Source organism: Rhodococcoides fascians NBRC 12155 = LMG 3623 (genome assembly GCF_001894785.1).
Taxonomy (GTDB): Bacteria; Actinomycetota; Actinomycetes; order Mycobacteriales; family Mycobacteriaceae; genus Rhodococcoides; species Rhodococcoides fascians.
Genome location: NZ_BCWW01000003.1, coordinates 284,068 through 340,962, shown reverse-complemented (window position 1 = coordinate 340,962; position 56,895 = coordinate 284,068). Strand labels below are relative to the sequence as shown.

Genomic DNA, 56,895 nt, shown 5'->3' with positions numbered 1-56,895 from the left:
CTGCGCATCCGCTTGGACGAACTGCGTGCGAACCCCGTCCGCATCCATCAGGTGATCGGCGGTGTCCACCGCGACGCCGCCGGCACCGATACCGATGTGGTCGAACCCCACAAGCACGCGTCGGTCATCGGTAGTTTCGCCGAGGCAACGCACCGGGACGTGCAGGACGCGATCTCGGCGGCGACCGCAGCTGCTCCGGCCTGGCGCGATCTTCCGTTCGACGAGCGGGCTGCAGTGTTCCTGCGCGCGGCCGATCTGCTGTCGGGTCCGTGGCGCGAAAGGATCGCTGCCGCAACGATGCTCGGGCAGTCCAAGTCGGCCTACCAGGCCGAGATCGACGCACCGTGCGAGCTGATCGATTTCTGGCGGTTCAATGTCGCGTTCGCACGACAGATCCTCGCCGATCAGCCGGTGTCGGCCCCGGGTGTGTGGAATCGCGTCGAGTACCGCCCGCTCGAGGGTTTCGTCTACGCGATCACACCGTTCAACTTCACCGCCATCGCCGGCAACCTGCCCACAGCGCCTGCACTGATGGGCAACACGGTGCTGTGGAAGCCGTCTCCCACCCAGGCAGTTGCCGCGTACCTGACGCTGCAGCTCCTCGAGGCGGCAGGTCTGCCGCCGGGAGTGATCAACCTCGTCCTCGGCGACGGTCCGATGGTCTCCGAAGTAGCCCTGGCCGATCCACGCCTGGCAGGCATCCACTTCACCGGATCCACTGCGACCTTCCAGACGCTGTGGCGCGAGGTCGGCAACAACATCTCGAACTACCACTCCTACCCGCGGCTCGTCGGCGAGACCGGCGGCAAGGATTTCGTCGTCGCGCACAGCTCGGCCGATCCGGACGTGTTGACCACGGCCATGATTCGCGGTGCCTTCGACTTCCAGGGGCAGAAGTGCTCGGCCGCTTCGCGGGCATTCGTGCCGAAGTCGCTGTGGGCTCGCATGGGTGAGACGTTCATCGAGCAGGTGTCGGCTCTGAAGTACGGCGACGTCACCGACCTGTCGAACTACGGCGGTGCCGTCATCGACCGAAAGGCGTTCGACCGCAACGCAGCAGCGCTCGACCGCGCGAAATCCGTGACCGGCCTGACCATCGCCGCCGGCGGAACGTGCGACGACACGGAAGGATACTTCGTCTCTCCCACAGTTCTTCTCGGCGACGACCCCACCGACGAAGCCTTCACCACCGAGTACTTCGGCCCCATTCTGGCCGTGCACGTCTACGACGACAACCGGCCCGACGCCTATGCCGACGTACTGCGCACCGTCGACACCGGATCGAAGTACGCACTGACCGGTGCCGTCATCGCCACCGATCGCACGGCCGTCGAGCAGGCCCATTCGGCACTGCGATTCGCCGCCGGAAACTTCTACGTCAACGACAAGCCCACCGGCGCGGTCGTCGGTCAGCAACCGTTCGGCGGAGCGCGTGCGTCGGGTACCAACGACAAGGCCGGCTCACCGCAGAACCTGTTGCGCTGGGCATCGGCACGCACGGTCAAGGAAACGTTCGTCCCGCCGACCGCACACGGCTACCCCCATCAGGAAGGCGAGGGCACACGATGACCACAGTGCTGAGCAACCCACTGCGGCCGGCTCTGCTGGCGGCCGCACGCTCACCGAAATTGCAGGCCACCGTGACGCGGCTGCGTGCCACCCGATCGCTCGTCGACCGCTTCGTCGCCGGTGAATCGGAGCCCGCCGTGGTCACCGCCGTCGATGCCCTGCTGGCGTCGGGACGATTCGTCTCGGTGGACTATCTGGGCGAGGACACCACCGACCGCGCGCAGGCGACAGCCACCGTTCAGTCGTACCTGTCACTGATACAACGCTTTTCGACGCGTAGTACCGCCGAGACCGCGCTCGAGGTATCGCTCAAACTCTCGGCCCTCGGTCAGGGAATCGACCGGACGCTGGCGCTCGAGAACGCGCGCGAAATCTGTACCGCGGCAACAGCGGCGGGAGTGTGGGTGACCGTCGACGCCGAGGACCACACCACCACCGACTCGACCCTGTCCATCGTGCGCGAACTGCGGCAGGACTTTCCCGATCTCGGCACGGTGCTGCAGGCGTACCTGAAACGAACCGAGGCCGACTGCCGAGAACTGTCCGGACCGAGATCTCGCATCCGACTGTGCAAGGGCGCGTACAACGAGCCCGCGTCGGTGGCGTTCCAGAGTGCACGGGACGTTTCGGACTCCTACCTACGGTGCCTGGAAGTGCTGATGAACGGCAGCGGCTACCCCATGGTCGCCTCCCACGATCCCGAGATGATCGAGGCGGCGGAGCGGCTCGCCGCGAACGCCGGACGGTCCGCAGCCGACTTCGAGTTCCAGATGCTGTTCGGAATCCGCGACCACGAACAACGGCGACTGGTCGACGCCGGAAAGCACTTGCGTGTCTACGTGCCCTACGGCGAGCAGTGGTACGGCTACTTCATGCGCAGACTTGCAGAGCGGCCGGCCAACCTGATGTTCTTCGCGCGGTCGCTGATCTCACGCAACTGACTTCCCTCGGATCGACGAACGTGTGTTCGAAAGTGTGTCGGTGGGTCGCGGTAGATTCTGTTCATGCTTTCGGGGGACGGCGGATCAGGGGTGGACGGCATCGAAACGGTGCCGCCTGCCCCTGACGTGTCCGACCCTGTCTTGGCGGGGTTGGTCGACGCGGTGGAGTCGGCGGTCGCCGAGTTGGCGGGGCAGGCGTCGGTGGCGTGGTCGAACGCCGACCGGCGTGCGGTGATCCAACGCATGGAAACCGTGTCGCGGTCTGTGACGGCGTACTCGCACACCTGGCTCAACGAACTGATCGCACAACACGGCCTCGACGTCTATCCGGGTTCGGTGCCGTGCTCGGTGGCATGGATGCTGCGAATCACCCCACGAACAGCCGGTGCGCGAGTACGTCTGGCCGCAGAGTTGGGTGACCGCACCGCATTGTCCGGCGAAATGCTGCCTCCCTTGTTACCGCGCACCGCTGCTGCGGTACGGGCAGGGTTGCTCGATGCCCAGCACGTGCAGATGATCCGCGAATTCTTCCGACACCTACCGTCGACTGTGGATCCGCAGACCCGCGATCGCGCCGAACAGCAGTTGGTGGGTCTCGCCTCGACGAGGCGGCCCGACGACTTCGCGCCACTGGTGGCGCACCTGGACTCGATCCTCGACCCCGACGGCGACTTCGACGAGAACGAAGACGAAGACGAAGACAAGAACGCGAAGCCGAGGCCACGGAAACGGGATGCGTTCTTCTACCTCGGTGAGCAGGGTTCCGACGGAATGTCAGAAGGAAAGTTCTGCGTCGACTCCGAACTACGCGCCTACCTCGAAGCCCTGTTCTCGAAAGCCGCGAAACCGGGAGTGAACAATCCTGCAGACCCGACATCGATCGTCCACGAGGATGAGACCGCCAGCGACGAGGACGGCGGCGGGAGTGGCAGTGCGGCTACGCCAAAGCCCGGGCCGATGCCCGACGAGGCAGGATCGAGCGATGCTCGATCGGATGACGAATACCTGTGGGATGGGACGGTCGGCAACGGTGCCGACTTCTACGGTGACGACGACCGCAGTGGCGACGACCGCGGTGAGGGTGAGTGCACCGACAGCAACGATTGTGGTTGCGGCACAACGCCACACAGCACGGCCGACATTAACGACGACGCAGGCTCCGACAGCACTGCTGAACCCGTCGGCCAAGCCGACGCCGACGCATCGGACACCGCTGCTCGCGACGCTGCCGCCGCGCGAGATGTACGCACCCAGAACGAACGCCGTCACGACGCCCTGAAGATGGCACTGAGGCACACCCTCGCCTCCGGCACCCTCGGCACCCACCGCGGGCTACCCGTCACCGCCATCGTCACCATGACCCTCAAAGACCTCGACGCAGGCTGCGGCTACGCCATGACCGCCACCGGATCCCGCGTCTCGATCCGCGACGCCATCCGCATGGCCTCGCACGCCCACCACTACCTCACCATCTTCGACGACAACGGCAGAGCCCTCTACCTCGGCCGATCCAAACGCATCGCCTCCGCCGACCAACGCATCGTCCTCATCGCCCGCGACCGCGGCTGCAGCTTCCCCTCCTGCACCCGCCCCGCAACCTGGTGCCAAGCGCACCACCTCGACGACTGGGTCGAGGGCGGACCCACCGACATCGACTCCCTCACCTTCGGATGCGACATGCACCACGCACACGTCGGCACCGGCCCCGGAAAGTGGGCAACCACCAAAACCACAGCAGGACATCGCTATCCGGGCCGAACCCTGTGGCACCCACCGACCGGAATGGACCCCACACGCCGTGGGCTGATCAACCACGCACACCACCCAGAAGAAGTCCTCTACCCACCCGACCAGCACAACGACAACACCCGCGACACCGGCGACGAAGAACCACGACAACCCGCCTGACGACCCACACCACCACCACGGCACAGCTCTGCCTTCAACACAGCCTCGCCTCCCACACAGCCCGGCCGTCCCCACACACCCCGGCCCTCCCACACAACCCGGCCTTACTACCCAGCCCCGGCTTCTGCCCAGCTCTATCCGGAGTGCGCGGCATTGGCTTCCGCTTCTCTTAGCGGCCGGTGCCGGTGATGCGGCTGGGTTAGGTTGCGCAACATCGGGGCACCCTCACCGCATGGCAAATTACAGAGTTATCGACCCGCACGGAACCGTCGTCGCCACCAAGGACATCACCAGTTCTGAGGACGCGCACGCCTGGTTCAAGGACAGCCGCGCCGACAACGAAGAGTTGGGCTGGCGCCTCGAAGTCGAGCACGACGGCGACTGGGCATTTTTCAGCGACTCGGAAGGCACCAAGGACTAGACCTTGTGCTTTCACACGACAATCGGGCGGTCCCAGTGATTCGCGGGACCGCCCGATCGTTGTGCGGGGGGACGGCAAACGACAGTGGGCAGCCCCTGTGCAGGAGCTGCCCACCTCTTGTCGCGGCGATGTCGCCGCCAGTTCTATTGGTCGGTCGTCGGTCGGGAGGTCGGAATCGTCGACTCGAGGTCGGCAACCTGCAGCAGGCGGGTCACCGATCGGCTTGCCACGATCGACCACGAAGCACCGATGCCAGCCGTGTATTCACGAACTGCATCGAAGACGGTGAGTCCGGCGATGCCGAAGAACTCGACATTGGACAGGTCGAGAGTCAGATGCCGTTTGCTGGACACGCGACTGCAGACGAAATCGGAGAACATCGGCGCGCTGAGCATGTCGATGTCGCCGTGGACGGCGACGACGAGTGAACCGTCGGTGCCGTCGTGCGCGGTGAAGATGGCTCCGGTTGCTGCAACGGACACGGACTTCTCCGCGACGCTCACCGAAGTGGTTCGAACTTTGTTGCCTCGTGATTCAACACTCATGGCAGATCCCATCGATCGGTCGAACTGAAGGGGAAACCGATCTACGCAACGGGAGCAGAATTCTTCGCCTGACCCGGGCGCACACTTCGCTGCGTTTCCCCGTGACCGGCTGTTAGCTCAACCACGGCCAACCCTACGGCACCGGCACGCTCGGAGTCCAGCATTGGCACAATGCGGGCCCCCACCAGCGGTTCGAACATCCCGATGCGAACGCGGGCTACGTGCGGGTGCTGTTTCCCAGGTCGGCGTGATGCTCGCGCATGGCTCCGATGAGCGCTTCGAACACTCGGTGGGCAGCGTCGAGATCCGAATCCGGTAGGTCCTCGAGCGCAGCGCTGGTGCGCGCTCCCAGTGGTCCGAAGAACCCGCGAGCAACCTCCATACCGTGCTCGTCGTAGCGAAGTATGACTTTACGTCGGTCCGACGCGTCGGATTCGCGTCGAATATGACCGGACGCGATCATTCGCTCCACCAGATACGTCATCGCCGCGGACGACAGTCCGAGCATCGTGCCGAGCTCACCCGCGGTGAGGGGCGCACCCTCGACGTCGGCGACCATCACATGCAGCAGAGCGCGAAAGTCGTTGGGCCGCAAGCTGTGCAACGCACCGAATACCTGACCGATCTGTTCCGACACCGATGACAGCGCCCGAAGGTCCGCCGATATCGCGGATTCGAGGTGGTTTCGGTCGGTCATGGCGGTGGTAACTCCTTCGCTGCAGTCATGGTCAGACTACTGCCCGCAAGAGATTCAGTTGCTTAATATCTAAGTAAATGAGATTGTTTCTTCGTGGACAGCACCCGTACCGAGACCACCGCAGCCTGGGACCGCATCGCCGCGGCCGTGACGCATCGTCGATCGTGGGCGCTCGCCCTCGCCATTCTTATTCTCTCGATTGCCGTGATCGGGCTCGTCGGTAGCAACGATTCTGCCGGTCAGTCGCCGAACTCCTTGCCGACCTCCGCCGAGTCCTACCAGGTGGACGAGCTGCTCTCCCAGTTCCCGGACTCCGACACCGCACCGGTGATCCTCGTTCTGAGCAAGATCGATGGCGGTGACCTGACCCCGGCCGATATCGAGGCAGCCGCTGCTGCGCAGGCCAGGCTGCTCACCGTCGACCGGTCGGTGACCGACGAACCTGGACCCCCTCCCATTGTTGCACCGGACGGGAAGGCCGCAATCGCGTTCGTTCAGGTGAACTCGGAACTGTCCGGCTTCACCCTGAACGACCTGATCACAAGCCTCCGATCCGCGGCGACGGACGGCCTACCGTCCGATCTCAACGCCCAGGTCACCGGCGGGCCGGCATTCGGAGCAGACATCGCCAACTCGTTCTCCGGGGCCAATTTCACGTTGCTCGCCGTCACCGCACTCGTGGTGGCAGTGCTCCTCATCGCCACCTATCGATCGCCCATTCTGTGGTTGGTTCCGCTTGCCGTCATCGGTTTCGCCGATCGGTTCGCCTCCACCGTCGGCACGGCCCTCGCCGAGGCGACCGGACTGTCGTTCGACGGCTCGACCTCGGGGATCACCAGCGTGCTCGTCTTCGGCGCAGGCACCAATTACGCCCTGCTGCTGATCTCTCGTTACCGCGAGGAACTCCGCCGCGAGTCCGATCACCGGCTCGCGTTGCGCCACGCCGTCCGGAACGCGGGACCGGCCATCCTCGCCAGTAATGCCACCGTTGTCCTCGCACTGCTGACTCTGTTGCTGGCCATCCTCCCCAGCACTCGCAGCTTGGGAGCGCTGGCCGCGGCCGGCCTCGTCGTCGCATCGGTGTTCGTGCTGTTCGTACTGCCTCCGTTGTTGGCACTGTGCGGCCCGAAGTTGTTCTGGCCCTTCGTCCCCAAGCCGTCCGATCGCGATACCACCACCGAGGGCGTCTGGCATTCGGTTGCCGCCGGTGTCGCTCGTCGTCCGGTGGCGACCGCGTCCATCACCATCGCCGTATTGCTCGCCTGCTGCGCGGCCTTGGTCGGCACACAGATCGGGCTGTCGCAGACCGAGCAATTCCGGGTGACCGCCGAATCCGTCGAAGGATTCGGCACTCTCTCGCAACACTTTCCGGCCGGATCCGCCGACCCGATCACGGTTCTCGCACCCACCTCGGATATCGACGGCGTCGTCGCCACCGTCCGGGACGTCGACGGCGTCGTCTCGGTGGATCGGGTCGCTGATTCCGATACCGGACTGACCCGGCTGTCGGTGGTCACCGACGCGGCCCCCGCCTCCGACGAATCGTTCACTGTCGTCGAGAACCTTCGGTCCGCCCTTGCCGGTGTCGACGACGCACGAGTCGGCGGCAGCGACGCCAAAGCACTCGACACCACCGACGCTGCCGCCCGCGATCGGCTCGTGGTGATCCCGGCGATCCTGGCGGTCGTCCTACTCGTGCTGTTGATACTTCTTCGCGCTGTCGTCGCACCGTTGATTCTCGTCGCCACCACGGTCCTGAGTGCCGTGGCCGCTATCGGTATCGGTAGCTGGGTGAGCCTGCACGTCTTCGGATTTCCCGCGCTCGACGACAACACTCCCCTGTTCGCGTTCCTGTTTCTCGTCGCCCTCGGTGTCGACTACACCATTTTTCTGGTCACGCGGACCCGGGAGGAGACGGTTCAGCACGGCACCAGATCTGCGATCGTGCGGGCGGTCTCGGCCACCGGCGGCGTCATCACCAGCGCGGGAATCGTTCTGGCAGCAGTGTTCTGCGTCCTCGGCGTCCTACCGCTGATCACCCTCACCCAGTTGGGAATCATTGTCAGCCTCGGCATTCTGCTCGACACCTTCGTGGTACGCACCGTCGTGATTCCCGCCCTGTTCACCCTCATCGGCCCGGGGATTTGGTGGCCGAGCACGATCGACAACGAGACGACCGCAACCAAGGAGCGAAATTCATGAAGGTACGTACGATGTTGAGCCGCACCGCAATTGCAGGAGCAGTCGCCGCAGGTGCCCTGCTCGGCGCGGCCCCCACGCAAGCGCAACCGGTCGGCCCTTTGGGGTCGGTCGGTCTCGAGCCACTGACTCCGATCCCGTCACTCGATGTCGAACGGTACTTGGGCACTTGGAACCAGGTTGCCGCGGTGCCGCAGCCGTTCAACCTGATCTGCGCCCGTGACACGCAGGCGAACTACCAGATGATCGACGAATTCAACATTCGCGTCGAGAACACCTGCACCACCTGGACGGGCCAGGAGAACCGCATCGTCGGCAATGCTCGGGTCAACGACACCGTCACCAAAGCCCAACTGCACGTGAGCTTCCCGGGCGTCCCCACGCAGGAGAGCCAGGAGGGGCCGACCAACTACATCGTGGCCTACATCGCAGACGACTACTCGTGGGCCTTCGTCGGAAGCCCCAACCGCACGTCCGGATTCGTGCTCAAGCGCACGCCCGACGTCAGCGTCGAGCAGTTCCGCGAGATCCGCAGCGTCGTCGAATCGCTGGGCTACGACTCGAACTTCATCACCACGACGCCCACCCCGGGCGGCGCGACGACGATTCAGCAGCTCTCGACCGTGTAGTGCGGCGGAGCCGCAGTGGCGTGGTTATGTGCCGCAGAGGGGCTGTTGCATTTTGTGTGAGCGGTAGTTCGACGTTGTAAAGGGGTGGCTCGGGTTCGATGCCCGGGTCACCTCTTTTTCGGCCCTGGGGTGCTCATTCAGGCCAGCGCTACGGTGTGTGTTGCGGTCAGGTGGGTGAAAATCTTGCCGATGTTGTGCACCGCGGCGTGGAAGGACCACTCACTCGTCGCCCGGTCGACGCCGCGGCTGGTGAATCGCCGGAATCCGAGGTTGTGTTTGGCATGTCCGAACGGTGTCTCGGCGATGTGAGACCGTTTGCGGTACGTTGCGATTCACTCCGGGGTGGCTAATCGTTCGGCCATCCTGGTAATCGAATCACCCTGTGGTGGTGCAGGATCCGATACCGGCGTAGCTACGGCCGCGGCAGCGGCGGCTTCGAGTGTCCGCGATTTCCCGGTGGCGATCAACCGGTCCGGGCCCGGTGCGTCGAGGTTCTCGATCGAACAATAGCCGGCGTCGAAGAGCATGATTCCGATCGACGGCGACTCGGCCTCGGCCGGTGCATGGTCGGCCATCACTGCCGCCGCAGCGACCGCTTTGTCGACCATCTGCTCGTAGTAGGTGACATCGGAGGGGCTGGTGCCGACGCCGGTGGCGATGATGATGCCGTCCTCGGCGGTGAATGCTTGGCAGTTGTAGCCCTGCACCCAGCCACCGCCTCGCAGCGGCTGCATCCGAGAATCCGGATCGGTGATGTTGCGCCGCACCACCGTTGGCGTTGTCTGCTCACGGGCGGCGGACTGGGCGAGGGCTGCGGCGACCGATGCGCGTGCGGCGATCACGCGGTGATGATCCTCGACCGGAACCGGAACCTTGCCTTTCGGTTTCCCGCCGCGACGCGCAGCGGCGTCGGCTCGCTGCCGATACCGCGCCTCGGTGGCCTCATGGCGTGCAATTTCCCGTGCAAGACGTCGGTGAGCAGCAGCTACCTGCGCGGCAAGCGGTACCCGACCCGCCGGGGACGCTCCCGCGTCGAGACGCTCGAGGTGGCCCTCGGCGGCTGACTTCACAGCCTTCTCGCGGGCATCGTCTTCGGCTTCGATCTGCGCCAACGCTTCAGCGATCCGCTTCGATCGCGTGGTCGGATCGGCCAACTCGGCCGGAACCCGACCCGGGCCCGGGTCGTCTTCGCCGTAGAGTTCGTCCTCGGCAGCATCGACGTCGGCATGCGCCGCGGCCGCGGCGGCGGCGATCTCGCGCGCCCGGGCCTGAGCAGCGTTCGCTGCCTCAACTTCGGCGGCGGCGCGCAATCCGTCCGCGCTGCGGTTGGCTCCGATGGAGGCGTTCGAGGCGATCTTGACCCCGTCGAGAGCGACGGTCCCCAACGACCCCAAACCGACCCGCGCTGCCAACGTCAGCACCTGTGCGAACAGCGACTCGCAGGCTGCATGGTTGTCTTTACGGAACCTGGAGATCGTGGCGTGATCGGGGGCATCGCCGGCGCAGATGACCCGGTAGGACACCACATCGGTGCATGCGGATTCGATCTGACGTGAAGACCGCATCCCTTTCGACCAGGCCCAGATCAGCAGCGTGCGCAGCATGTCCGGGTCGTATCCGGCGCGCCCGACCCCACCGGTGCGCCGGCCGGCATGAAAGACAGAGGTGTCCAGATGCGTGTCGACGATGTCGATCAGCATCCATACCGGATGCTCCGCCGGTAACCATTCGCGCATGTCCGGTGGAATCAGAAACTGTTGATCACGATCAACCGGTCGATAACCCTTCGCCACCAACACATTGTCCCGCACCACCGACAATGGGGTGCCTCGACACTCGAGACACCCCACCATCAAAATGCAACAGCCCCCAGAGGGCTTATAACCACGCCACTGCCGGAGGCACTCAGCTCGCGGACAGGATCGAGATAGCGAAGATCAGGCTGTCGCCCTGTTCGATTCCGGCTGCCGGATTGCCGGTCGCGTAACCGTCGGCCGACGTCACCGCTACGGCGACGGTCGAGCCGACGGTCTGTCCGGCGATGGCTTTCTGGAAGCCCGCCACCACGCCGGTCAGTGGGAACTCGACCGGTGCGCCGCGCTCGAAACTGCTGTCGAACGTCGATCCGTCGCGTCCGTTGACGCCCAGGTAGCAGACGGACACGTTCGCGTCGTCGGCGACGATCGGGCCGTCCCCGGCCTTCAGCGTTTTCACCTGCGTCTCGGCGACGCTGAACGGGGCTTCGACGTCGACGGCCGGGGCCGCTGTATCCGTCGATCCGGTGACGGCGATGCTGCCGGTGTCGCCTGCCAGTGTCCACTCCGGGGTGGCCGACGGGTCGGGTGTGCCCGTGGGGCAGCTACTCGAAGCCGTCGCATCGGTGGAGGACGTCGCCGAGGACGTCGTCTGCGTCGTCCCGGAATCCGAGTCGGAACTGCATGCACCCGTCAACAGGACGAGTGAGGTGGTGGCGGCCAGGAACAGGGTGCGGGTCGAGGTGAGTTTCACGGGGCCCACGCTACAAGTGGCATACGGGGCCCCGTGTATCCCGTCAGATCGCGGAGCGGAACACCTCGGCGACCGGGGCGGACGCGCGGCCGATCAATGCCTGCAGGTCACCGGAATCGGTGTCGAGTTCCCCGCGGGAGATACCGGCATCCGCGCTCGCCAGCATGGTCGCCACGAAATCGGGCAGTCCTGCGCCCTGAAGAATCGAGGCGTACTCCGACTCGGTGACGTCCTTGTAGACGACCGGCTTCCCGGAGATGCCGGCGAGAACGTCCGCGAGTTCGGCATAGGTCAGGCGCTCGTCCCCGCCGAGCTCGTAGATCTTCCCGCCCTGGTTCTCGAGAGTCAGCACAGCCGCGGCAGCGGCGGCGTAATCGGCGCGTGAGGCAGCGGCGATCCTGCCGTTCCCGCCTGCACCAAGCCACACTCCACTGTCGATGGCCTGGCCGAGCGAGCCCAGGTAGTTCTCCCAGTACCAGCCGTTACGCAGAAACACAGCAGGAATCGGCGAGGCCGTCAATCGCTCTTCGGTGGCGTTGTGCTCCGGCGCAAGGCTGATGCCGGAGGTGTCGGCAGCGAGCACGCTCGTGTATGCAACGAGGCCCACTCCGGCTGCCTCGGCGGCGTCGATGACGTTGTTGTGCTGAGCAATTCGCTGACCGACCTCCGATCCCGAGATCAACAGCACCTTCTCGACACCTGCGAACGCAGACGTCAGCGCGTCGGTGTCGCTGTAGTCGGCCACCCGCACCACCACACCGCGCTCGGCGAGTGCGGCCGCCTTGTCGGCGTTGCGTACGACGGCGACGATGTCGGCAGGCGCGACGCCGCGATCGATGAGTGCGGCGACGACGAGCCCGCCGAGATTGCCTGTCGCTCCGGTGATGGCTGTGGTCATGGAAAACGCTCCCGAGGTTGAAGTATCAAGTTCCGTTTCATCATGCACTTACTTTTCGTGCAGTGCAACATCAAAATTTAGCGCTGCCGGTACGGCCTGCGCTAACATGGAGAAATGTCCGAGGCCGTCGAATCTCTCGAAGCATCCGTCTTCGCACGGGAATGCGGGTCACGGCAGACGCTGCAGAACGCGACGAGCAGGTGGGGAGTGCTCGTCCTGGCGGCCCTCACCGAAAGCGACTACCGATTCAATGCCCTGCGCCGACGCGTCGACGGCGTCAGCGAGCGAATGTTGGCACAGACGCTGCAGACCCTCGAACGCGACGGCCTCATCGTGCGTACCGTGCTCGAGACCATCCCGCCCAAGGTCGAATACAGCCTCACCCCGCTCGGACGTGAGGTCGGATCACGGTTGACCGACCTCATCGAACTGATCGAGGGCTCGATGCCTGCCGTGCTCGAAGCACGCGCCGAGCACGACGCCCGCTAGTCAGCTGGGGGCGTCACTACACACCATTCGTTGCCCTCGGGGTCGAGTAGCACCTGGAACGACCCGGCCGCACTGGTGTGCCGGTCCCCCACCGCCGTCGCACCCAGACCTACTGCCTGCTCGACGGCAACGTCGATGCTGGGAACGTCCACGTCGAGATGTAGTCGATTCTTGCCGGACTTACCCTCGGGCACTCGCTGGAACGCCATCCGGGTGAACCCGGGAACATCGACGAAATGCCACGAGTCGTCGCGCACGACGGGCTGACCACCGAGCACACCCGCCCAGAATCGGGCCAGCACAGCCGGTTCCGTGCAGTCGAATACGACCTCGTCGATACGTCCGATCATGGAGCCATCGTAAGCACCGAGGGTGGGGGAACGCTGTTTACCGCGCTGTGATCATACCGAGATGCACTCGTGACCATGCGGATCTCTGAGCGCGTCGCTACGGGGTAACACTCGAGGAAGGTCGTCGGGGCGCACGAGCATGTCGATCCGGCAACCGCAGGAGCGCGGCACGCCCGGTGCCTGCGCCAAATCTTGGAGGCATCGACCATGTTCCATACCAAGAGAATTCTCGGCGGAGCGGCAGCATTCGGATTCGCCTGTACCTTCGCGGCCCTGGTGCCCGGCACGGCCTCGGCCGCACCGGTCGCCTGCACCACGGCACCCGGAGGGGCCGACGTCGCCGCGCTCGTCGGAGGTTCACAGTGCGACAGCTCCGCAGACGGCGCAAGTGCCGCAGCAGGAGTCGGCCTCGAGGGATGGGGCTCGGCGGAGGCGATGAACAACGCGGCGGCACTGGCCCTCGGTCTCAACGGCGGAACTGCCGTCAGCAACGCCGGCTTCGGCGGCGCGCCTGCTGCGATCGCCTTCGGTCCCGGTGCCATCGCGCAGAACACTGCGGCCGGCCTCGGACTGTCGATCGCCGTGGCTGCGCCGGGCTCGACGATAACCCTCACCCCCGAGGGTGCCGTCTGCAACGGTGCCGGCTTCGCCGGAAGCTTCACCACCCTGCAGGGCTGCATCGGCTGATGCCCGTCGTCGTCGGGGTGAAACACGACTTGCGCAGGCCATATCAGTGCCGCTGGGCCCAGGTTGATCTACAGTCTCACTGACTACAGTCTCGGTACGCGAGCCGGTGACGGCCCGCTGAACAAGGAGTTCGACGGCAATGATGTCCTACCTGCTCTACGACGTTCTGCTCCCCCAACTCGGCCACGATGTCGCGTCGTATTGGGCACACCTTCTGGTCATCGCCCCGATCTGACATTCGGACCCGGTGCTCACGAAAAATCCCCGCTCGGCCGCATAGGCCGGGCGGGGATGATTCGTGTGGGGTGACCGAAGATCAGACAGGCTCGGGCAGCAGCCGCGTCAACACATCCGACAGGGTGACAACGCCGATCGTGCGCGCACTGTCACCCGCCTCGGCCGACGGTTCGACGACCAGCGCCAGATGATGTCGAGTCTCGCGCATCGACTGCAGGGCGACGTAGACCGGTGTCGTCCGATCCAGCGTGTAGGCCGGGCGGGTGATCTCGGCGAGATACTCCGGCTCGGTCAACGTATCCCTCACGTGCACAACACCTTTCACTACGTCGTCGTCACTGACGAGGATGCGCAGATGGCCGCTGATCCGGGACGCCTCCCGCACGTCGTCGATCGACGCCGACGACGGTACCGACGTCGGCGCGCCACTTCCGGCCACCAGGTCACCGACGGTCAGATCCTGCAATTCCAATGCCCCGGATATCTGCGCCTGGTAACTCGCGTCCAGGGCTCCCACGTTGACCGAGTGCTCGACGAGCTGACGCAGGTCGTCTGCGTTCTGCCCGGTGCCGACGGTGTCGGCCGGCTCGACGCCCACCTTGCGTAGGCACCAGTTCGCCATGTTGTTCAGGGCCGTCAGCACCGGACGCGTGAGAAACATGAACGCGCGCATGGGGATTGCGAGCATCGTCGCCGACTTCTCCGGATGTGCGATGGCCCAGGACTTCGGAGCCATCTCGCCGACGACCAAGTGCAGGAACGTGACGATGATCAGGGCCAGGACGAAGCCGAGGACGTCCGCGAACCAGTAGGGCAGGCCGATGCTCTCGAACAGCGGCGTGAGCCAGTAGTGCACGGCCGGCTTGGTGGTCGCGCCGAGCGCGAGGGTGCAGACGGTGATCCCGAGCTGCGATCCGGCGAGCAGCACCGTCAGTTCCGAGGAGCTGCGCAGAGCAGCCCGCGCCGCCCGCGAGTTGGGGGCAGCGTCCTCGAGGCGATGCCGTTTGGCCGCAAGAAGTGCGAACTCCACGGCAACGAAGAAGGCGCTCGCAGCGATCAGACCGATGGTGACGGCCAGAAAGACCCAGAGGTTGCTCATCGGTGCGCTCCTGCAGTATCGGACTCGGCCGAATTCTCGTCGTGCTCGGTTGTCCGCTCGTCGATGGTGAGGGTCAGTAGTGACGGCACGTGACTGTCGATCTCCTGCACCTCGATCGTGACGAATCGAATCGGCGTTTCGTCGTCGTTGGCGAGGTCCGCGTTGTCCGGCGGCAGATCGACCTCGATTCGGGTCCCGATATCGGGTAGCGAACCATGATGGGCGATGGCGAATCCCGCGATGGTCTCGTAGTCACCGTCGGGTAGGTCGACGCCGATGGCGCGCTCGACCTCGTCGACGTGCACCTCCCCTGCCATCGTCCAGCTGCCGTCGTCGGCGCTGACCGGGCTCGGGTCGAGTACGCCGTCGTCGTGCTCGTCGGTGATCTCGCCGACGAGCTCTTCGGCCAGGTCCTCGATGGTGATCACTCCGGTGAGACCACCGTATTCGTCGATGACACAGGCCAATTGGTTCCGTGTCGCCCGCAGCTCGCGCATCGCGTCGGGCAGGCTCTGCATCTCGGGAAGGATCAGCGCATCGCGGGTGAGGTCTGCGATGGGGGTCGAATCCGGAGCGGTGGAGGCCAACACGTCGTGCAGATGCACCACACCCACGATTCCGTCGTCCTCGTCGAGCACGGGGTATCGAGAATGTTCTTGGCCCATCAGTGTTTTCACCTCACCGAGGGTGTCGGTGTCGCGGACCGTCGCCGCACGTGAACGCGGGATCATGGCGTGTTCGACGTTGCGCGTGGGGAAGTCGAGAATGCGATCGAGCAGCGTCGACAGCTCGTCGGGCAGATCCCCGGTCTCCCGCGAGTCCGACACGATGTGCTCGAGGTCGCGTGGGCTGGCCGAATGTTCCACATCGTGCACCGGCTCGATCTTGAGTGCTTTGAGCAACAGGTTCGACGACTGGTCGAAAATGGTGATGAGCCAACCGAAGAGCTTGAGGTAGACGGTCGTCGACAACGACAGCCAGCGGGCCACCGGCTCGGGGCGGGCGATGGCGAAGTTCTTCGGAAACAGTTCACCGAAGAGCATCTGTACGAACGTCGCGAACGTGATCGCCAGAACGGCACCGAGGCCGACACCGACTGCTGTCGGAACACCGACGCCGCCCAGTATCGCTCCGAACGACTGCCCGATCAGCGGTTCGGCGACGTAGCCGACCAGCAGGCCGGTGACCGTGATACCCAGCTGTGCACCCGAGAGCATGAACGAGGTCCGCTTGGTGACGGTCAGCGTGCGAGCTGCGACGGCGTCGCCGGCCTCGGCACGCGCCTTGAGCCGGGACCGGTCGACGGTCATGTAAGCGAATTCCTGCGCAACGAAGTAACCGGTTGCGACGGTGATGAGAAAAACGACGAGCAGGCCGAGCAGAAGAGTGAGCAGAACGCTCATTCGCCGGACACCGCCTCGCACGTAGTAGCTGTAGTGCGGGGAGCCGTGTCCGGCCCGGGTTTATCGCTGTCCATGATTCCTCGAGGTCGAGTGGTGGGAGATTTGTCCGATACTACCGGGTCACGGCGCTTTCACGACGAGGACGGGGACCGGGCTGTCCAACAGAACGCGCTGCACCGTGCTGCCCATCAGGAATTTGCCGACCGCCGATCTGCGCTTGGACCCGATGACGAGCATCCCCGCACCGACGTCTGCGACGAGATCGACCAGTGCGCCGGCCGGGTCTCCGCCGTCCGGTTCGACGCGCACGGTCGTCGCAGTTCCGGGGAGAGTCCGCTCCACCTCGGCCTGCGCCGCGCTACGGTCTTCCGCCGATACGGAATCGCGGTCCACCACGGACAATACGATCAGCTCGGTCCGACGCAGCTCTGCCTCCGCGGCACCGCGTCGCAACGCTTCCTGGCCCTCGGGGGTGTTGCTCATCGCTACTGCCACTGCGCTCGCTAATGACACGGTCTCTCCCGTTGCTCGAATCCACCGAAGATCGACCTCGATGTTGTGAACTGGACTAATCAGACAAACTGTATCTAACCTGACGCTGTGACACACCACACGAAAGGTCTCTGATGGCGATATCGCCCACCCTGCTACGAACGGCCGGAGCCCTGGTGGTGGTGGGAGCAGTCACCGTCGCCGGGATCGACGCCGCTCGCAGTGCCAGCGGCTCCGACGCCCGAGCCAAATTGACACTGATAGCACCTGCTGCCGCCGGCGGCGGCTGGGACTTGGTCGCGCGCGAGTCGCAGCAGGCGCTGCGCAGCGACGGCATCGTCAACAACGCGCAGGTGGTCAACGTTCCAGGGGCCGGCGGCACCATCGGCCTGAGCCAACTCGAGAACCTCAGCGGTCAGCCCACCACGGTGATGATCACCGGCACCGTCATGCTCGGCGGCATCGCGATCAACAACTCCGACACCACCTTGGCCGACACCGTGCCGATCGCCAAGCTCGCCGAGGACTTCGAGGTGTTCGTCGTCCCGAAGGACTCGCCGATCCAGAATCTCGAGGACATGATCGAGGCCTGGCGAGCGAACCCCGGTGGCCTGCCGATCGGCGGCGGGTCGCTCGGCGGCATCGACCACATCGTGGCGGGCCAATTGGCCCAGGAAGCCGACATCGATCCAGCCGCAATCAATTACATCGCCTACTCCGGCGGCGGTGAGGTACTCACGTCGCTGCTGTCCAACACCGTCGGCGTCGCGGTCAGTGGATTCAACGACTTCCGGGACCAGATCGAAGCCGGCAACGTGCGTGCCCTCGCCGTGGCCGCGCCCGAGCCGCTCGAAGGATTCGACGTGGACACGTTCATCGAACAGGGCTACAACGTCGACCTCGTGAACTGGCGCGGAATCGTTGCACCGCCCGGGATTTCGGACGAGGACCGGCAGACGCTCGTCGACATCGTCACCGAGATGGTCCAGACCGAGCAATGGGCGACGGCCGTCGAACGAAACCGCTGGAAGGAATCGGTCGTCACAGGAGACGAATTCGGGGAATTCCTCGAGGTCGAGCAGGCACGTATCACCGGAATTCTGGAAGAGCTGGGGCTGGTATGACAACGACGACTCCCGACACCGCAACCTCCCGCTCCTTCTGGACGGGCCGTAGCGGCCTGATCGTTCCGGCACTGCTCGTCGCACTGGGCGCATTCCTGGTCTACGGAACCATCACGATGGATGTTCCTCCCACCGCCACCTCCCCTGGCCCGCAGGTCTTTCCGGCCATCGTCGCCGGCGGCTGCTTCGTGGTCGCCGTGTTGGTCACGATCCAACTCATGGTCAAGCCAGACGTCATCGATCGCGGCGTCGACGACGACGGCGTGCCGCACACCGGTACCGTCAGCAACTGGCGAACCCTGTCGATCACCGTCGGATCGGTGGCAGTGTTCATCGCTCTCCTCGACCCGCTCGGCTGGGTTCTCGCCGGTGCCATCCTCTTCTGGGGTGTCTCGGTCGGATTGGGTGGTCGCCGTTACGTGTTCGACGCGGCAGTCGCACTGCTGGTCTCGAGCGCCGTCCAGATCGTATTCTCCGCGGGCCTCGGCCTGACCTTGCCCGGCGGCGTTCTCGCCCAGATCTTCTGACGGAGCTGAATTTCCGATGGATTCATTGAGTAATCTTCTCGACGGGTTCGGCACCGCGCTGACTCCGATGAACCTGGTGTGGGTGTTCGTAGGCGCACTGCTCGGCACCGCCGTCGGCGTGCTACCCGGACTCGGTTCTGCTATGGCGGTGGCGCTTCTGCTGCCGGTCACGTTCACTCTCGACCCCACCGCGGCGCTGATCATGTTCGCCGGAGTGTATTTCGGCGGCCTGTTCGGCGATTCCATCTCGGGCATCCTGATGAACACCCCCGGCAACAGCACCGCCATCGCCGGTACGTTCGAGGGACATCGAATGGCCAAGAACGGCCGCGCCCCACAGGCTTTGGCGACCTCGGCCATCGCGTCGTTCATCGGTGGCATGATCGCCACGACCTTGGTCGTGTTCTTCGCACCGACGCTTGCGGCGCTGGCGACCAACTTCGGACCCGCCGAATATCTCGCACTCGCGGTGTTCGCGTTCATCGCCACTTCGGCGGTGGTCTCGGACTCCGCCCTCAAAGGTCTGACCGCACTGCTGATCGGTCTCACTTTGGCCGTGATCGGTATCGACGGTCCGTCGGGGGCTTCACGATTCACCTTCGAGGTACCTGCCCTGTTCGACGGCATCCACATCGTCGTCATCACCGTCGCGATGCTCGCCCTCGGTGAGGTCATCCACATCGCGTCGAAGATCGGGCGGCCCGAGGATCGGTCGTTGATCAAGTCGCAGGGACGACCGTGGCTGAGCAAGGCGGAGTTCCGCGAAGCACTCCCGGCCTGGCTACGCGGGACGGCATTCGGTGTGCCGTTCGGCGTCATACCAGCAGGCGGCGCTGAGGTGCCGAGCTTCCTGGCGTACGGCACCGAGCGTCGGCTCGATCGTAAACGCGAGAAGCCGATGTTCGGCAAAGGTGCCATTCGTGGTGTGGCAGGACCCGAGGCGGCCGGAAACTCCACGGCCGGTACGGCCATGGGAGCGCTACTGGCGTTGGGTCTACCGACGTCCGCCACGGCGGCGATCATGCTCGCAGCGTTCCAGCAGTACGGTATGCAACCCGGACCGCTCCTGTTCGAGCGCAGTGGAGACATCGTCTGGGCCCTGCTGGCCAGCCTCTTCCTGGCGATGATCGTGCTGCTGATCCTCAACCTGCCGTTCGCACCACTGTGGGCGCAGCTGCTGAAGATCCCAAAGAACTACCTGTACGCGGGTATCTCGGTGTTCGCCGCCCTCGGCGTTTATGCGTCCAGTGCGTCGATCGTGGATCTGATCTTCATGCTCGGGCTCGGCATCGTCGGATTCATGATGCGGCGCTACGACATTCCGCTCGCACCGGTGTTGATCGCCGTGATCCTCGGCCCACTCGCCGAGGAATCACTTCGACGCGCGCTGGCCGTCAGCGAGGGCGACCCGTCGATTCTGGTCAGTAGCGGCATCACCATCGTGCTCTACGCACTGATGATCATCGCCGTGGTGTTCTCGATCGTCAGCAAGATCCGCGCCCGCAAGACCGCCGACTTCTGAGTGCCCTCCGCGCAGTGGTGTGGCTCTGTTCTCGGGTCGTTCCGCAGGCTTCACTCCTGCGCGCCCGCAGGCGCATAACCACACCACTGCGAAGCACTCAGTGCTGCAGAGCCGGGTAATCCGTGTAGCCCTTGGCACCGTCGGTGTAGAACGTGCTCTGGTCCGGCTCGTTCAGCGGAAGATCCTCACGCCAGCGGTACGCGAGATCGGGGTTCGCGATTGCCGGACGTCCGACCACGACGGCGTCGCCGACGTTGTCGTCGAGCAGCGACAGCGCTTCGTCGCGAGTGGTGATCTCACCGAAGCCGCTGTTGACGAGCACGGCACCACCGAACGCCTGCCGCAGATCCTGTACCAGCTCGCCCGACGGATCCATGTGCAGCACACTGAGGTACGCCAGACCCAACGGCGCGAGCCGCTCGACCAGCGCGCGGTAGGTGGCACGCACGTCGTCGGAGTCCGTCTCGAGCGCATCCTGAATGTTGTGCTCGGGCGAAATGCGGATGCCGACCTTGCCGGCTCCGAGCGCCGCGGCCACGGCCTCGACCACCTCGGCCACGAACCGCGCCCGGTTCTCCGGCGAACCGCCGTACTTGTCGTCACGCTGGTTCGAGGCGGGCGAAAGGAACTCGTGCAACAGGTAACCGTTGGCACCGTGAACCTCGACGCCGTCCATACCGGCAGCGACCGCATTCTTCGAGGCCTGTACGAAATCGGCAATCACCGAGGGCAGTTCGTCCTCCCGCAGTGCACGCGGGGTGGGGTACGCCTTCTTTCCCTCGTACGTGTGAGTCTCGCCGTCGATGGCGATGGCACTGGGGCCGACGACCTCACGGCCACCCGTCGTCGCCTCGTGGGTCACGCGCCCGGCATGCATCACCTGAGCGAAGATCAGCCCGCCGTCGGCGTGCACTGCGTCGGCGACATTGCGCCAACCCTCGATCTGCTCGTCGGTCACCAGACCGGGCTGACCGGGGAAGCCCTGGCCCGCATGGCTCGGGTAGGTGCCTTCACTGACGATGAGGCCCAGCGACGCACGCTGCTTGTAGTGCTCGACCACCAGGGGTCCCGGCACACCGTCCCGGCCGGAGCGCGTCCGCGTCAACGGGGCCATCACCAGACGGTTCTCCAATGTCAGATCACCGAGCGTCAAGGGGGAAAACAGCTTCATGGATCTCTACTCCTCATAGGGGCGTGCATTACATGCGTCCTTCACCCGAACCGAAGAGGTCCACGAAGCTATTCCACCTCGAGACATTGCTCACGCCAGCGCTCAGAGGATGTAGAGCATCTCCTGATAGGTCGGCAGCGGCCACAAGTCGTCGGCCACCATTGCCTCGAGGGTGTCGGATGCAGAACGGACGGCAGCCATCGCAGGCAACAGTTCGTCCTTGGCGTGGGTGGCCTCGGCCAGAGCGTCGCCGCCCGGATCCGCTTCGAGGGCGGCCTTCAATGTCGACAACGCTGCGCGCAGCTCCGACAGTGGAGCCGAGACTGCGTGCAGCGCAGTCATGTCCACGTCGTCGACGCCCGCGCCCTTGAGCGCACTGACGTTCTGCGCCAATTCCGTCTGGTAGCGCACGGCAGCGGGCAGGATCGATGTCTGACCCATTTCCAGCGTCAACCGCGCTTCGACGAACACCGTCAACGCGTACTGCTCGAGCCCGATTTCGTAGCGCGAGTGCATCTCTCGGTGGTTGAACACCTTGTACTTCTCGAACAGTTCCATCGCCGACTCGGAAATCAACTCCGGCAACGCGTCGAGCGTCGTACGGAGGTTCGGTAGGCCGCGTGCCTCGGCCTCGATCTGCCAGTTGTCGGAGTAGCCGTCGCCGTTGAACACCACCGCGCCGTGTTCGGTGATGATCTCGGTCAGAAGATTCTGCACGGCGGTGTCGAAATCGGTGCCGTCGGCGACGGCCGCTTCGAGGTTGGTCGCCATGTAGTCGAGCGCCTCGGCCATGATCGTGTTGATCGTGACCATCGGGCCGTTGACGGTCTGCATCGAACCGGGGGCGCGGAACTCGAACCTGTTGCCGGTGAAGGCGAACGGGCTGGTTCGGTTGCGGTCGCCGGGATCGGTCGGCAGTACGGGCAGGGTGTCGGCACCGATCATCATGGTGCCCTTGCCTTTCGAGGATGTGGCTGCACCCTTGGCGATCTGGTCGAACACGTCGGCGAGCTGATCGCCGAGGAAGATCGAGATGATTGCCGGCGGTGCCTCGTTGGCACCGAGGCGGTGATCGTTGGTCGCCGACGCCACCGATGCGCGCAGCAGACCGCCGTACTTGTGCACCGCGCGGATGACGGCGGCACAGAAGACGAGGAACTGCGCGTTGTCGTGGGGGTTGTCGCCGGGCACCAGCAGCGATCCCAGGTCGGAGTTGCCGAGGGAGAAATTGACGTGCTTGCCGGAGCCGTTGACGCCCTCGAAGGGCTTCTCGTGGAACAGGCACTCCATGCCGTGCTTCTTGGCAATGGTCTTGAACGTCGTCATCAACAGTTGCTGGTGATCGGCCGCGATGTTGCCGCGCTCGAACATCGGCGCGATCTCGAACTGTCCGGGTGCTACCTCGTTGTGCCTGGTCTTGGCAGGAATGCCGAGCTTGAACAGCTCACGCTCGGTGTCCATCATGAAGCCGAGCACGCGCTCGGGGATGGCACCGAAGTAGTGGTCGTCGAATTCCTGACCCTTGGGCGGCTTCGAGCCGAACAGGGTGCGACCTGCATTGAGCAGGTCGGGACGGGCCAGGAAGAAGTGCCGGTCGACGAGGAAGTACTCCTGCTCCGGGCCACAGAACGAGACGATGTTCTCGATGTTCTCGTGTCCGAACAGCGTCAGGATGCGCTCGGCATGTCCGCCCATCGCCTGCTGCGAACGCAACAGCGGCGTCTTGTGGTCGAGGGCCTCACCGGTCATCGAGACGAACACCGTCGGGATGCACAGGGTGTTGCCGTTCGGGTTCTCGAGGACGTACGCCGGGCTGGTGACGTCCCAGCCTGTGTATCCGCGTGCCTCGAACGTGTTGCGCAGGCCGCCGTTGGGGAAGCTCGACGCGTCGGGCTCGCCCTGAATCAGCGTCTTGCCTGCGAATTCGGCGAGCGCACTGCCGTCACCGACGGGATCGAAGAAGCTGTCGTGCTTCTCGGCCGTCAACCCCGTGAGCGGGTAGAAGACGTGCGCGTAGTGCGTTGCGCCCTTCTCCAGAGCCCAGTCCTTCATTGCCGACGCCACCGCGTCGGCCACCATGGGGTCGAGCTTCTTGCCCTTGTCGATCGTGGCCATCACCGACTTGAACACCGACTTGGGCAGTCGCTTCTGCATGACGACCTTGCTGAAGACGTTCTCACCGAATATCTCGCCCGGCTTCTCGTCTCCGACGAAGCTGACCGCAGGCGGCACGTACGCCTCGACGTCTTTGATCGCCTGCAGGCGGACGGTATTTCCACTCATGGCTACCCCTTGGCAAGGTGCGCTCCGCACCTGGTGTGTGCGGAGTCCGACTCGGCGACTGTACGAATGCCTCGTGGCGGTGGTGTTTCGTCGCTGTGTCCACTGCAATGCAAAACCGCGATCGGAGTTTCTTTCCACGCAGACGGGGGTAAGTCCGTAGCCAGCGTAAACAACCGAAAGCGAGCCCCGTGACCGACCAGCTGACCGTCCGCCGCGTGATCGACGCTCCCCCTGCCTCGGTGTTCACCGCCCTGGCCAACCCCGAGGTCCAGGCCGCGATCGATGGCTCGGACATGCTGCGCGGCGCGATCGATCCGACGCCGCTGAACGCGGTGGGCGACACCTTCGCGATGGATATGTATCAACCGGAACTGGGCGAGTACGTCATGGAGAACACCGTGTTCGTGTTCGAGCAGGATCGACGCATCGGTTGGATTCCCAATCGCCAGGGCATGGAACCCCGTGGCACGCGGTGGTCCTGGGAACTCGAGGAGGTCGCCCACGACAGGACAGCACTGACGCAGGTCTACGACTGGTCCCGCGTCACCGATCCGGAGTTCCGAAAGATGGCCGGCTTTCCGAGGGTGACCGAAGAACAGATCGTCGGCACGATGCGCCGTCTCGCAGAACACCTCGGCGTCACCGTCGAGAACTGATCCATCGAAAGAGAGAACCTCATGGTCGACGTCACCCGAACCTTCACCGCCGCTGTCGCGCTCGACAAGGCCGCGGCATTCCTGCGCGACTTCTCCAATGCGTCGGCGTGGGATCCGGGAACCGAGAGCTGCACCCAGGTCTCCGGCGGCCCAGTGGCCGTCGGAACGCAGTGGCACAACGTCTCGAAGTTGTTCGGAGTCACTACCGAACTGACGTATACGTTGGTCACCGACGAGCCCGATCACGTCGTGCTCGAGGGGAAGAACAAGACGGCAACCAGCGTCGACGACATCACGCTGACAGCCGAGGGCCCCGGGTCGACCCGGATCGACTACCACGCGCACGTCGAATTCAACGGTGCGGCAAAGGTTGCGGGCCCGTTCCTGAAGGCGGGCTTCGAGGCAAAGGTCGCTCCGGAGACCGTGGAGAAGATGACCGCCGCGCTGGAAAGACTGTGACCTCGACGCTTCCGAGCTCAGTACCTCGAAGTCACTTTCGTTCCAGCGCAGGCTTTTTCGCGAGGACGGTGAAGTTGTCGGCCGCGGACTCGTGTCGGTCCGGCGCGATGCGTTCGCCGTCGTCGCCGTAGACGGCGATCAGTTCGAGGCCCGCGCCGGCCACCAGAGTGCGGACGTCGTCGAGGGTCGAGAAGTGCATGACGAGTGCGAATTCGTGGGCTTGCAACGGGGCCAGAGCCCACGATCGGTGATCCTCGGCTTTCGACCGATTGACGAGCCAGTTCCGCACACCGCGCACCTGCGCAGACGGATCGAGCAGACGACGTCCGACGGCGACGAGAAGTGCTCGCAGCGAGAACTGTGGCCGAGTCGTCGGTCGCCGTAACTGAAACGGGCTCTCCAGGTACGACCGGCCACCTCGATTGAGCGTCGAGAAGACCACGACGCCTGTCTCGTCGGTCACCCGCGCGAATTCGGCCAGTACGCGGCGGCGTTGCTCGTGGGTCACGGTATCGAGTCCGTTGTTGCTGAAGACGACCAAGCCGAACTCACCGTCCTCGAACGCCGCCAGGTCACGAGCGTCGGCGACGTGCGCAGGCAGATCGGGAAAATTCTTCCGGAAAGCGTCGATCATGTTGGGGGCGTAGTCGATTGCCACGTACCGGTCGGACAGCAATCGCAGCAGCGGCGTGGTGCGGCCGCTCCCCACACCCACGTCCAACACCGGAACCCCGCGGGCCAGGTCTGCGGCGGCGACCAAGGCTGCGGCCTCACCGCGATCGAGAAATCCGCCGGTGGGTCCCATGAATTCCACGTACGTGGCGGCGACCCGAGCATCGTCGAAAACACCCCGGTTGGAGTCGGTGGACAACTCGGACACCTCCCCGTTCACGAGCTGCGGACGTACCGCAACTGCCGACGACCGTACCGACGAATCCTGAGGCGCGCCTGAGGTGCTGCCCCGGCGTCTCGGCACAGGTATGGTCTGGTTCCCCTCGTCCGTGCATCATCGACATATGACGAATTCGTACGACGCGTGGCCCGAACTTCGAGTCGACAGCTGGGCGGACACGCGCGACACGGTGCAACTGTGGACCCAGATAGTCGGCAAGACCCGAATGGCGTTGTCTCCCCCGCTCAACCACTGGTGGGGAGTTGCGCTGTACGTCGACGCCTCGGGCCTGACGACGTCGCTGATGCCACTCGGCGATCGAGGCCTCGAGATTCGCTTCGACTTTCTCGCACACCAGTTGATTCTCGCCACCACCGATGGCGAGCGCCGAACCATGAAGCTCGAGCCTCGAACCGTTGCCGACTTCTACGCCGAGTACACCGATCTGCTCTCCGGGCTCGGCGTGGAGGCTCCGATCGTGGCAGTGCCGGTCGAACTGCCACACGCGACACCGTTCGCCGAGGACGTCGAGCACGCGTCGTACGACGCCGATGCCGTCCAGAAGTTCTGGCGAGCGCTCGTCAGCGCTGATCGGGTGTTCTCGGAGTTTCGAGCCGGCTTCCGCGGCAAATCCAGCCCGGTCCACTTCTTCTGGGGCGCTTTCGATCTCGCTGTCACACGATTCTCCGGAAGGCCTGCACCACAACATCCCGGTGGTGTTCCGAACTGTCCCGACTGGGTGATGCACGAGGCATACAGCGACGAGGTGTCGAGCGCCGGGTTCTGGCCGGGCGGGGCCGCGGAGGGCGCGTTCTACGCGTACGCCTACCCGAACCCCGACGGCTACGACAGTCATCCGGCCGTCACCGCCCCCGCGTACTTCGATCGTGATCTCGGCGAGTACGTACTTCCGTACGAGTCCGTCCGCACCGCCGAGGACCCCGACGCACTTCTGCTCGCCTTTCTCGAGAACACCTATCGCGCTGCCGTCGAGACCGCCCACTGGGACTAGCTCGGGTGGGGGCGGTCATCGTTCCCCCCATTCGGGGGTATCCCACGGGTGACCTCGCTCACTACCGTTCGTCGCATTCGGTATCGCACATATACCCGATACCCGACAAAAACGGAGGAACCATGACCGCTGTCTCGCCCGAGGATCCGGGCGTCGCCACTCCGACCCCACCGGCGGTGCAGACGAAGACGAGCGTTCGCCGAGTAGCGGTTGCCAGTGGCATCGGCACCACGATCGAGTTCTACGACTTCTTCATCTACGGCACTGCCGCCGCACTCGTCTTCCCCACGATTTTCTTCCCGGCGCTCGGATCGACCGCGGGCACCGTGGCGTCGTTCGCGACGTTCGCCGTCGCGTTCATCGCCAGGCCCGTCGGTGCGGTGCTGTTCGGCCACTTCGGCGACCGCATCGGTCGTAAGAAGACCCTGATCTCGACCCTGCTGTTGATGGGCGTGTCCACCTTCGCGATCGGTCTACTGCCCGGCGCAGCCACCATCGGAGTCGCAGCCCCGATCATTCTGGTACTGCTCAGATTCGGGCAGGGATTTGCCGTCGGCGGAGAGTGGGCGGGTGCCACGCTGCTCACTGCCGAGTACGCACCGGCCGGCAAGCGTGGGTTTTATGCGATGTTCCCGCAGCTGGGACCCTCGGCCGCGTTCATCTTCTCCAGTGCGACCTTCCTCGCCACCGGCCTGCTGTTCGGCGATACCAACGAGACCTTCCTCAACTACGGGTGGCGAATCCCGTTCCTGCTCAGCGCTGTTCTGGTCCTCATCGGCCTCTACATGCGGTTGGCCATCGAAGAGACCCCGGTCTTTCGAGCCAACAAGCTCGCCGAGGAGCACGCTCCGGCGAACTCGGCACCGACCAAACTGCCGATCTTCGATGCATGGCGCATCCAGAAGCGCGAAATCATCACTGCGGCAGGCGCATTGGCGTCCCTCTTCGCCTTCTTCTACATGGGCACCGCATACCTGACGAGCTACGGCACCAAAACCCTCGGGTTCGACCGCCCGTTCGTGTTGGTCACCGGGATAGGCGCTGCGGTGATCTTCGGTATCGCCATCGCCACCTCGGCAACCTATTCCGATCGCGTCGGCCGACGCCGGGTCATCATGGCGGCGTGCATCGTCGCGGTGCCGTGGTCGATAGCACTGTTCCCCTTGCTGGACTCGGGCTCACCGGTCGCGTTCGTGATCGGCATGTGCGTGACGCTCGCAATCTTCGGTGTTGCGTACGGGCCGACCGGAGCTCTGCTTCCGGAGCTCTTCCAGACCCGATTCCGTTACACCGGAGCCGGTTTGGGCTACAACCTCGCCGGCGTTCTCGGTGGCGCGATTCCGCCGATGCTTGCCGCACCGCTCACGGCCGCGTTCGGCAGTATCTCGATCGGCGTGATGCTGGCTCTGCTGTCGGTGCTGAGTCTGGTCTGCACCAAGAGACTGATCGAGACCAAGGATGTCGACATGGCGTAAGGGCCCACAACCGACACACACAAAGAACCGCGGCCACCCGGAAGTCGGGTGGCCGCGGTTCTTGTCAGCTGTCCTGGAACGAGACTCAGTCGTCGCCACGGGGCGGCGGCTGAACGTCGACGCCACCGGAGTTGTGCTCCGGTCCCGCCGCGGGATGCTCGGCCGGTACGCGACCGCGAGTCTTGGCGGCCTCACTGTCCTTGGTGGCACCCTCGGCGAACTTACGACGCCAGCTCTCCTCGGGACGGTAGGGGCCCGGCTTCGGCCGAACCTTGCCGCCCGGGAACGCCAGCCTTGCGATGGTCCGCTGGACCATGCCCCATTGCTGGAAGAACGGTCCGGTGTTGTAGGGCAACTCGTAGCGCTCGCAAATGTCCTTGATCTTCGGCGCGACGTCCGAGTACCGCGTGCTGGGCATATCCGGGTACAGGTGGTGTTCCACCTGGTAGCTCAGGTTGCCGCTCATCAGGTGGAACAGAGGTCCGCCGTCGATGTTCGCGGCTCCGACCAACTGACGGACGTACCATCCGCCGCGGGTCTCGTTCTCGACCTCTTCCTGGCTGAAGGTGTAGGCCTGGTCCGGGAAGTGACCGCAGAAGATGATCGCGTTCGACCAGACATTGCGAATGATGTTGGCGGTGAAGTTGGCGGCCACCGTCGAGAGGAACGTGCTCTCGACACCACTGACCCGACTGTCCAACAGGGCGGCCGTCCGGCGGTTCTTGCCGAAACGCGCGGATCCCCGCAGCTTGGACGCGAGGCGAGACCTCTTGCTCTCGGGTAGACGACCACCCGAGGCGAGCTGCGCCAGCGCGAATGCCCCGGCACTGATCAGCGGCCAGCCCACGTAGTCCTTGACGAACTGCTTCCGTGCCTTGACGCCGATGCCCTTGAGGTCCTCGACGAGCTCCTTGACGGGCTTCTCTCCGCGACGGATAGCCTCGATGTCGAGATCGTGCAGGGCGACGCCCCACTCGAAGAACGCCATCAGCAGCACGTTGTAGAACGGCTGGGCCAGGTAGACGGGGCTCCACTTCTGACGTGGATCGATACGCATGATCTCGTAGCCGAGATCCTTGTCCTTGCCGCGAATGTTCGTATACGTGTGGTGCACGTAGTTGTGGGAGTGCTTCCACGAGTTGGCGGTGGACGCGGTGTCCCAGTCCCACACCGAGGAGTGGATTTCCGGATCGTTCATCCAGTCCCACTGGCCGTGCATGACGTTGTGGCCGATCTCCATGTTCTCGAGGATCTTCGCGATGCCGAGGCATGCGGTGCCGGCCAGCCACGCCGGCTTGCTGGTGGAGCCGAGCAACAGCACGCGGCCGGCAACCAGCAGCTGACGCTGGGCTGCGATCACCGAGGTGATGTACTTGCGGTCCTTGTCACCGAGGCTGGAGTACACCTCGTCGTGAATGGCGTCGAACTCCTTGGCGAGTTCGGCGATCGTCTCGTCACTCAGGTGCGCCAGCGGGTTCACCGGCTCATCGGTGTCGGTGACGCGCCTGGTGGTTTCGTCGATAGACATACATTCCCCTGTTCGAATGGAAGATCAGAGTTCGATTTCGATGTCGCCCTCAGCAGTGTTGACACAGATCCGAACCGCTTGCCCCGTAGGTTCGGAGATATCCCCGTTACGTAGGTCACGTAAACGCCCCTTCCTCAGGGTACCTACGCACGTATGGCAGATGCCGATTCGGCAGCCGTACGTCAAATCCAGGCCGGCTTCCTCGCCCGCGGCGAGAATCGTTGTGCCGCCGTCGCACTCGACGTCCTTCTCGCTGTTGACGAAGCGCACGGTTCCGCCCTCACCAGCATCGTCTCCACCGCCGATGACGGGCTGGAAACTCTCGTAATGGAAGCGTTCCGACTCGCCCTGGTCTTTCCAGTACGAGCGCAGATCGTCGAGATGCTCGCCCGGACCGGAGCAGAATGCTTCTCGCTCACGCCAATCCGGGACCAGTTCGTCCAGTTCCGACGCCTTCATTCGACCTTCGTCACTGGTGATGCGTAGCTTCACCGTCAGCCCGTCGTGCTTGGCTTCCAGTTCCTCGAGCGTGTCCGCGAACATCAACTGTTCACGGTTGTGTACCGAGTGCACCACGACCACGTCACGGACCTGGTCGTGATGATCCAGGGATCGCAACATGCTGATGATCGGCGTGATGCCACTGCCGGCGCTGATGAACACCATCTTGTCCGGAACCGGACTCGGAATCGTGAACTCACCCTCGACCTCGCTGAGCCGGACGATGTCGCCGGTTCTGATGGTGCCCACCAGATACGGCGACACGGTCCCCGACGGCACCAGCTTGGGACTGACGCTGACCAACCCGTCCTCCGGGTCCGGATCGGACGTCAGGGAGTACGCCCGCCAGTGATAGCGGCCGTCGATCAACACCCCGAGCCGTACGTACTGGCCCGGCGTGTGGCCCTGCCACTCGAAACCGGGACGGATGTACACCGACACGGCCTCGGACCCCTCGGGAACCACACGTTCGACCTTGCCGCGGAGCTCACGAGTGGTCCACAGCGGATTGATCATCGACAGGTAGTCGTCGGGCCGGAGCGGATTGAACAACGACCGGACTGCGCGCAGCATCGTCCGTCTCACAAAAGAAACCTGGGGCTTGGCCCCCCGTTCAGCCATACTCAACGGTAACCCCGGGCGGCCTGCCGCGCGCCGGAATTGCTCAGACTCGAATGAGACTGCTACACAACATGAACAGAATTGGGAAATACCGACCGGTCAGCGTGCTCGCGACACTCGGTCTCCCAAGGCGGCACTGACCTTGCCGTACCAGCCCAGCGGCCGGGTACCGCGAGTGGGTACATCCGCCAACAACGCCTCGGCTGTTTCCTCGGCATCGATCTTGTTGTCACCGATGCCACCGGTCGCGCCGCGCTTGGCCCACCCCACCACGTAACACCCGGGCACCGGAGTGCCGTCGGCTGCGGTGACGCGGCCGCCCTCGTTACGGATGGTGCCGGTGATGTCGTCGAACGGGACGCCCGGCGACGGTGTTCCGCGATAACCGATCGCGAGCAGCACCAGCTCCGTCGGGAGAGTGACCGCGTGTTCACCCACTCCCACCTCGATGGACTCCACCGAGCCCTGCCCATGCACAGCAGAAGGTGCCCGCCCGAAGGCGAACACGACGCGACGCCCGTGCGCGCCGGATCCGAGATCGACTCGGGCCGCGCCGGCCAGCGCCGATGCGGGAGCGGACAACGGCAGCCGGTCGATCGCGTCGAAAATTCCGTCCGGTCCCGCCACGACGACGTCGACTCCGGCGCGATCGACGAGCGCCTTGCACTCCGATCGTGTGAATGCCGCGAACTCCGGTCCTCGTCGAGCCAGGACGACCACCTCTCGCACGCGATTGCGACGGAGCTCTGCCAACGCGTGTGGGGCGATCTCGGTTCCGTTCAGAGAATCGGGATCGGCCGTGAGAATGCGCGCGGCGTCGAGGGCGACGTTGCCGTTGCCGATGATGGTGACGCGGTCGACGCCCGTGAGATCGATGGCGTCGGCGGGGACGTCGGGATGCCCGGTGTACCAGCCGACCAGGGTGCGCGCGCTGACCGAATTGTCGAGATCGACACCGGGAATCTCGAGCGCTCGGTCCTTGTCGGCACCGACGGCATAGACGACGGAGTCGAACTTTCGAGCCAACTCGACGTGATCGACGTCCTTGCCCACCTCGATGCCGAGCTTCATCGTCACGCGTGGGTGCGCGAAGATTCCACGAAAGTGCTCGCTGATGCGTCGAGTGCCGAGGTGGTCCGGTGCCACGCCGTAGCGCGCCAGACCGCCTGCGGTCGGCAGCCGGTCGTAGAACGTGATCGTGGTTCCCGGCACGCGCAGCAGGGCTTGCGCGGTGTAGCAGGCCGCCGGACCGGTGCCCACGATGGCGATGCTGACCGGAGGCAGCTCGTTGACCGTCGCCACCGGAAAGCGCGGCTCACCCCACTCCGCAACCGCCGGCTTGTCGCGGTAGTAATCCGCATTGATCTCGGCGTAGATCTGCTGGTCCGGAGTCAAACGGGACACCCGGGTGATCGCGTCGACCGGGCACGCATCCGCACACGCACCGCAGTCGATGCACGATCGTGGATCGATGTAGAGCAGCTCGGTCTTACCGAAATCCGGCTCGTCGGGGGTCGGATGAATGCAGTTGACCGGGCACACCGACAGGCAGGATGCGTCGTTGCAACAGTTCTGCGTGATCGCGAACGGCATGGGTTATCGGATGTCCTTCACGGCCTCGAACAGTGTTTTCTCGAACAGTGTGGTCAGAGCATGTGCAGACGACGGTAGATCATCTCCGCCGGCTTGGTGATCAAACCGCAGTCGAGAAGAAATGCCATCAGATGCTCGCTCGAGGTGCGCATCATCGTGTGGTGGTGGGCGTTGTTCTTCGCTTCCTTCACCGCACGGTCGACGTCGAGGCCCGCTGCTGCGTAGACCTCCTTGTTGACCATGTTGGACACGATCAGTCGAGCGGCGATCGCGACGACGAGCGCACTGGCCTTGCGGCGAGCCGGACTCTTGCCTTCGATGTCCTCACGCATCTGCGCGCGCGCGAAGGTCATGTGTCGCGATTCCTCGACGACGTGGATCTTGCTGGTGGTGCGCACGAGGGGCAGTACGTTCTCGCCGCGCATCCAGTCGCGCTGCATGACGTCGAGAACTTCTTCGGCGACGAGGATGCCGCCGTAGGCGACCTCGGCGGAGGCCAGGGCCTTGAATCCGCGGCCGAGTTCGATGCTCGACCGGCGCGGCAGGTACGCCTTGATGCCCATCTTCTGGCAGGCCCGAGCGAACATGATCGAGTGACGGCACTCGTCGGCGATCTCGGTGAGCGCGAACTGGAAATCCGAGTTGGACGAGTCCTTGCAGTACTGATCGCGCAACACCATCTGCTGCAGGATCATCTCGAACCAGATGCCGGTGCTCATGATCGAGCAGACCTCGTGGCGAGTGAGCGTGATGCGCTGTTCTTCGCTCATCTCGTCCCACAACTTCGTGCCGTAGAGCGTGCTCCACTCCGGATTGAGACCGTAGAGGGACGGATCGAGATCGGCCTCCCAGTCGACCTCTTCGGCCGGGTCGTACGACAGCTGGGCGGCGGAATCGAGCAAACGTGCGGAAACATCCTCGGGCTCGAGGACATCGTTCCTGGAGAGTGTGCTGGTCATCGCCGTCGTTCCTTTCATCGTCGAACAGGAGTGGTTAGCTGTTACGGAGATTACCAGGTACTTGTCGACACAGATAGTCACTCGGGCAGAATCGCCCGAATTCTTTTCGTCGGGGCACCTAGAGTTCGAGCGTGCAGAGAACGAAGAAGCGCCAGTGATCGCAGCACTGAGGTCCGCCCTCGCCCGCACCCCGATGCGCCTCTACGCGGCGGGAATGGTGTCGGCCAACGCCATCGGGGCGGTCATCGTCTTCGTGTTGGCGCGGTTCATCCTGCCGCTGCCGGTCGGATCCGAAGAGATCCTGTCCGACCGAAATTACCTGGCGTTCTTCGTCTACCTACCGGTCGCGATCGGTATAGGGATCGCGCTCGGACTTCGCGTCGCGAGACCGCTCGTCGAGTGGTTGCACACCGGCGGCACGCCGTCGGACGAGACCACGATCGCCGTGATCCGGCTACCCCTCCGGCAACTCGGCGTGCACGTTCTGTTGTGGGCCCTCGGTGTGGCGGTGTTCGTCGGCGTCAACGCCTCGGCCGGGGCTGCACTGTCGATCATCGTGGCCATCGCCGTCAGTTTCGGCGGACTGGCGACGTGCTCGCTGGGCTACCTGGTAGCCGAACGCACCCTGCGGCCGATCACCGCGGCTGTGATGGAGGTCAGCGAGGTCACCGACGCCGCGGCACTCGGCGTGAAACTGCGCGTCGTCCTGATCTGGGTACTGAGCACGGCCATTCCCATCCTGGGGCTGGGGCTGATCGGACTCGGCCGACTGATCGATACCGTCATACCCCCGGACGTCGACCTGTCCCCCGCGATGGTCTCGCTCTCTGCCATCGCCCTCGTCGTCGGCTTCGGCGGCATGTTCCTCGTCGGTCGCTCGGTGTCCGATCCGCTGCAGCAGGTGAGCTCTGCCATGCAGCGAGTGGAGGCCGGTGCCACCGATACCCGCGTCGACGTCTACGACGCGTCCGAGATCGGCAGGCTGCAGAACGGGTTCAACAAGATGGTCGTCGGTCTCGACGAGCGGGAGCGACTCCGTTCGCTGTTCGGCCGGCACGTGGGCCACGACGTCGCCCAGCGCGCGTTGGCCAGCGCGCCCCGTCTCGGCGGCGAAAACCGGACCGTCGCCGTCCTGTTCATCGACCTGGTCGGCTCGACCGCACTGGCCGAGCGCGAATCCGCCGCGACGGTCGTGGACCTGCTCAATCGATTCTTCGCAGTGGTCGTCGAACACGGCGAGCGCAACGGCGGCTTCGTCAACAAGTTCGAGGGCGATGCCGCCCTGCTGATCTTCGGCGCTCCGGTCGATCATCCCGACCCGGCCACCGCGGCGCTGCGCACTGCACGCACCCTCGCCGCCGCGCTTCGAGCCGACGGCGGATTCGAGATCGGCATCGGCGTCACGTACGGGCCGGTGATCGCCGGCAACATCGGGGCCGAGTCCCGTTTCGAGTACACCGTCATCGGCGACACGGTGAATCAGGCTGCGCGGCTCACCGATCTCGCAAAAGACGACCCCGACACCGACGTGCTCACATCGTCGACGGTGCTCGAACACGCAACCTCGGACGAGCGGCAACTGTGGGAATCGGGTCGGTCCGTGACCCTTCGCGGGCGATCCGCACCGACGGTTCTGGCGGCTCCGATACTGCGCGGCCAACAGGCGAGCACACGGTAGAAAATTCGAAGGTTTCCCTTTCGGTGCCGATGGGGCATACCCCCCGAACCAACCCACCCATCGCGCTGGCGCGAGACATTTGCTGGTACAACGTCTCTCGCTCCGAAAGGCACCCATGCCCGCAATTCTGTTCGGCTCCATCAGCACTCTCGTCGACACCTCCGAGCTACAGCGACGCTCGTTCAACGAGGCCTTCGCCGCCCACGATCTGAACTGGAACTGGTCGCAGGACGACTATCGGTCCATGCTCGGATCGAACGGTGGTGCCGACCGCATCAGCGAATACGCGTCGAGCACCGGAACCGAGGTGGACGCGGCCGCAGTGCACGCCACCAAGTCCGAGATCTTCCAGCGATTGATCGGCGAATCCGACGTCAAGACGCGACCGGGCGTGGCCGACACGATCGACTCCGCGAAAGCGAACGGGTTGAAGGTCGGCTTCGTGACCACGACCTCGCGAGAGAACATCGACGCACTGCTCGCTGCCCTGTCTCCCGAGCTCACTGCCGATTCGTTCGACATCATCGTCGACGCCTCGTCGGTCGACGCTGGCAAGCCCGACCCCGCGTCGTACGAATTCGCCTTGAAGACGTTGGGCGAGAACGCGTCCGACAGTGTGGCGATCGAGGACAACGCCGGTGGAGTGCAGGCGGCAGCGGCAGCGGGCGTCACCTGTGTCGCGTTCCCGAACGAGAACACTGCCGGTACCGATTTCGGCTCGGCCACCGACACCGTCGATGCACTCGATCCCGAGCGCGTCCGCGCCCTGATTTCAGCCTGAGCGGAGCCTGCGGAGTGAGCATTTTGCCCGATCCTTCATCCATCTCAGGAGCAACAAGTGAGTAATCTTCAGGCCCAGGTCGTCGCCGGCGACAGATCGTTTCGTGTCGAGGGATACGAGCGGATCGAATACGACTTGATCTACGTCGACGGAGTGTTCGCGATCGAGAACACCGAATTGGCCGACAGCTACCGTCCGTACGGGCGCGCCCTGATGGTTGTCGACGAATCGGTGCACGCCATCTACGGCGACCGGATCGGTGCATACTTCGATCACCACGGTATCGCCCTGACAGTGGTGCCGGTCCACATTGCGGAGACCGCGAAATCACTGGAGACGTTCGAGCGCATCGTCGGCGAGTTCGACGCGTTCGGTCTCGTGCGAACCGAGCCGGTCCTCGTGGTGGGTGGTGGATTGACCACGGACGTAGCCGGTTTCGCGTGCGCGAGTTACCGCCGAAACACTCCCTACATCCGCATTCCCACCACGTTGATCGGCCTGATCGATGCGAGCGTCTCGATCAAGGTGGCCGTCAACTACGGCAAGCACAAGAATCGTTTGGGGGCCTACCACGCCTCACAGAAGGTGCTGTTGGACTTCTCCTTCCTCGGCACATTGCCCGAGGATCAGGTCCGCAACGGGATGGCGGAGCTCATCAAGATCTCCGTGGTCGGCAACCTCGAGATCTTCGAGTTGCTCGAGCAGTACGGCCCGGAACTGCTACGCACCCGGTTCGGCCACCTCGACGGAACTCCTGAGTTGCGTTCGGTCGCAGACCGTTTGACGTACTCGGCAATCGCGACGATGCTCGAGCTCGAGGCACCCAACCTGCACGAGATCGACCTCGACCGAGTCATTGCATTCGGGCACACGTGGAGTCCCACGCTCGAGCTCACGCCGCCCGCGCCGTTCTTTCACGGCCACGCGATCAACATCGACATGGCCCTGTCGACGACGGTCGCCGAACAACGCGGCCACCTGTCGACGGCTGATAGAGACCGCGTGCTCGGAGTCATGAGCAGCATCGGACTGGCATTGGACAGCCCGTACCTGACACCCGAGTTGCTGACCGAGGCAACAGCATCCATCCTCAAGACTCGGGACGGGATTCTGCGTGCCGCGGTGCCCGACCCGATCGGCACCTGCCGCTTCCTCAACGACCTGGAACCTCGCGAACTGGCCGACGTCCTGTCGTTGCACAAGAAGATCTGTCTGGACTTCCCACGGGCGGGCGAGGGTCTCGACATGTTCACCGCACCCACGCCGTGACCGATGCAGCCATGACGCCGCGTCCGGTCACCCCGACGACGATCCTGGCGCGCGAGCTCAGCGAGATAGCCTCGCTACTCGACGCCGACGCCGGGGTGACCGACGAGTTGACCACCCGTGTTCATCGGGCCCGCGATCTCGCCGCGGGACTCGACCCGTATCTCGACACCTGCACCACCTCGGAATCTGCGGCACTGGCCACGTTGGCGTCGCGGACCCGCTCTGCGGATTGGGGATCACGCAACGTGGTCTCCGGTTCCGGGCCCCTGGAGATGGAAATGCTCTCCGGCCATGTGGAGGGACGCTTCCTGGCGTTTCTCGTGCACATGACGCGGGCGACTCGGGTGCTCGAGATCGGTATGTTCACCGGTTACTCGGCGTTGGCGATGGCCGAGGCGCTGCCCGCGGGCGGCGAGGTCGTCGCCTGCGAGGTGGATCCGTACGTGGCCGAGTTCGCGCAGTCCTGCTTCGCGGAATCGACTGCAGGATCTGCCATCTCGGTGCAGGTAGGGCCTGCGCTCGACACTCTTCACGGGCTCGACGGGAAGTTCGATCTGGTGTTCGTCGACGCCGACAAGAGCGGATACCGCGGGTACGTGGAGTACCTGCTCGAGAGCGATCTGCTCTCCGACGGTGCCGTGATCGCCGTCGACAACACCCTGTTGCAGGGTCAGCCCTACGCTCCGCAGCCGAACGAGAACGGCCGGGCCATCGCCGAGTTCAACGACTATGTCGCGAACGACCCTCGCGTGGAACAGGTTCTGATTCCGTTGCGCGACGGTGTCACACTGATCCGGCGCACATGATCCGCACCGTTGCGGCGCTGATCGGCCTCACGGTCACCCTCCCCGTCGACCTCGCGGCGGTGGGGGTGGCGGCGCTGCGAGGTACCCGGCCCGTCGCCCATCGAACCGATTCGCCCAGAACGATTCTGATCAGTGGCGGCAAGATGACCAAAGCCTTGCAACTCGCACGGTCCTTCCATCTCGCCGGCCATCGGGTGATCCTCGTGGAATCGGCGAAGTACCGCTGGACCGGACATCGTTTCTCCCGCGCTGTCGACCGTTTCCATTGCATTCCCGACCCGGGTGATTCGGGATATGCGCAGGCTCTGCTGGACATCGTGCGCCGCGAGGGCGTCGACGTCTTCGTGCCCGTGGCAAGCCCGGCCGCGAGTATTCACGACGCCGACGCGCGTGCACTCCTCGATGCGCACTGCGAGGTGATCCACGGCGACGCGGATACCGTACGGATGGTCGACGACAAGTCCCGATTCTCCGAGCACGCGGCGTCATTGGGACTCCGTGTTCCCGACTTCAGGCGCATCACCGACCCCGCCCAGATCGACGAGTTCGAGTTCGAGCCGGGTCGTGAGTACATCCTCAAGCGGATCTCGTACAACCCGGTCGGCCGAATGGATCTGACACGGCTGACCGCGCACACGCCGGAACGCAACTCCGCGTTCGCCCGGAGCCTGCACATTACCGAAAACGACCCGTGGATCCTGCAGGAATTCATCGCCGGACAGGAGTACTGCACGCACGGCACGGTGCGCGAGGGTCGCCTGCAGGTGTACGGCTGCTGCGTGTCGTCCGCCTTCCAGGTGAACTACGAGATGGTGGACAAGCCCGAAATCCTGCGCTGGGTAGAGACATTCGTCTCCTCGCTCGACACCACCGGGCAGCTTTCGTTCGACTTCATCGAGTCCGCCGCCGACGGACGGATCTACGCCATCGAATGCAACCCGCGCACCCACTCGGCTATCACGATGTTCTACGACCACCCCGACCTGGCTGCCGCGTACCTCGACGACGGGCATGCCGAGATCGTGCCGCGTGCGACGGCCCGGCCGACGTACTGGATCTACCACGAGCTGTGGCGTCTGATCACCGAGGGTGATCGAGTATCTCGGCTCCGCACCATCTTTCGAGGCAAGGACGCCATCCTCACCGGTTGGGATCCCCTGCCGTATCTGTTGGTACATCATCTTCAGATTCCGTCGTTGCTGATCCGGAACCTCCGCGAGCGGCGTGGCTGGTCCCGAATCGATTTCAACATCGGCAAACTCGTGGAAAACGGAGGCGACTGATGACGTTGTCGGTCGTGGTGCTCGTCGGGTCCTCGGTGGACCGCTTTCACAGTGATCTCTCTCGGGTCTACGCCGGCGGCTTCCTGGGTGCCCTCGGTAACGACCCCGCGTACGGTTTCGAGATCGCGTTCGTCTCTCCCGGCGGCCTCTGGAGTTTCCCCACCGATCTCGAGGATTCGAGTATCGCTGCGGCGCAGCAGATGCCGTTGGCACAGGCGGTGGAGCACATCGCGGTGCGAGACTTCGACGTCATGGTTCCGCAGATGTTCTGCATGCCGGGTATGACGACGTACCGCAGCCTGTTCGATCTACTGGGCGTGCCCTACCCCGGCAACGGTCCGGACCTGATGGCGTTGACGGCGAACAAGGCCCGCGCCCGCGCAGTCGTCGCGGCGGCCGGCGTGCGTGTTCCCGACGGCGTGGTCGTCCGATCCGCCGACGACGTGATGGACCTCGCCCTGCCGGTCGTGGTCAAGCCCGTGGATTCCGACAACTCGATGGGTGTCTCGCTGGTCCACGAGTCCGACGGGCTGGCACCCGCGATTCGAGAGGCTCTGACGTATTCGCCTGCGGCACTGGTGGAGACGTACGTTCCACTGGGTCGTGAAGTTCGGTGCGGGATCATCGTCCGAGATGGCGAACTCGCGTGCTTGCCCCTCGAGGAGTACGCCGTGGACTCCGTCCGCAGTAGTGCGGACAAGCTGAATCGCACATCCGACGGCGATCTCTACCTGGTCGCGAAAGAGCAGACCAGAGCCTGGACGGTCGACGTCTCGGATCCGATCACCGAAAAAGTCTGGGCAGCAGCACGATCGAGTCACATCGCACTGGGATGTCGGCACTACGGCCTGTTCGACTTCCGCATCGACCCGGACGGCGAGCCGTGGTTTCTCGAAGCCAGCCTCTACTGCTCCTATTCGCCGTCCAGCGTGTTGGCGGTGATGGCCGCGGCCGCGGGCATCACCGTCGAAGAATTGTTCGCATTCGCGCTCGAAGAACTGCCGGTGAAGGAGTCGTCGTCATGACGTTGGGAATCGAGATGGCCGATCTGAACTTGGAATCGGTTTCAATAGAGCAACTTCGAGAGCTCCTCGCCGAACACGGGGTGTTGATCCTGCCGAACCAGCCCGTCGACGATCAGCGCTTCCTGGCGTTCCTGCGCCGGTTCGGAGAGTTGATGTTCACCGAAGGCGAGACGCCTGTTCCCGACTGTCCGGATCTGAACGTCATCAGCAACGTCGGCCGCTCCACGCCGCCGAAGTCCACGTTCCACGGCGACACTACCTACATTCCGAATCCACCCGCCTACACCGCGTTACGCGCGGTCGAAGTTCCCGCGGCCGGAGGCAGTACGTTGTTCAGCGACCAATACGCCGCATACGAGACGCTTCCAGCGGAAATGAAGGAGCATTTGGCCGGGCGCACGGTGACGCACAGAGTGACCGGCGTGGCGTCGGATTCCGATTCTTCCGCCGACCATCCCCTCTTCGCCGTTCACCCGATATCCGGACGCACCGCACTGTCGCTGTCCGCGCCCGCTCGCTGTGTCGCGATCAGCGGACTGACCGAAGACGAAGCACGAGACACCGTTCGCTACCTCGTGGAGCATTCCACGAGGGAGGACAACCTGCTGCGGCACAACTGGTCCCCCGACGACATGGTGATGTGGGACAACAGGTGTGTGATGCACTGCGCCGATCACAGCGGGGTGGTCGGCAACCGGGTGATGCACCGCGGGATGGTGGCGAGCACCTACCCGACTGCCTCCGTGTGACCGATGACTCAAAGATTTGCCGCCGCGGCGAACGCCCGGAGAATCGAGTCATGACTTCCCCCTTGGCGATCAGCCGCGAAACAGCCGTCGGCGCCGAAGCTCGTCTGTCCTGGATCCTGTCCGGACTGGCAGGCATGGTGGGTGCGGTCGCGTTCCTGCATTCCGCCGGCTACTTCGTGACCTTCATGACCGGCAACACCGAACGAGCCGTCGTCGGACACTTCGGCCATCCGGAGGGCAAGGAGGTGGCACCTGGAGCATCACCCTGGGCCGCACTGGCCCTCATGGCGGCGTTTCTCGGCGGCGTGATCGTCTCGTCGATCTGTCGGCGCCGCTATTGGTCCAACCACCCCCATGGAGCGACGGTGTTGACCACCGTTGCGCTGGGAGCTGCGGGTCTGATCGACATCGCTGTCTCCGGGTGGTCGTCGGCAAACGTGAACTTCTACCCGATCCTCCTCGTCGCCTTCGCGCTGGGCGCGTTGAACACCGCGTTCACGAAGAAGGAGGAGACGTACATCCCGCTCAGTTACGTCACCGGAACGGTGGTCAAGCTCGGCCAGGGAATCGAGCGTCACCTCTTCGGCGGCGGAACACACTACGACTGGCTCTGCTACGCAACGCTTCTGGGCTCCTTCGCGGCGGGAGGTGCTGTCGGTGCGTTCATCGGCGTCGTGATCACCGGGCCGCAGGTGCTACTGCTCACTGCGCTCATCAGCTTCGGTGCAACGATCTTCACGTTCACCCACACCGAACGGAACTCGTTGCTCGGCTGATCGGTGGCTGATCGGCTAATCGGTGACCATCGGGGATGCGCCGACGATCGTGCGCAGCATTCGGTCGACGACGGGACGTGGCAGCCGCGATCCGATCAGCACCTGCCTCCCCACGAGACCCTCGATCATGACCACGAGCATCTCCGCATCCCCCTGGGGGTCTTCGGATTCCAACGACGCGACTATCCACTGGGTGTACGCGACGAACGCGGCCCGCTGGGAGTCGAACAGATCGCGGATTTCCCGATCGTGTTGCGCTTCACCGAGCAGGATGCTGCGCGCGATCACTCTTTTCGTCGCTTCTCCGGTGGTCATCGCCTCGATGAAGTCGATGATGCGGTTCACGACGATGTCCACGGTGAGTGGTTTGACATCGACCAGACCACCGAAGGTCGCGCCGGCAGTGTCGTAGTCGCGGGCGAACAACAGCTCGAGCGCCAGGTGCAACAGTCGTCCGCGAGTGGGCGCGTGGTAGTTGACCGACCCGGGGCTCAATCCTGCTGCAGCGTCGACCGCCCGGTGCGTCAAGCCGCGAAAACCTTGCGTTGCCAACACTTCGATTGCTGCCGCGGCGATTTCGTCGCGCCGACGCACTCTCGACTCGTCGTCCTTGGGACGGGCAGGACTCATACCACGGAGTCTAGTGCCCCACCATTGACAGTTGCCGAAGTCACGTCATAGTCTCAACCGATGTTGAGGAACCCCGCCCGATGAGCCGCGGCCCGTCGCGACGACAAATGATGGTGGGTGCCGCCGCGGCTGCAGCCACGGCTGTGTTCGGCCCCGCGGCACGAGCGGTCGCAACTCCCGGCACCGGTTCGAGTGAAGACTGCGGCGAGCGGTACCAGGGCTACCGCGACATCGACCGAGGACGGCCCTATGCCCATTTCTTCGCCGCACGGACGACACCGGCACCGGCCGTCGTGACCGACGCAGTCGGCGGGCCGCCGATAGCGCCGGAGTGGGTCCCGCACTTCGATTCCATCACAACCGATCTCGCGCCCACGGGATATTCGGCGATCGAAACCGGCTACGGACGACGCGCCGACGGCATGACGTTCGTGGCGGTGCGCACCGCGATGCCCCGGGTCACGGCAGCGATGTGGGACTGGTGGTTCGGTTGGCATTCCGCCGAGGCGGCCCGCTACAAACTGTGGCACCCCGATGCCCACCTCCACGCCGCACTCGCCGAGGACCGGACGGCCCACGCGATTCCGGACAAGGCGAAGTACATCGGCAACACATCGTTCGTCGACGAGTACGTCGGCCCGAGGCTTCAGCAGCTGGGTATCGGCTTCCGTGACCCTGTTGCACACGGTTTCGACGTTCCCGCAGACCAGACGGTCGTCTTCGGCCGAGTGGGAAGTTCCATCGCACCGGTGGATCTGGGCTGGCTCGCCCATCAGGTTCGGCCGGTACAGGGCGGTGCCGAGATGCGCAGCCGCTTCTATCTGAACCTACGAGGATTGCACGTTCCCGATCCGAAGCAGGCCGTGTGCGCAGTTCGCCGGGGTACGTCCGTGGATCCGAGCGACCTCGTTCTCGGACTCGACCTCGCCCGAGATCTGCTGCTGCACTGCGGACAGGAGATGAACCACCTCGCAGGGTTTCTGCCGGAGCTGCACGCAGAGTTCGGCGGTTGATCCGTCCACGAGGGGCAGCTAGTGACCCAAGAAGACTTTCGCCAGCACGATGAGCGCCGCGACGACGGCAGTGGCAAGCCCGATCACCAGGGCCCGAAACGTCGGACGGTTCCCGCGAACTCGTTCCGTGACAATCGGTATGGTGGCGATTCGTACGACGATCACCGCACCGGCCAGCAGTTCGGCCCATTGTGCCGGAAGCACCGACAGCCACCCGAGCGCCAGCATCGCCGCCGGAAACGTCCCGGAGCTCAGAATGGGGACGGCATCCCGGAATTCCTCGATGGCCTCGAACGTGCGCTGTTCGTCCGTCGCATCACCGTGCGCCTCCGGTATCTGGCTCCCGGCGACGAAATCGGCGAACACATGCGCGAGAAAAGTCGTTGCCGCAGTGGCCGCTACGAGAACAGCCGCCGTCCCGTGCCCGATGGAACTCGGCGTGGAGGCGGCAACCGCGGCGAGGACCAGGATGTTGCCGTAGATGTACGCCGAGAGCCTCCTGGCCGCCCGAACGGGCGTCAAGGGGCCGTCGGACCGGGTGACCAACCGACGGTAGAGATGGGTGCCACCGGGGCGGTGTCCGGGATCGGTCATGGTGCAGATCGTCGCACGTCGCCGGCGATCGGTCGACGAATCATCCCTGCTGGTCGGCCAGCCACTGCCGAATGTCGTCCGTGACGGGCTCGACCATGTCGTCGTACTCGTGATGTTCGCCGACGAACGCGGCCACCAACGGACAGATCGGGACGGCGTGCTTGTCCTCGGAACGCGTCGCGTCGAGCGCGTGTCGAACGACGATCGTGGCCAGACCACGTCCGCCGTAGGCCGCATCCACTTCGGTGTGGAAGAAGACGCGCCTGCCCTGCTCGTCGTCGGCGAACTCGGTGAAGCCGACCTGCGTGCCCTCGACCGAAATCGTGAACCTGTCCGCCTTCTGGGCGATCTCGACCTCGGCACCGGTTTTGTCGACCGTCATCGACGCTCCCCTTCTCTCGATGGCACGCCCCAGTCGGTTGGGTACGCGGTCGGGTCAGCCTACCCAGCTGTACACCGAAACCCAGTCCAGCAACAGATGCCCGTTGCTGTTTCCGGTGCCGTTGGTCTCGGTCTGCAGTTCCCAGCGCATCGGACCCGAGGGAACCCACTTGGTGCTGTCCAGAACCACGGTGTTGTCGAGGATGTAGCGCACGCGGCCCGGGGACCACTCGATGGTGTACGTGTGCCAATCGGTGAAGTTCGCACCGATGTTCTGGGCGACGTCCTGGCAGCCGCCGACGCACGAACCGGCACCCGAGTAGTGATGGAAGCCGCCGACCTGCCCCGCGAGACTTCCTTCGGGAAAGTCCATTTCGCCGTCCGCAGGCCATCTTTCGGACTGCGGCCACAGCAGCCATGCAACGTAGTACTCGGCTAGAGTTGCCGAATCGACCTTGAATCGCGCTGTGTATCTTCCGTATGTCTGGTTCTGCCCGGCCGCGTTGATCACCGGTGAGACGCTGGCACCGGCCGGGACACCGTCGACATTGTGCAATCCGTAATCGAGCAGGCCGTCGTGCGTGGACAGCACGGCGTCCGCTCGGTACGGGCGCTTCTGATAGGTGTCCTTGTAGCACTTGGGGTACGTGCGCCACTGCTGATTCTGCGCACCGACGTAGACGATCTTGGTGGGATCGCAGTCGTTGGCCCAACTGCCGACGGCGGAAGGCTTCGCGAAGTCGTCGACGAAGATCTGCTTCCAACCGGGTAGGTCGCCCACCGGAGCGGCTACCCCGCTGGGCGTGGTGGACGGAGTGGTCGGTGGCGTCGCGGGCGGTGTGGTCGTTGTGGGCGGTGTCGTCGGAAACGGCGTGGTCGCGGTGATCCACTTCTGAGCAGCAGACCCGTTGCATTTCGCCAACACCGGTCGGTTTCCGTTGACCTCACGCGAATTCTGAATGCACAGGCCGGTCTTCTGCAGCAACGAGATCGAGCCGTCCCCACGGATCGACCATTGCTGCGCGGGCTTGCCGTTGCACGCCCACGTCGTCAACGCGACGCCGGCCGCCGCGTAGCCCGATGCCGGCGACAAGCATCGGCCCTGCACTCGAATCGTGGCGTCCTCGGTACCGGTCCACGTCTGCGCGCCGGTACCGTTGCAATCCCAGATCTGGACGGGATTGTTCTGTCCGGTGAGACCACCCTTGTTGTCCAGGCAGAACCCTGCGGGCGTCTTGATCTGTCCCGAGGTGGCGGCCGCGGCCTGTGGCGCGTGAACTACGAAAGCCGAAAGTAATACGGTGGTTCCGAGCGTCACCAAGGAACGCTTCAGAACAGCACGGCCCGAAACAGTCATGGTTTCATCCTTCGAGAGACCGAACATCGCATTGGATACACGGCGGATAAATACAATTGATTGCCGGCATCTCGAATCATAGGGATGATTCAGACATTGCGCAGTGAATTCGCATTCACCTTGAAACGCCTGTTCAGAGGCATAATTGAAAGAAATACGACCGGTACGAATTAGAGATTAAATATTAAACTAGTTGCTCCGGATCGAAAATCTATTCACGCGAATCGAATTGTCGAGCATATCGTGCATCTGGACTTTTTAGGACGTCGTATCGATCATTTCGCTGGCAAACGAGCGCATCGCCGGCCCCGTGCAGGATCCGGCCCGACAGTTCGAGGGACGGTGCACATCGCGTCCCGGCTTCCCGAGCACCGGGTCCGGAAAGCGGCACCGAACACCCTCTGTACGGTGGAGCGAAGGACCTCGACCGCGCATCACAAGGGAAAGGAACTTCATGGATCGGCCACAGAGGCTGGAGAAAGACCCGAACGAAGGCTTCGTAGCGCTGCTGGGCTGGAGTTTGGCCGCAGTGGAAGCCCTGGACGCGTTCGATCGACGCTACGTCGTCGTCGCGCCCGAGTGGGCCGAGGCGTACTGCACCGAGCATGACATTCCGTACCTACCGTGGAACTTCGAGCGACTCAACGACAGGTCGCTCGAGATCGCGGAGACTCTCCGAGACAAAGGCGTCGATGTAGCGATACCGCTGTACGAGGAGACAGTCGAGTGGGCCGGTGCCATCAATTCCGTGCTGCTGGGCAATCCGAGGTTGTTCGGCCAGGCGATGCTGCTCCGAGACAAGGCACTGATGAAGCGCCGCGCACAGCTCGGTGGCATTCGTGTCGGCATCTTCGAGGAAGCACACGATCGTGAGGACGTCATCCGCTTTCTGCGTCGGGTGAACCAGACGCTGCTCAAACTCGACGGTGACCCGAACGACCCCATCCACCTCAAGGCCTTCGACAAGGCAGGATGCCTGGGCCACCGCGTCATTCGAACCCCCGACGAAGTCGACTCCATCCCGGACGAGGAGTTCCCCGTACTGATGGAGTCGCATCTCGACGGCTGGGAGTTCGCCGTCGAGGCGTGGATCCACAACGGAAAGATCAAGTTCCTCAACATCTCCGAGTACGTCACGCTCGGGTATTCGGTGTTCGTCCCCGCCACGCCGGAGCTCGAGAAGTACCGCGAGCAGATCACGGTCCAGATCGAGAAGCTCATCAAGGCGTTCGACATCGAGTTCGGGTTCATCCATCCGGAGTACTTCGTCACCAGCGACGGAGAGATGTACTTCGGCGAGGTTGCCTACCGCCCACCAGGTTTCAAGGTGTTCGAGCTCCTCGAGCGGGCGTACGGCTTCAACGCTTACCAGGGCCTGGCTCTCGCCTTCGACCCGAAGACCACCGAAGAAGAGATCGACGCCTTCTTCCCGCGCGAGGTGGTCGATGCCACCGGTCACGCGGGATGCTTCGGTGTGTACCCACGGCGACGCGTCGTCAGCGATCTCGTCATCCCCGACGTGACCGCCGACGACGACTACTACGAGACCAACGACCTGTCGGCACCGGTCGAGGAAACCGTCACCAAGAGAACGGCTTTCGGTACCCACTGGGGCTTGCTGTACTTCTTCGGCGATGATCCGTACCGGATGCGCGACCTGCTCAAGCAACAGGAAGAACTGGACTTCTACGTGTGAAGCAGCAACTCGGCAACGACCACGAACCCACGACGCAGACGATGAACGACGCTGCACCGATCGACAAGGCTCTGGTGTCGCGGCTGGCGCAACTCGATCACGCCGTCGACGCGCTGGCCGCCGCACCGGAGTTCAGCAAGAGCACCAAGGTGCGACGGGTTCTGGATTCTGTGCACCGAGTGTTGTTGCAGCCCGGCGGTTGTAGCGCGGTACGCGAACGCGCCGCGGCGCTGGAGAACGCCGGGCTGTTCGCCGGTACGGACTGGGCGCAGCCGGACATTCTCGTTCCCGCGTTCGTGAGTCCGAGCCTGCGCAGTGGCAACGACGACACCGTGGTTCTCGAAGCAGCCAGCGAGTTGCGGATGGTCGCGATCGTCGCCGGTGAGTACGAGCATCCCGCAGTCACCGCCGACGATGCGCGACGCTTCCTCTCCCAGGTACTTGCGTTGAACCTCGAGGTGTTGTTCACCCCGCCCTCGGAATCGGAGCGAGTCCGTTCGGGGCGGACAGCACACCTGATCCGCGATCTCTTCGGCTACGTCGCCGGGGAGATCGGTTACGACAGTGTGCTGGACGAGTTGCTCGAGGAGATCTGGCGGATTCTGCGTCAGCGTCCGATCCAGGTCGACACCATCAAGTCCATGGTCACGCGCATTGCGATCTATCGCGACGACCCGACCGTCGATCTCGGCACGTCCGGTCAAGGACTCGATCGGTTGACCACCGCGTTGTTCGGCACCACCGACGCATGCCGCGAGGACCCGGGCGTGGAGGTCTACCGGAACCGGCTCGAGGCCATGGACGTCGAGGCACTGCAGTTCGAGGCCCGCGGTTTCGCCCGGGCGATGCACGACACCGGTCTCGTTTCGCCGTACCACGCCACACTCACGCAATATCTCGTCGACCACTACTCGTATGTCCTGCCCGAGGCCTTGGGGCTGTCCGACACCGGGCGTACGTGCCTCACTCGCTACCCGGAATTGGTCCACCGTCTGATCGAAGAAACCGTGTATCCCGAGACGGCGCAAAGTCTCTACGGATTGGCACTGCTACTCGACCGCGGAATCCTGCATCAGCCGCCGATCGTGCCGTCCCTGTGGCGTCAGCTATCGCTCACCCTCGCGCCCGCAGTGCGGGAACGCTTGATCACCACTTTCGGTCCGGTTCCGGCACCGGAGTCGCGATTGCTCGGTGGGTTGCTCTCCATGCTCGGACAACCGCTCGGTGTCGGACAGGGCGACAATCCCACGTGCCAGTCGGCGCGCGCGCTGTCGATGTGGGCGTACAACGATCCCGACTACCTGCTGCAGATGGTGGTGTGGGCGGTACGAGACGAAGAGATCGTCATGCACTTCGAGGGCCAGTCGATCTCGTCCGTCGACAGCGAAAGTGGTGTCGCGACCTCGGATCCGGTCGATCTGGACCCGGCATCGCTCATTCTGGTTCCGCACCTCGACCGGATCTACGCCGAGATGGTCCGACGCTGCGCCGACAGACCGGGCGATCCGCATCGCTGGGTCAATCCCGAATTCCACGGGTGGTGGTCGGCCCGCGAGTTCCATATCGACGTGGACGTCGCGACCGGAAATCTGGTCGATCTCGATGGTTTCCTGCGGCAGTTCCATGCCGCTTATCACCCCGAGTACAACGGCCACCAGCCGCTGATCCACCCGCAACCCGCCGGGGTGGCCGTAACCGACAGCGCTGCACGGTACGTGGGGTGGCACGCCATCGCCATTCTGCGTGTTGCCCCCGATCCCGACGGCGTCATGCGGGTCTACTTCTTCAATCCCAACAACGACAGTGGGCAGGATTGGGGTGACGGAGTCGTCGTCGGAACGGCAGGGAACGGCGAACGCGCGGGCGAAGGCTCGCTACCGTTCGAGCAATTCGCGTCTCGCCTGTACATCTTCCACACGGATCCGTTGGAAAAGGGTGAGCCGGAGAAGATTCCGAACGCGGACATCGACACGATCGTCGGTTACATCGAACGCAGTTGGGGTGCCGAGCGCTCGGCGCGGGCCGCGTATCAGCCGTTCCAGGAGTAGACCGAGACCCAGTCCAGAATCAGATTGCCCTCGCTGTTTCCGTCTCCCTTGGTTTCGGTCTGCAGCTCCCATCGCATCGGCGTGGACGGCACGAAGTCGGTCGAGTCCAACACGACCGTGTCGTCGAGGAGGTACCGGATCCTTCCCGGTGACCATTCCATGGTGTAGGTGTGCCAGTCGGTGAACTGCGCGCCGATGTCGAGGGCAGGCGTTTTGCACCCGTCGGCGCACGAGCCTTCGCCCGAGAAATGATGGAACCCACCGACGTTGCCCGACAGCGCACCTTCCGGGAAATCGAACTCGCCGTCGTACGGCCAATTCTCGGATTGCGGCCAGAGCAACCATGCCGCGTAGTACTCGGACAGATCCGGTGAATCGACTTTCAGACGCGCCGAATATCGTCCGTACGTCTGATACTGGTCGGCACCGATCAGTGGGGAGATACTCGCTCCGGCCGGAACGCCGTCGACCTGACCGAGGTGGTACTGCAGAGCGCCGTCGGCAGTGGACAGCACTGCATCGGGCCGATACGGCCGTTTGTCGTAGGTGTCGGGATAGCACGACGGATACGTGCGCCACCGCTGGCCCTCGGCTCCGGTGTAGACGACCTTCGAGGGGTCGCACTGATTGGACCAACTGCCGGTGGCGGACGGGGCGGTGAATTCGTCGACGAATATCTGCTTCCAGCCGGGCAGATCCCCGGTGGGTGCAGCAATTCCTCCGGGGTTGTCGGCGGTCGGTTCTGCGGCCGCTACCGGTGTCCATGTCTGCACCGACGAGCCGTCGCATTCGGCCAGCACGGCCACACGCCGAGAGGTCTGCCGTGCGTCGTCCGCGAGACAGAGGCCGGTGCCCGTCAGCCCGATCGCACCGGATTCGCCCGCTGTCCAACTGGCGACCGCACTGTCGTCGCAACTTCCGAGGACAACAGGTACACCGGCTGCGGTCTCGCTGTTCTTCGGCACCAGACACTGCGATTGCGACCGAACCGTGCCGTCGGCCTCGGCGACTACTTGCTGCGCCGGCGTTCCGTTGCACGTCGCGAGACGGACGGTGTCGGTGTCACTTCCATCGAGGCAGAGCTTGTCGGGAGACTCGATCTGCCCGGTGAAGGTCACTGCAGACGGTGTGTCCGCGTCCGTGGTCGAGTTCCCGGAGAACACGCCGCAGCCCACGACGAGTACGGACACGATCGCCAGCGTCCCCGTAGCGACAAGACCCCTCCCCGTGCGGCAACCGCTACCCCACCGACCGAGACGCGAACGTGCACGAACAATCCGCATCGGGGTCGTCCCCATCGTTGCCTCCATAGTGACGATCCGTCCCAGCCGAGGGTACAGATCGTCAGCAGGAGCAACTTTCGAGAAGCTTACGGAGCGAGATCAGTCCTTCTTGTCGAGCGATTCGGGCTTGTGCACTGCGTCCTTTCCGGACTTGTCACTTTCGACGCGGTACTGCGGGTCGTCTTTCGAGGCCTTGACCTTGCGGCCGGCGGCTTCGGTCTCGGAGGTGATCTTCTCCTGCACCGTTCCCTCGGTGGTAGTTCCGTGGGTCTGCCATTCGACCTTGTCGCCCTTGTGCAAATCGTCCTTCGACATGTTCGGGTGATCCCTTCGTCGGTGGTCTGTCCATCGACTCTTACCCACGAGCGCGTCGGCGCAATCAGCTGGTTTCCAGAGCCGGAGCCAGTGTGGTGAACCAGGCCTCTCGCAACTGGTCCTCGAACAGCGGCCAGGTATGCGCACCTTCGTCGCGCATGGATACCGTCGCCGGAACGTCGGCCCGACGCAGGGCGTCGACGAAGATGGATGTGCAGTAGTTGACCATCGCTTCGACCGCCATGCCGCCGAACGGCGGAACGGCACCGTCGGGAATGCGATCCACGGCGCCGGGCGCACCGCGTGACGAGCTCACGTACACCGCCGTTCCACGAAGTCGTTCGACATTGAGCGACGGGTCGTGGTCTCGCCATCCCTGACTTCCCGGCAACCCCCACATGTTGAACGGGTTGTTGAGTCCGCCGGCGATCATGGCCGAGATGCCTGCGGTGGCAAGCGGATTGGACGGTGCCGGGCATCCGCTGAACGACGCGGCCGCGTCGAACACGTCGGGAGCCTGGATCGCCAGATCCAACGCCGGGCCACCGCTCATCGACAGGCCCGCGACGCCGCGCTTGCCCGTCGAGCCGTAAGCAGCGTCCACGGCCGCGGGTAGTTCACGGCTCAGATAGGTCTGCCAGAGGTTGATCCCCAGCACCGGATCGGTTGTCTGCCAATCGGTGTAGAAGCTGAACCGACCGCCGATCGGTGCGACGACGGTGACGTTCTTGTCGAGGAAGAACTGTTCGACGCCGGAGTTGTTGAGCCAGCCGACCCCGTCCTCGTTGCCGAGGGCACCGTTGAGCAGAACCAGCGTGGGCGCGGGACCACCTCCGGGCGAGTGCAGCACCTCGTTGGAGATGACCCGATTCATGGACGGAGAGAACACGTTCAGCACCGCGCGCGTTGCCGACACCTGGTGGATTCCGACGGCCCCGACTGCCGCATCGGCCGATCCGGTAGTGCCCGGCAGCGCCTGCGCCGCGTTTCCGGCCAACACTATCGACGCCAGTACGGCCGCCGTCACCACCGCGGTGGATCGCGTCAGCTTCTTTCTCATCTGTCCCACAGGCAACATCAGCACCATACGAGGGTTGCACGAATTCCGCTTTCGACCGCTAACGATCCGATTACAAAACCGCCCGGTCCGTTCGCTGTTACCCGGTATCTCTACGAACCTGCGGTACGAATTCGAGTGGCGCGCAGCGTCAGATGATGCCGCTCGGCCACCGAGGACGCCGACTCGGCCGCACGCACGAACAGCTCGGCCGCCAACCGGAGATCGCCGGCCTTCTCGTGCAGATGCGCAGCCACCGCGTGGTACCGCGGTACGGCGGAATCGACGGCGGCGAGCGCCGCGAGTCCGGCGGCCGGGCCGTCCGCTTCCCCCACCGCGACAGCTCTGTTGAGCCGAACTACCGGACTGTCGGTGATCGCGAGCAACTCGTCGTACCACTCGACGATCTGTACCCAGTCCGTGTCCTCCACCCGTTGCGCATCGGCATGCAAGGCGGCAATGGCGGCTTGTATCTGGAACTCGCCCAGCCGATCCCGAGCGAGCGCCGCCTGCAGAATCCGAACTCCCTCGGCTATCGAGACGGTGTCCCAGCTCGACCGATCCTGCTCGGCCAAGGGAATCAGCCGGCCGTCGGATCCGGTTCTCGCAGCGCGCCGGGCGTGGTGCAACACCATCAACGCCAACAGTCCAGCGGTCTCCGCGTCGTCGGACAGGGTCGCGAGCTGCCTCGTCAACCTGATCGCCTCGGCCGCGAGATCGACGTCGCCGGTATACCCCTCGTTGAACACCAGGTACAGCACCCGCCGAACCGTCGAGAGGTCACCCGGAGCGTCGAAACGGACGTCACGCACCGCCCGTTTGGCTCGGCTGATGCGCTGGGCCATGGTTTTCTCCGGCAGCAGATACGCCTGCGCGATCTGCCGCGTCGTCAGACCCCCGACGGCACGCAACGTCAGCGTTACCGCTGCTGCGGGTGTCAGCACCGGGTGCGCGCAGAGGAAGAACAACTGCAGTGTGTCGTCGACGCCGTGGACACTGCCCGGTTCCGGCTCGGCCGCAACCCGGTTCTCTCGATCCCGTCGAGCCTTCTCCGATCGCTGGGCGTCGAGAAATTTGCGCCACGCCACGGTGCGAGCCACCCCTTCGGGTCGGACGGCGCGTCACCCGCCTCTGCCGACGCTCCCCACACCGATGCCGCCTGCACCAACGCCTCCTGGACGGCGTCCTCGGCCGCCGCGAAATCTGCTCCGCGGTGGACGAGAACGCCGATCACGGACGGAGTCAGCATCCGCAGCGCGTGAGGATCCACGATTGCCGTCACTCGTCGATCGTGGCGGGGGCCTCCATGAACGGACGCAGCTCGAGCCATTCGCCGATCGGCTCACCACCGGCACCGGGTGCTGCCGAGAGCTGCCCCGCGAGTTCGAGTGCGCGGTCGTAGGACTCGACGTCGATGACCATCCAACCTGCGATCAAGGCCTTGGTCTCCGCGAACGGACCGTCGGTGACCGGGGGCTTTCCGGCCCCGTCCGACCGCACCCACGTTCCCTCGGGGGCCAGGGCCTGCGCGTCGACGAACTCGCCCGTCTTCTCGAGCTCGGCGGCGAAGTCTTGCATGAACTGGATATGGTCGTGCACTTCGGCCGGGGTCCACCGGTCCATCGGAATCCATCCGGCAGGCTCGGGGGCCCCGCGGTAATGCTTGAGCATGAGGTACTTGGCCATGATGTCTCCTAGCGTCGGATGCAGTCATTCTTTCTGCACTCGCCCCTGGGACGGAGCCGGTCGGCCGATATCTACATACTCGGCCGAAAAACTTCACCGCATCGTGCGTCCGACCGAGCCGAGCATCTGGGTTGCCTCGACCACGCGTGCTGCCATGGCCGACTCGGCCGGCCTGCCCCACGATCGGGGGTCGTAGGCCTTCTTGTTGCCGTACTCGCCGTCGATCTTGAGAACCTGGTCGTACTTGCCGATCATGTGGCCCGCGATGGACCTGGTGAACGCATATTGGGTGTCGGTGTCGATGTTCATCTTGATCACCCCGCTCGCCACTGCCGACGCGATGTCGGCGGCACTCGAGCCCGATCCACCGTGGAAGACGAGATCGAACGGCTTGTCCTTTCCGGTTTCGGCACCGACGACCGACTGGATCTCGTCGAGAATCTCGGGACGTAGATGTACCGAGTCCGGGTTGTAGACGCCGTGGACGTTGCCGAAAGTCAGTGCCGTCATGTATCGACCACGCTCGCCTGCACCGAGCGCGGCGATCGTGGCGCGCGCGTCGTCGACGGTGGAGTACAGCTGCTCGTTGATCTCGTGAGACACCCCGTCTTCTTCACCTCCGATCACTCCCACCTCGATCTCGAGAATGGTGTCGGCCTGGACCGACAGATCGAGCAGTTCCCGTGCGATACGCAGGTTCTCGTCGAGCGGCACGGCGGAGCCGTCCCACATGTGTGATTGGTACAGCGGTGCCAGGCCGCGCGAGCGCCGTTCGATCGCGTCGGACAGCAGTGGGCGCACCCAATCGTCGAGGTTCTCGGCGGGGCAGTGATCGGTGTGCAGGGCCACCGAGATCGAATAGTGCTGCGCCACTTCGTGGGCGTACTGCGCGAGCGCCTTGGAGCCGGCGAAGCGGTTCTGCACGGCATTGCCGGACAGGTACAGCGCCGTACCGACCGACACCTGGATGATGCCGTCGCTCTCGGCTTCGGCGAATCCCTGCAGCGCCGCGTTGAGCGTCTGTGAGCTGGTGACGTTGATCGACGGGTACGCGAACCCGCCCTCCTTCGCGCGGTCCAACATGGCGACGTACTGTTCCGGACTGGCAATCGGCATGGGCTGTTCTCTCTTTCGGGTGCGGCTGGTCTTCAGCGTGTTGCTGCAGCGCAGCCGCACGAATTGCGGTGGGTGAACGTAGTCGGTACCGAAATGGACCGCGGCGCGTCGTCACGGCCTTCGATTCGACCGATCAACAGGTCGGCGGCCGTTCTGCCGATGGTCTGCACGTCCTGCGCGGCGGCCGTCAGGCGCGGCTCGAACAGATCGGACCACTCGAAATCGTCGTAGCACACGAACGCCAGGTCGTCGGGGATCGACAAACCAAGACCGCGAACTGCTTTGAGGGAACCGATGGTCATCGAGTTGTTCATCGACACCAATGCCGAAGGCCGGTCCGCGCCCGTCAGCAGTCGACGTACCTCCGTCTCGGCCACCTCGACGTTGGACCTTCCCTCGAGGATCAACCGAGGGTCGAGTTCGATTCCCCGGTCGGCGAGCGCCCTGGCATAACCTGCGAAACGTTGGGTGGTGGAAGAGATTCCGTCGATTCCGCGGACGATCGCAATTCGGTCGTGTCCGGCGTCGAGCAGATGGGCCGTCAGCTCGTACGCGGACTGCTCGTTCTCCGGGCCCACCTGATCGCACGGGATATCCAGCATACGGTCGATCAGCACGAGAGGTGTTCCGCTGCGCATGATCTCGGGAATCGTCGACTCCTCCGAGCCGGCCGCAGGCGCAAGGATCATGCCGTCGACCTGACGGTCCAGCAGAGAATCGGTGACGCGCCGCTCCGACGTCGGCTCGTCGTGCGAGTCACCGAGAATCAGCACGTAGCCGGCCTCCGACAACCGCTGCTCGACGGCATAGACGAGGCTGCCGAAATACGGATTGGTCAGCGCCGCGATCGACAACCCCACCGTGTGGGTTCGACCGGCCGCGAGAGAACGCGCCACGACGTTGCGCCGATATCCGATCTCGACGATGGCAGCGTCGACGCGTTGCCGGGTGGCCGGGTTGACCTTACGAGTTCCGTTGAGCACGTGCGAGACCGTCGATACCGACACTCCGGCGATCCGAGCGACGTCGTCCATGGTGGGCATGTCAGTCGTCTCCGTGGGTATCGGATGCCGGCGGTCTCATGTCAATCGCAGGATTCGATCGGCGCGCTGGGCGGTCGACCCGATGAGCTCGGCGTTGCGTTCGTCCGAACCCAATGCCCAGAACTGCGCTTCCTCGGGTGATTTCCCGTACGCCTCGTGCCGCGCGACGAGACGCTCGTGCCGAACGGCCGTGTGCGGAGCCAGGAACCACACCTCGTCGATCATCGCCCGTGCAGCAGGCCATGCGTCGGATTGCATCAGCAGGTAGTTGCCCTCGGTGATCACCAACGGAACGTCCGACGGGACCGGTACGGCGGACCCGATCGATTCCTCGATCTCTCGCCTGAACTTCGGTGCGTACACCAGCGGATCGCCGGGGCGTTGATCGTGAATCGCGGCGACGAGACGCGCATAGCCGCCGTCGTCGAAGGTATCGTGTGCGCCCTTGCGATCGAGCCTGCCCAGTTCGATCAACACCTCGTTGGCCAGGTGGAATCCGTCCATCGGAACCAGCACCGAAAGCTCGGGGCCCAGTGCATCCACCAACTGCTGTGCCACGGTGGACTTTCCGGCACCCGGTGCACCGGTCAGGCCGAGTATGTGCCGCTCTCCCGGCACGGCGAGCCGCCCGGCCAGCTCCACGAGTTCGTCGAGGGATGCTTCCTGCACCTGTCGGTCATTGCTCACTGTTGTCGCTTTCGAGTACGTGGGTGGGAAGTTCGCGTAGCCACGCCCTGGGGCCGATGACCGAACAGCGCAGCGCCGCAACGCGAGCCGACCGTCGGATACGCTCCTGCACGGAGCCGGACTGCGTCGAGTAGTACGCGTACGCGCCGTGGAAGACGTCGCCGGCTCCCAGTGTATCGACCACGGTGACCGCCTCGACGGCCACGGAGCCGGAGTTGCCCTCGGAC

53 protein-coding genes and 2 pseudogenes (2 of these 55 cut by a window edge) are annotated in these 56,895 nt (G+C 64.3%); 26 read left to right on the top strand and 29 right to left on the bottom strand.

Translation table 11 applies throughout. The annotated features are described in order from the left end of the window. The 4 genes from pruA to RFA01S_RS09405 form a co-directional block, all read left to right on the top strand. A protein-coding gene (gene pruA, locus RFA01S_RS09420; protein WP_032371593.1) for an L-glutamate gamma-semialdehyde dehydrogenase crosses the window boundary here: on the top strand, positions 1–1,569 show its 3' portion. Its footprint begins 81 nt before the window's first position; only the last 1,569 of its 1,650 coding nucleotides appear in the window; its start codon lies beyond the left edge, outside the window; its stop codon occupies positions 1,567–1,569. Then, complete coding sequence (locus RFA01S_RS09415) at positions 1,566–2,510, top strand: proline dehydrogenase family protein (RefSeq protein WP_032407174.1); 945 nt, start codon at positions 1,566–1,568, stop codon at positions 2,508–2,510. Before pruA ends, RFA01S_RS09415 begins: the two co-directional genes overlap by 4 nt. A 63-nt stretch (positions 2,511–2,573) precedes the next feature. Then, entirely contained in the window at positions 2,574–4,418 is a 1,845-nt protein-coding gene (locus RFA01S_RS09410; RefSeq protein WP_072692059.1) for an HNH endonuclease signature motif containing protein, read from the top strand. Positions 4,419–4,650: 232 nt separating this feature from the next. Further along, complete coding sequence (locus RFA01S_RS09405; protein ID WP_027495777.1) at positions 4,651–4,839, top strand: hypothetical protein; 189 nt, start codon at positions 4,651–4,653, stop codon at positions 4,837–4,839. A 143-nt stretch (positions 4,840–4,982) separates the two neighbouring features. On the opposite strand, the gene RFA01S_RS09400 is transcribed toward RFA01S_RS09405, so the two are convergent. After that, the gene (locus RFA01S_RS09400) at positions 4,983–5,321 is read right to left on the bottom strand and encodes an STAS domain-containing protein (RefSeq protein ID WP_228139356.1); all 339 of its coding nucleotides are present in this window, start codon (positions 5,319–5,321) and stop codon (positions 4,983–4,985) included. A 280-nt stretch (positions 5,322–5,601) separates the two neighbouring features. Further along, positions 5,602–6,081, bottom strand: coding sequence for a MarR family winged helix-turn-helix transcriptional regulator (locus RFA01S_RS09395; RefSeq protein ID WP_032371734.1), 480 nt, complete (start codon positions 6,079–6,081; stop codon positions 5,602–5,604). 147 nt (positions 6,082–6,228) lie between these two features. Here RFA01S_RS09395 and RFA01S_RS09390 point away from each other — a divergent pair, with 147 nt between their 5' ends. Continuing rightward, entirely contained in the window at positions 6,229–8,283 is a 2,055-nt protein-coding gene (locus RFA01S_RS09390; protein WP_238325123.1) for an MMPL family transporter, read from the top strand. After that, on the top strand, positions 8,280–8,909 hold the full coding sequence (locus RFA01S_RS09385) for a lipocalin family protein (RefSeq protein WP_072692058.1): 630 nt from the start codon (positions 8,280–8,282) through the stop codon (positions 8,907–8,909). The genes RFA01S_RS09390 and RFA01S_RS09385 overlap by 4 nt, the downstream gene beginning before the upstream one ends. A gap of 137 nt (positions 8,910–9,046) precedes the next feature. Here the strand turns inward: RFA01S_RS09385 and RFA01S_RS09380 are convergent. The 3 genes and pseudogenes from RFA01S_RS09380 to RFA01S_RS09370 form a co-directional block, all read right to left on the bottom strand. Next, positions 9,047–10,708, bottom strand: a pseudogene (locus RFA01S_RS09380) (transposase). A 106-nt stretch (positions 10,709–10,814) separates the two neighbouring features. Then, positions 10,815–11,426 (bottom strand): FKBP-type peptidyl-prolyl cis-trans isomerase, encoded by a 612-nt coding sequence (locus RFA01S_RS09375; protein WP_094621571.1) that lies wholly within the window; start codon positions 11,424–11,426, stop codon positions 10,815–10,817. A 34-nt stretch (positions 11,427–11,460) separates the two neighbouring features. Next, positions 11,461–12,315, bottom strand: coding sequence for an SDR family oxidoreductase (locus RFA01S_RS09370; protein WP_032407207.1), 855 nt, complete (start codon positions 12,313–12,315; stop codon positions 11,461–11,463). A 114-nt stretch (positions 12,316–12,429) separates the two neighbouring features. Between RFA01S_RS09370 and RFA01S_RS09365 the strand changes: the two genes are divergently transcribed. Continuing rightward, positions 12,430–12,804: a winged helix-turn-helix transcriptional regulator gene (locus RFA01S_RS09365; RefSeq protein ID WP_027495770.1), complete on the top strand. Its 375-nt coding sequence runs from the start codon at positions 12,430–12,432 to the stop codon at positions 12,802–12,804. Here RFA01S_RS09365 and RFA01S_RS09360 read toward each other — a convergent pair. Then, a complete protein-coding gene (locus tag RFA01S_RS09360; protein WP_032366786.1) occupies positions 12,801–13,154 on the bottom strand; it encodes a VOC family protein in 354 nt (117 codons plus the stop codon). The two genes, RFA01S_RS09365 and RFA01S_RS09360, sit on opposite strands and share 4 nt — an antisense overlap. 207 nt (positions 13,155–13,361) lie before the next feature. Between RFA01S_RS09360 and RFA01S_RS09355 the strand changes: the two genes are divergently transcribed. Continuing rightward, complete coding sequence (locus RFA01S_RS09355) at positions 13,362–13,841, top strand: DUF6764 family protein (RefSeq protein WP_032366787.1); 480 nt, start codon at positions 13,362–13,364, stop codon at positions 13,839–13,841. 316 nt (positions 13,842–14,157) lie between these two features. Here the strand turns inward: RFA01S_RS09355 and RFA01S_RS09350 are convergent, their stop codons facing one another. The 3 genes from RFA01S_RS09350 to RFA01S_RS09340 all read right to left on the bottom strand — a co-directional run bounded on the left by RFA01S_RS09350 (position 14,158) and on the right by RFA01S_RS09340 (position 17,093). Next, positions 14,158–15,177, bottom strand: a complete 1,020-nt coding sequence (locus tag RFA01S_RS09350) for a hemolysin family protein (RefSeq protein WP_032374841.1) — start codon at positions 15,175–15,177, stop codon at positions 14,158–14,160. Continuing rightward, positions 15,174–16,580, bottom strand: a complete 1,407-nt coding sequence (locus RFA01S_RS09345) for a hemolysin family protein (RefSeq protein ID WP_032366789.1) — start codon at positions 16,578–16,580, stop codon at positions 15,174–15,176. The genes RFA01S_RS09350 and RFA01S_RS09345 overlap by 4 nt, the downstream gene beginning before the upstream one ends. Before the next feature lie 120 nt (positions 16,581–16,700). Continuing rightward, on the bottom strand, positions 16,701–17,093 hold the full coding sequence (locus RFA01S_RS09340) for a universal stress protein (protein ID WP_027495765.1): 393 nt from the start codon (positions 17,091–17,093) through the stop codon (positions 16,701–16,703). A gap of 113 nt (positions 17,094–17,206) precedes the next feature. On the opposite strand from RFA01S_RS09340, the gene RFA01S_RS09335 reads away from it, so the two are divergent. From RFA01S_RS09335 to RFA01S_RS09325, 3 genes are read left to right on the top strand one after another with little or no spacing between them, the layout of a single operon-like run. Next, positions 17,207–18,196 (top strand): Bug family tripartite tricarboxylate transporter substrate binding protein, encoded by a 990-nt coding sequence (locus RFA01S_RS09335; RefSeq protein ID WP_032399265.1) that lies wholly within the window; start codon positions 17,207–17,209, stop codon positions 18,194–18,196. Further along, complete coding sequence (locus tag RFA01S_RS09330) at positions 18,193–18,723, top strand: tripartite tricarboxylate transporter TctB family protein (RefSeq protein ID WP_032366792.1); 531 nt, start codon at positions 18,193–18,195, stop codon at positions 18,721–18,723. Before RFA01S_RS09335 ends, RFA01S_RS09330 begins: the two co-directional genes overlap by 4 nt. Positions 18,724–18,739: 16 nt before the next feature. Then, positions 18,740–20,245: a tripartite tricarboxylate transporter permease gene (locus RFA01S_RS09325; protein WP_032366793.1), complete on the top strand. Its 1,506-nt coding sequence runs from the start codon at positions 18,740–18,742 to the stop codon at positions 20,243–20,245. Between the two features lie 97 nt (positions 20,246–20,342). On the opposite strand, the gene RFA01S_RS09320 is transcribed toward RFA01S_RS09325, so the two are convergent. Both RFA01S_RS09320 and RFA01S_RS09315 read right to left on the bottom strand, forming a co-directional pair. Then, a complete protein-coding gene (locus tag RFA01S_RS09320; RefSeq protein ID WP_032407208.1) occupies positions 20,343–21,416 on the bottom strand; it encodes an alkene reductase in 1,074 nt (357 codons plus the stop codon). Between the two features lie 102 nt (positions 21,417–21,518). Continuing rightward, on the bottom strand, positions 21,519–23,699 hold the full coding sequence (locus RFA01S_RS09315; RefSeq protein WP_032407209.1) for a glutamine synthetase III family protein: 2,181 nt from the start codon (positions 23,697–23,699) through the stop codon (positions 21,519–21,521). A gap of 188 nt (positions 23,700–23,887) precedes the next feature. On the opposite strand from RFA01S_RS09315, the gene RFA01S_RS09310 reads away from it, so the two are divergent. Together RFA01S_RS09310 and RFA01S_RS09305 are read left to right on the top strand one after the other, a co-directional pair. Next, positions 23,888–24,355, top strand: a complete 468-nt coding sequence (locus RFA01S_RS09310) for an SRPBCC family protein (RefSeq protein ID WP_032407210.1) — start codon at positions 23,888–23,890, stop codon at positions 24,353–24,355. A 21-nt stretch (positions 24,356–24,376) separates the two neighbouring features. After that, positions 24,377–24,814 (top strand): SRPBCC family protein, encoded by a 438-nt coding sequence (locus RFA01S_RS09305; RefSeq protein WP_032407211.1) that lies wholly within the window; start codon positions 24,377–24,379, stop codon positions 24,812–24,814. A gap of 31 nt (positions 24,815–24,845) precedes the next feature. On the opposite strand, the gene RFA01S_RS09300 is transcribed toward RFA01S_RS09305, so the two are convergent. Next, positions 24,846–25,685, bottom strand: coding sequence for a class I SAM-dependent methyltransferase (locus tag RFA01S_RS09300; RefSeq protein WP_032407409.1), 840 nt, complete (start codon positions 25,683–25,685; stop codon positions 24,846–24,848). A 145-nt stretch (positions 25,686–25,830) separates the two neighbouring features. On the opposite strand from RFA01S_RS09300, the gene RFA01S_RS09295 reads away from it, so the two are divergent. Then, a complete protein-coding gene (locus tag RFA01S_RS09295; protein WP_032407212.1) occupies positions 25,831–26,718 on the top strand; it encodes a DUF5996 family protein in 888 nt (295 codons plus the stop codon). 122 nt (positions 26,719–26,840) lie between these two features. Beyond that, positions 26,841–28,193 (top strand): MFS transporter, encoded by a 1,353-nt coding sequence (locus RFA01S_RS09290; protein ID WP_027495755.1) that lies wholly within the window; start codon positions 26,841–26,843, stop codon positions 28,191–28,193. 85 nt (positions 28,194–28,278) lie between these two features. Here RFA01S_RS09290 and RFA01S_RS09285 read toward each other — a convergent pair whose 3' ends face one another. The 4 genes from RFA01S_RS09285 to RFA01S_RS09270 form a co-directional block, all read right to left on the bottom strand. After that, on the bottom strand, positions 28,279–29,721 hold the full coding sequence (locus RFA01S_RS09285; RefSeq protein WP_027495754.1) for a fatty acid desaturase family protein: 1,443 nt from the start codon (positions 29,719–29,721) through the stop codon (positions 28,279–28,281). A 24-nt stretch (positions 29,722–29,745) separates the two neighbouring features. Next, positions 29,746–30,843 carry a ferredoxin reductase gene (locus tag RFA01S_RS09280; RefSeq protein WP_052054647.1) on the bottom strand — a complete coding sequence of 366 codons (1,098 nt, stop codon included), beginning with the start codon at positions 30,841–30,843 and terminating at the stop codon, positions 29,746–29,748. A gap of 99 nt (positions 30,844–30,942) precedes the next feature. Then, complete coding sequence (locus RFA01S_RS09275) at positions 30,943–32,436, bottom strand: FAD-dependent oxidoreductase (RefSeq protein ID WP_052060683.1); 1,494 nt, start codon at positions 32,434–32,436, stop codon at positions 30,943–30,945. A gap of 53 nt (positions 32,437–32,489) precedes the next feature. Beyond that, entirely contained in the window at positions 32,490–33,395 is a 906-nt protein-coding gene (locus RFA01S_RS09270; protein WP_027495752.1) for an AurF N-oxygenase family protein, read from the bottom strand. 154 nt (positions 33,396–33,549) lie between these two features. Between RFA01S_RS09270 and RFA01S_RS09265 the strand changes: the two genes are divergently transcribed. The 8 genes from RFA01S_RS09265 to RFA01S_RS09230 all read left to right on the top strand — a co-directional run bounded on the left by RFA01S_RS09265 (position 33,550) and on the right by RFA01S_RS09230 (position 41,762). Further along, positions 33,550–35,073 (top strand): adenylate/guanylate cyclase domain-containing protein, encoded by a 1,524-nt coding sequence (locus tag RFA01S_RS09265; protein ID WP_052060684.1) that lies wholly within the window; start codon positions 33,550–33,552, stop codon positions 35,071–35,073. A gap of 115 nt (positions 35,074–35,188) precedes the next feature. Continuing rightward, positions 35,189–35,854 carry an HAD-IA family hydrolase gene (locus RFA01S_RS09260; RefSeq protein WP_032366799.1) on the top strand — a complete coding sequence of 222 codons (666 nt, stop codon included), beginning with the start codon at positions 35,189–35,191 and terminating at the stop codon, positions 35,852–35,854. Between the two features lie 57 nt (positions 35,855–35,911). Then, complete coding sequence (locus tag RFA01S_RS09255; RefSeq protein WP_032374848.1) at positions 35,912–37,123, top strand: sedoheptulose 7-phosphate cyclase; 1,212 nt, start codon at positions 35,912–35,914, stop codon at positions 37,121–37,123. After that, positions 37,120–37,929, top strand: coding sequence for an O-methyltransferase (locus RFA01S_RS09250; RefSeq protein ID WP_230598303.1), 810 nt, complete (start codon positions 37,120–37,122; stop codon positions 37,927–37,929). Before RFA01S_RS09255 ends, RFA01S_RS09250 begins: the two co-directional genes overlap by 4 nt. Next, entirely contained in the window at positions 37,926–39,212 is a 1,287-nt protein-coding gene (locus RFA01S_RS09245; protein ID WP_032391891.1) for an ATP-grasp domain-containing protein, read from the top strand. Before RFA01S_RS09250 ends, RFA01S_RS09245 begins: the two co-directional genes overlap by 4 nt. Beyond that, complete coding sequence (locus RFA01S_RS09240; RefSeq protein ID WP_032366801.1) at positions 39,212–40,237, top strand: D-alanine--D-alanine ligase family protein; 1,026 nt, start codon at positions 39,212–39,214, stop codon at positions 40,235–40,237. The genes RFA01S_RS09245 and RFA01S_RS09240 overlap by 1 nt, the downstream gene beginning before the upstream one ends. Further along, the gene (locus RFA01S_RS09235) at positions 40,234–40,986 is read left to right on the top strand and encodes a TauD/TfdA dioxygenase family protein (RefSeq protein ID WP_032407214.1); all 753 of its coding nucleotides are present in this window, start codon (positions 40,234–40,236) and stop codon (positions 40,984–40,986) included. Before RFA01S_RS09240 ends, RFA01S_RS09235 begins: the two co-directional genes overlap by 4 nt. 50 nt (positions 40,987–41,036) lie before the next feature. Further along, positions 41,037–41,762: a YoaK family protein gene (locus RFA01S_RS09230; RefSeq protein ID WP_045842079.1), complete on the top strand. Its 726-nt coding sequence runs from the start codon at positions 41,037–41,039 to the stop codon at positions 41,760–41,762. A gap of 15 nt (positions 41,763–41,777) precedes the next feature. Here the strand turns inward: RFA01S_RS09230 and RFA01S_RS09225 are convergent, their stop codons facing one another. Then, on the bottom strand, positions 41,778–42,392 hold the full coding sequence (locus RFA01S_RS09225; RefSeq protein WP_051365040.1) for a TetR/AcrR family transcriptional regulator: 615 nt from the start codon (positions 42,390–42,392) through the stop codon (positions 41,778–41,780). Positions 42,393–42,472: 80 nt separating this feature from the next. Here RFA01S_RS09225 and RFA01S_RS09220 point away from each other — a divergent pair, with 80 nt between their 5' ends. Further along, positions 42,473–43,405 carry a DAPG hydrolase family protein gene (locus RFA01S_RS09220; protein WP_238325102.1) on the top strand — a complete coding sequence of 311 codons (933 nt, stop codon included), beginning with the start codon at positions 42,473–42,475 and terminating at the stop codon, positions 43,403–43,405. 18 nt (positions 43,406–43,423) lie between these two features. Here RFA01S_RS09220 and RFA01S_RS09215 read toward each other — a convergent pair whose 3' ends face one another. Genes RFA01S_RS09215 through RFA01S_RS09205 form a run of 3 tightly spaced genes read right to left on the bottom strand, consistent with a single transcriptional unit; the run spans position 43,424 to position 45,737 of the window. Further along, positions 43,424–43,999: a hypothetical protein gene (locus RFA01S_RS09215; protein ID WP_045842080.1), complete on the bottom strand. Its 576-nt coding sequence runs from the start codon at positions 43,997–43,999 to the stop codon at positions 43,424–43,426. A 40-nt stretch (positions 44,000–44,039) separates the two neighbouring features. Continuing rightward, positions 44,040–44,381 (bottom strand): GNAT family N-acetyltransferase, encoded by a 342-nt coding sequence (locus tag RFA01S_RS09210; RefSeq protein WP_032407215.1) that lies wholly within the window; start codon positions 44,379–44,381, stop codon positions 44,040–44,042. Positions 44,382–44,435: 54 nt separating this feature from the next. Then, entirely contained in the window at positions 44,436–45,737 is a 1,302-nt protein-coding gene (locus tag RFA01S_RS09205) for a glycoside hydrolase family 16 protein (RefSeq protein WP_032407413.1), read from the bottom strand. 454 nt (positions 45,738–46,191) lie between these two features. Between RFA01S_RS09205 and RFA01S_RS09200 the strand changes: the two genes are divergently transcribed. After that, entirely contained in the window at positions 46,192–47,433 is a 1,242-nt protein-coding gene (locus RFA01S_RS09200) for an ATP-grasp domain-containing protein (protein ID WP_032407216.1), read from the top strand. Between the two features lie 41 nt (positions 47,434–47,474). Further along, entirely contained in the window at positions 47,475–49,481 is a 2,007-nt protein-coding gene (locus RFA01S_RS09195) for a hypothetical protein (protein WP_032407414.1), read from the top strand. Here RFA01S_RS09195 and RFA01S_RS09190 read toward each other — a convergent pair. From RFA01S_RS09190 to RFA01S_RS09150, 9 genes and pseudogenes are all read right to left on the bottom strand, one after another. Then, positions 49,463–50,671 (bottom strand): ricin-type beta-trefoil lectin domain protein, encoded by a 1,209-nt coding sequence (locus RFA01S_RS09190; protein WP_238325103.1) that lies wholly within the window; start codon positions 50,669–50,671, stop codon positions 49,463–49,465. The two genes, RFA01S_RS09195 and RFA01S_RS09190, sit on opposite strands and share 19 nt — an antisense overlap. Positions 50,672–50,863: 192 nt before the next feature. Continuing rightward, a complete protein-coding gene (locus tag RFA01S_RS09185) occupies positions 50,864–51,079 on the bottom strand; it encodes a hypervirulence associated TUDOR domain-containing protein (protein WP_027495736.1) in 216 nt (71 codons plus the stop codon). 64 nt (positions 51,080–51,143) lie between these two features. Next, positions 51,144–52,139 (bottom strand): alpha/beta hydrolase, encoded by a 996-nt coding sequence (locus RFA01S_RS09180; protein WP_052060732.1) that lies wholly within the window; start codon positions 52,137–52,139, stop codon positions 51,144–51,146. Between the two features lie 110 nt (positions 52,140–52,249). Further along, positions 52,250–53,406, bottom strand: a pseudogene (locus RFA01S_RS09175) (RNA polymerase sigma factor). A gap of 8 nt (positions 53,407–53,414) precedes the next feature. Continuing rightward, the gene (locus RFA01S_RS09170; protein WP_032407217.1) at positions 53,415–53,822 is read right to left on the bottom strand and encodes a YciI family protein; all 408 of its coding nucleotides are present in this window, start codon (positions 53,820–53,822) and stop codon (positions 53,415–53,417) included. Between the two features lie 93 nt (positions 53,823–53,915). Beyond that, positions 53,916–54,938 (bottom strand): class II fructose-bisphosphate aldolase, encoded by a 1,023-nt coding sequence (gene fbaA, locus RFA01S_RS09165; RefSeq protein ID WP_032407417.1) that lies wholly within the window; start codon positions 54,936–54,938, stop codon positions 53,916–53,918. Between the two features lie 32 nt (positions 54,939–54,970). After that, positions 54,971–55,981 carry a LacI family DNA-binding transcriptional regulator gene (locus RFA01S_RS09160; protein WP_032407218.1) on the bottom strand — a complete coding sequence of 337 codons (1,011 nt, stop codon included), beginning with the start codon at positions 55,979–55,981 and terminating at the stop codon, positions 54,971–54,973. A gap of 36 nt (positions 55,982–56,017) precedes the next feature. Continuing rightward, positions 56,018–56,668, bottom strand: a complete 651-nt coding sequence (locus tag RFA01S_RS09155; protein ID WP_027495731.1) for a nucleoside/nucleotide kinase family protein — start codon at positions 56,666–56,668, stop codon at positions 56,018–56,020. After that, positions 56,658–56,895 carry the 3' portion of a PfkB family carbohydrate kinase gene (locus tag RFA01S_RS09150; protein WP_032407219.1) on the bottom strand. Its footprint extends 689 nt past the window's final position, so 238 of the gene's 927 nt are visible here — the last part of the coding sequence; the start codon falls outside the window, past its right edge — the gene reads right to left on this strand; the stop codon is at positions 56,658–56,660. The genes RFA01S_RS09155 and RFA01S_RS09150 overlap by 11 nt, the downstream gene beginning before the upstream one ends.

What these genes read in the sequence shown, in the direction of transcription:
- RFA01S_RS09395 (WP_032371734.1), bottom strand. Translation starts at nt 6,081, where the DNA reads ATGACCGACCGAAACCACCTCGAATCCGCGATATCGGCGGACCTTCGG.
- RFA01S_RS09410 (WP_072692059.1), top strand. Translation starts at nt 2,574, where the DNA reads ATGCTTTCGGGGGACGGCGGATCAGGGGTGGACGGCATCGAAACGGTG.
- RFA01S_RS09180 (WP_052060732.1), bottom strand. Translation starts at nt 52,139, where the DNA reads ATGAGAAAGAAGCTGACGCGATCCACCGCGGTGGTGACGGCGGCCGTA.
- RFA01S_RS09260 (WP_032366799.1), top strand. Translation starts at nt 35,189, where the DNA reads ATGCCCGCAATTCTGTTCGGCTCCATCAGCACTCTCGTCGACACCTCC.
- RFA01S_RS09245 (WP_032391891.1), top strand. Translation starts at nt 37,926, where the DNA reads ATGATCCGCACCGTTGCGGCGCTGATCGGCCTCACGGTCACCCTCCCC.
- RFA01S_RS09320 (WP_032407208.1), bottom strand. Translation starts at nt 21,416, where the DNA reads ATGAAGCTGTTTTCCCCCTTGACGCTCGGTGATCTGACATTGGAGAAC.
- RFA01S_RS09205 (WP_032407413.1), bottom strand. Translation starts at nt 45,737, where the DNA reads ATGACTGTTTCGGGCCGTGCTGTTCTGAAGCGTTCCTTGGTGACGCTC.
- RFA01S_RS09370 (WP_032407207.1), bottom strand. Translation starts at nt 12,315, where the DNA reads ATGACCACAGCCATCACCGGAGCGACAGGCAATCTCGGCGGGCTCGTC.
- RFA01S_RS09345 (WP_032366789.1), bottom strand. Translation starts at nt 16,580, where the DNA reads ATGAGCGTTCTGCTCACTCTTCTGCTCGGCCTGCTCGTCGTTTTTCTC.
- fbaA (WP_032407417.1), bottom strand. Translation starts at nt 54,938, where the DNA reads ATGCCGATTGCCAGTCCGGAACAGTACGTCGCCATGTTGGACCGCGCG.
- RFA01S_RS09290 (WP_027495755.1), top strand. Translation starts at nt 26,841, where the DNA reads ATGACCGCTGTCTCGCCCGAGGATCCGGGCGTCGCCACTCCGACCCCA.
- RFA01S_RS09230 (WP_045842079.1), top strand. Translation starts at nt 41,037, where the DNA reads ATGACTTCCCCCTTGGCGATCAGCCGCGAAACAGCCGTCGGCGCCGAA.
- RFA01S_RS09285 (WP_027495754.1), bottom strand. Translation starts at nt 29,721, where the DNA reads ATGTCTATCGACGAAACCACCAGGCGCGTCACCGACACCGATGAGCCG.
- RFA01S_RS09200 (WP_032407216.1), top strand. Translation starts at nt 46,192, where the DNA reads ATGGATCGGCCACAGAGGCTGGAGAAAGACCCGAACGAAGGCTTCGTA.
- RFA01S_RS09335 (WP_032399265.1), top strand. Translation starts at nt 17,207, where the DNA reads ATGGCGATATCGCCCACCCTGCTACGAACGGCCGGAGCCCTGGTGGTG.
- RFA01S_RS09355 (WP_032366787.1), top strand. Translation starts at nt 13,362, where the DNA reads ATGTTCCATACCAAGAGAATTCTCGGCGGAGCGGCAGCATTCGGATTC.
- RFA01S_RS09215 (WP_045842080.1), bottom strand. Translation starts at nt 43,999, where the DNA reads ATGACCGATCCCGGACACCGCCCCGGTGGCACCCATCTCTACCGTCGG.
- RFA01S_RS09185 (WP_027495736.1), bottom strand. Translation starts at nt 51,079, where the DNA reads ATGTCGAAGGACGATTTGCACAAGGGCGACAAGGTCGAATGGCAGACC.
- RFA01S_RS09295 (WP_032407212.1), top strand. Translation starts at nt 25,831, where the DNA reads ATGACGAATTCGTACGACGCGTGGCCCGAACTTCGAGTCGACAGCTGG.
- RFA01S_RS09305 (WP_032407211.1), top strand. Translation starts at nt 24,377, where the DNA reads ATGGTCGACGTCACCCGAACCTTCACCGCCGCTGTCGCGCTCGACAAG.
- RFA01S_RS09365 (WP_027495770.1), top strand. Translation starts at nt 12,430, where the DNA reads ATGTCCGAGGCCGTCGAATCTCTCGAAGCATCCGTCTTCGCACGGGAA.
- RFA01S_RS09360 (WP_032366786.1), bottom strand. Translation starts at nt 13,154, where the DNA reads ATGATCGGACGTATCGACGAGGTCGTATTCGACTGCACGGAACCGGCT.
- RFA01S_RS09225 (WP_051365040.1), bottom strand. Translation starts at nt 42,392, where the DNA reads ATGAGTCCTGCCCGTCCCAAGGACGACGAGTCGAGAGTGCGTCGGCGC.
- RFA01S_RS09280 (WP_052054647.1), bottom strand. Translation starts at nt 30,843, where the DNA reads ATGGCTGAACGGGGGGCCAAGCCCCAGGTTTCTTTTGTGAGACGGACG.
- RFA01S_RS09270 (WP_027495752.1), bottom strand. Translation starts at nt 33,395, where the DNA reads ATGACCAGCACACTCTCCAGGAACGATGTCCTCGAGCCCGAGGATGTT.
- RFA01S_RS09385 (WP_072692058.1), top strand. Translation starts at nt 8,280, where the DNA reads ATGAAGGTACGTACGATGTTGAGCCGCACCGCAATTGCAGGAGCAGTC.
- RFA01S_RS09330 (WP_032366792.1), top strand. Translation starts at nt 18,193, where the DNA reads ATGACAACGACGACTCCCGACACCGCAACCTCCCGCTCCTTCTGGACG.
- RFA01S_RS09405 (WP_027495777.1), top strand. Translation starts at nt 4,651, where the DNA reads ATGGCAAATTACAGAGTTATCGACCCGCACGGAACCGTCGTCGCCACC.
- RFA01S_RS09415 (WP_032407174.1), top strand. Translation starts at nt 1,566, where the DNA reads ATGACCACAGTGCTGAGCAACCCACTGCGGCCGGCTCTGCTGGCGGCC.
- RFA01S_RS09240 (WP_032366801.1), top strand. Translation starts at nt 39,212, where the DNA reads ATGACGTTGTCGGTCGTGGTGCTCGTCGGGTCCTCGGTGGACCGCTTT.
- RFA01S_RS09195 (WP_032407414.1), top strand. Translation starts at nt 47,475, where the DNA reads ATGAACGACGCTGCACCGATCGACAAGGCTCTGGTGTCGCGGCTGGCG.
- RFA01S_RS09170 (WP_032407217.1), bottom strand. Translation starts at nt 53,822, where the DNA reads ATGGCCAAGTACCTCATGCTCAAGCATTACCGCGGGGCCCCCGAGCCT.
- RFA01S_RS09160 (WP_032407218.1), bottom strand. Translation starts at nt 55,981, where the DNA reads ATGCCCACCATGGACGACGTCGCTCGGATCGCCGGAGTGTCGGTATCG.
- RFA01S_RS09235 (WP_032407214.1), top strand. Translation starts at nt 40,234, where the DNA reads ATGACGTTGGGAATCGAGATGGCCGATCTGAACTTGGAATCGGTTTCA.
- RFA01S_RS09210 (WP_032407215.1), bottom strand. Translation starts at nt 44,381, where the DNA reads ATGACGGTCGACAAAACCGGTGCCGAGGTCGAGATCGCCCAGAAGGCG.
- RFA01S_RS09315 (WP_032407209.1), bottom strand. Translation starts at nt 23,699, where the DNA reads ATGAGTGGAAATACCGTCCGCCTGCAGGCGATCAAAGACGTCGAGGCG.
- RFA01S_RS09275 (WP_052060683.1), bottom strand. Translation starts at nt 32,436, where the DNA reads ATGCCGTTCGCGATCACGCAGAACTGTTGCAACGACGCATCCTGCCTG.
- RFA01S_RS09325 (WP_032366793.1), top strand. Translation starts at nt 18,740, where the DNA reads ATGGATTCATTGAGTAATCTTCTCGACGGGTTCGGCACCGCGCTGACT.
- RFA01S_RS09350 (WP_032374841.1), bottom strand. Translation starts at nt 15,177, where the DNA reads ATGAGCAACCTCTGGGTCTTTCTGGCCGTCACCATCGGTCTGATCGCT.
- RFA01S_RS09220 (WP_238325102.1), top strand. Translation starts at nt 42,473, where the DNA reads ATGAGCCGCGGCCCGTCGCGACGACAAATGATGGTGGGTGCCGCCGCG.